Below are 52,911 nucleotides of genomic sequence, written 5' to 3' on the forward strand. Positions count from 1 at the left end.
CGCCAGCGCCCCCTCGGCCGGCGCGCCGAGCAGTCCGCCGGTGCAGTTCAACGCCGATGGCGTGCTGCCGGCCAAGGTGCCCTACGCATCGCCGGTGGTACGCGTGTTCGCCCGTGAGCTGGGTGTCGACCTGCTGCAGGTCAGCGGCAGCGAGAAGGGCGGCCGCATCACCAAGGCCGACGTGCAGAAATTCGTCAAGGCCGCGCTCAGCGGCGGCGCTCCGGCGGCTGCCGGTGGCACCGTGGCCGCCGGCGGTGGCCTCAACCTGCTGCCGTGGCCGAAGGTCGATTTCAGCAAGTTCGGCGACGTTGAAGTGCAGCCGCTGTCGCGCATCAAGAAGATCTCCGGTGCGAACCTGGCCCGCAACTGGGCGATGATCCCGCACGTCACCCAGTTCGAGCAGGCCGACATCACCGACCTGGAAGGCCTGCGCGTGGCGCTGAACAAGGAGAACGAGAAGGCCGGCATCAAGCTGACCATGCTCGCCTTCCTGATCAAGGCCAGCGCTGCGGCGCTGAAGCAGTTCCCGGAGTTCAACGCTTCGCTGGATGCCAGCGGCGAGAACCTGACCCTGAAGAAGTACTTCAACATCGGTTTCGCGGCCGATACCCCGAACGGCCTGGTCGTTCCGGTCATCCGCGATGTCGACAAGAAGGGCGTGGTGCAGATCGCGCAGGAAACCGGCGAGCTGGCCAAGAAGGCGCGCGACGGCAAGCTGGGCCCGGCCGACATGAGCGGCGGCTGCTTCTCGATCAGCTCGCTGGGCGGCATCGGCGGCACCGCGTTCACCCCGATCGTCAATGCACCGGAAGTGGCCATCCTCGGCGTTTCCAAGTCGTCCATCCAGCCGGTCTGGAACGGCAAGGAATTCGCACCGAAGCTGATGCTGCCGCTGTCGCTGAGCTACGACCACCGCGTCATCGATGGCGCCCTGGCCGCACGCTTCACCACGTACCTCTCGCAGGTGCTGGCCGACATGCGCCGCGTGCTGCTGTAAGGCACCGCTTCGCCCCCACCGTGCGGCCGCTGCCCCTGGCGCGGCCGCCTGTCGAAACGCAGTGACAGCCCGCCGGCCACGCCGGTCGGGCACGAGGAAAACCCACCATGGCCACGATTGAAATCAAGGTTCCCGACATCGGCGATTACAGCGATGTACCGGTGATCGAAGTGCTGGTCGCCGTTGGCGATACGGTGAAGAAAGACCAGGGTCTGGTGACCCTGGAGTCGGACAAGGCCACCCTGGAAGTGCCGTCCTCGGCTGCCGGCGTGGTCAAGGAAATCAAGGTCAAGCTGGGCGACAGCCTGTCCGAAGGCGCGGTCGTCGTGCTGCTGGAGACCGAGGGCGCCGCTGAAGCGCCGGCCAAGGCTGCTGCGCCGGCCCCGGCTGCAGCCGCTCCGGCCAGCAAGCCGCCGGTGACCCCGTCGCACCGCGCCCCGGCCGAGCCGGCAGCACCGAAGCCGGCGCTGGCCAGTGGCAAGGCCGCCGACATCGAATGCGAAATGGTCGTGCTGGGCTCGGGCCCGGGCGGCTACACCGCCGCCTTCCGTGCCGCCGACGTCGGCCTGGATACGGTGCTGGTCGAGCGCTATGCCAGCCTCGGCGGCGTCTGCCTCAACGTGGGCTGCATTCCGTCCAAGGCACTGCTGCATGCCGCAGCGGTGATCGACGAAGTCGCCCACGCCGGTGATTTCGGCGTCGAGTTCGGCAAGCCGACCATCACCCTGGACAAGCTGCGCCAGTACAAGGAAAAGGTCGTCAACCAGCTGACCAAGGGCCTGGCCGGCATGGCCAAGCAGCGCAAGGTCCGCAACGTGCAGGGCGTGGGCAAATTCGTGTCGGCCAACGAACTGCTGATCACGGCTGAAGACGGCAGCACCCAGCTGCTGCGCTTCCAGAAGTGCATCATCGCCGCCGGTTCGCAGGCGGTGAAGCTGCCGAACTTCCCGTGGGACGACAAGCGCGTGATGGACTCCACCGACGCTCTGGAACTGGCTGAAGTGCCGGGTTCGCTGCTGGTCGTCGGTGGCGGCATCATCGGCCTGGAAATGGCCACCGTGTACGGTGCGCTGGGCAGCAAGGTGACCGTGGTCGAGTTCATGGACCAGCTGATGCCGGGCGCCGACAAGGACCTGGTCAAGCCGCTGGCCGACCGCCTGAAGAAGCAGGGCATCGAGGTTCACCTGAAGACCAAGGCCTCCGGCGTCACCGCCGATGCCAAGGGCATCACCGTGACCTTCGAAGCCGCCGAGGAAGGCCAGACGCCGGTATTGGCGCAGGGCACCTTCGACCGCGTGCTGGTGGCCGTGGGCCGCTCGCCGAACGGCAAGAAGATCGACGCGGACAAGGCCGGCGTGCAGGTCACCGACCGCGGCTTCATTCCGGTCGACCGGCAGATGCGCACCAACGTGCCGCACATCTTTGCCATCGGCGATATCGTCGGCAACCCGATGCTGGCCCACAAGGCCACGCATGAGGGCAAGCTGGCGGCCGAAGTGGCTGCCGGCCACAAGAAGGAATGGGTGGCCCGCGTGATTCCGTCGGTGGCTTACACCAACCCGGAAATCGCCTGGGTCGGCGTGACCGAGACCGAAGCCAAGGCCAAGGGCCTGAAGGTCGGCGTGGCGAAGTTCCCGTGGGCCGCCAGCGGCCGCGCGATCGGCATCGGTCGCACCGAGGGCTTCACCAAGCTGATCTTCGACGAGGACAGCCATCGCATCATCGGTGGCGCCATCGTCGGCGTGCATGCTGGTGATCTGCTGGCCGAGATCGGCCTGGCGATCGAGATGGGTGCAGAGGCCGAGGACATCGGCCACACCATCCATGCGCACCCGACGTTGAGCGAATCGGTGGCGATGGCCTCGGAAATCTACGACGGCACGATCACCGATCTGTACATGCCGAAGAAGAAATAAGGCGCCCGCGCCTTCCCGAACAAAAAGCCCCGGCATCTGCCGGGGTTTTTTGTTGGGCTTCGATCAATCTCATTGCGAGCGGTGGGGCCGCTGCGCGGGTGGCAGGCATTTCGACAAATGTCCCCCGTCGCCCGCCTGTGGCGGTCGCCTCCTCCTTTACTTTGTCGAAACGCCTGCCGCCCGCGCAGCGGCTCGGCTTGCGGACAGTCGAGAGCCAGTGCCAAAGCCGCCCGGGTGTCTGACACGCGGAGGGAGAGGGGGCTGGGTGCGAAGTAAAGGAGGAGGTGACGGCCGCAGGCCGGCGCCGGGGGACATTCGCACGCAGCCCCCTCTCCCTCCAGCGCTCGACCAACCTGCTCTTGCCCCTGCACGGAACAACAGCACAAAAAAACGCGGCCCCCGATGTTCCGGAGGCCGCGCCAGGAGAGAGCGTTGTGGAAGAGGCGCAGGGCTTAGAAGGTGACGCTGATACCGGCCACCGGGCCCTTGAATTCCTGCTTCAGGCCGATGGTGCCGTCGCTGCCCTTCTTGTCCGCATCCAGCTTGAACCAGTCGTAGCCGGCGAACACGCCGAAGTTGTCGGTGAAGCGGTAATCGACGATCGCGTTGGCGCGGCTGAGGTCACCCTTGTAGTCGTCGAAGCTGCCCCAGCGCGTGTTGAGGTACTGGCCCTGCAGCGTGATCATCCACTTTTCGGACGGGGTGAAGCTCAGGCGTGCACCGACCACCGGCGCAACACCGTCGGTCTTCTCGTCCAGGAACTGGCCTTCGTACACCGTGCCAAGGTCGGCGTAGCCCTTGGTGCTGACCTTCGCGTACTCGGCACCCAGCTGCAGGCCGAGGTCGAACTTCTCGGTGTCCACCACCGAGTAGTCATACACCAGGCTGGCCACCTGATACTTCAGCTCTGCCTTGACGAAGCTGTCGGCCGGCACGTTGACGTTGCCGAAGGAAATATCCTGGCCGAGCGTCTCGCGGCGGTCCTTGTCGTACTTGAAGTAGTTGAACAGCAGGCGCTGGCGGTTGCTGATGCGGAACATGCCGTCGATACGCGGCTCCCATTCCTTGCCGCCCAGCTTGAAGTCCTCGGAGAAGCCGACGTCCTGGCCGGCGACGTTGGTGTTGCCGCGCAGGGTATTGTCCGAGTCGATGTTCATCGCACCCAGGCGCAGGGCGAAGCGGTCATCGCCTTCGGCGGCATGGGCGGCGGAGGCGAACGACGCGCCGGCAGCGAGAAGCGAGAGGGCGAGCAGGGTGGGGACGGAGCGCATCGAAAGAGTCCTTGCAGTGGTTCATCGGAATGAAGGCCACTTTGCCGGACGTCGCTGTCCACCATCCGTGAACGTATGGTCCACACGGTGTGGACGGTTCAGCGCTGTCGGTGCCGTGCGAAAAGATGGCCCCGGAGCGGCGCTTCGGGGCCATCATGGGGACCTGCAGGCGAAGCGTCGACGAGGTAGCTGCAGGCAGGTCGCAGGATCGGACCATCGCCGTCGGTGGAAAGTTCCGTCGCCTGCGACCAAAGTTGAATACGTTGCGGCGCAACATCGCGCAGATGTCATTGTCCCCGTGGTGGGCTGCAGAACCGCAGCCCTTACCGCAACTTGCGCTGTTCCGATATGAACAGGGACCGGTTGTCTCGCAAATTGTCCCATTGCTATAATTTGGCGGCTCGATGAGGCCCCCCTGCTGTAGTCGCCTCAGCCATCCACTTGTAACCACGCGGGACGTCCTGTGCTGAACTCCGTAGAAACGGGTCGGCGACTGATGCTGCGCGCCGCGGTCTACCCGCTGGCCGCAGTGGCTGTCCTGGCTCTGGCCTTCCTGCTGGTAGGGCCGAAGTATGCCCTTGGTGCCCTGGCATCCGGCGTGGCGGTTTCGGCCGGTGGTTGGGTGGCGGCAAGGATGGCATTGGGTGGTGGTGCGCTGGGGGCCGGTTCGGCCATGGCGCGCCTGATCGTTGCGATCGTGGCCAAGTGGGCGCTCGTTTTTGGTGTCCTGATGGTGGGGTTCCTGGTCTTCAAGCTGCCTGCATTGGCGCTGTTGGCCGGTATCGCCGTCGGGCTGATGTTCCAGGTCCTGGCCATGGCCAGGCGCTAATCGAATTCATTTAACTTAAGGTTCCGGACACATGGCAGGCGAGGCGCTTACACCCACCTCCTACATCCAGCATCACCTGCACAATCTGACGGCAGGTCATGGCTCTCCGTGGGCAATCCACGTGGACACGCTGGTGACCTCGCTGCTGATGGGCCTGGTGATGGTCGTCGCCTTCTGGCTCGGCACCCGCAAGGCCACCTCCGGCGTGCCGGGCAAGTGGCAGGCGTTCGTCGAGATCTGCCTGGAGTTCGTTGACCGCCAGGCCAAGGACACCTACCACGGCACCAGCAAGCTGGTGACCCCGATCGCGATCACGATCTTCTTCTGGATCCTCCTGATGAACCTCATCAAGATGATCCCGGCCGACTTCATCGCCAAGCCGCTCGAACTGATGGGCGTGCCGTACTGGAAGCCGGTCCCCACCGCTGACGTCAATGCCACCCTGGGCATGTCGATCAGCGTGTTCTTCCTGATGCTGTTCTTCGCGCTGCGCGCCAAGGGCTTTGGCGGTTTCGCCAAGGAATTCCTGACCGCACCGTTTGGCAAGTGGATGATGCCGTTCAACCTGATCCTGAACATCGTCGAGTGGCTGAGCAAGCCGATCTCGCTGGCGATGCGACTGTTCGGCAACATGTTCGGCGGTGAAATCGTGTTCCTGCTGATCTGGGTGCTGGGCGGTGCAGGTATCGCCGGCATGTTTGCAGGCGCGTTCGCCGGCTTCGGCTGGATGCTGTTCCACCTTCTGGTGATTCCGCTGCAGGCCTTCATCTTCATGATGCTGTCCATCGTGTACCTGAGCCTGTCGGAAGACGCTCACTGAGTTTCGCTTCACCCTTCATCCGTTTGTTTCTAAACCCTTAGCAATCAAGTTCCTGGAGAAAACCATGTACTTCGCCGTCCTGACCAATCTCGCCCAAGTTCAGAGCTCCACCGTCCTCGCCGTCGGCATCATGATCGGCCTGGCCGCGCTGGGCGCCGGTCTGGGTCTGGCCATCATGGCCGGTAAGTTCCTGGAGTCGGCCGCGCGCCAGCCGGAACTGATCCCGGTCCTGCAGGTCCGCATGTTCATCACCGCCGGCCTGATCGACGCCGCCTTCATCATCTCGGTCGCCGTGGGCCTGCTGTTCGCCTTCGCCAACCCGATGGTCGGCGAGTTCGTCTCGCGCCTGCCGGCAATCGCTGGCTGATCCAGCGAAAGCGAAACGACCGGGCGCCGCAGGCGCCTGGTCGCGGATGAAGGTTCGGAGGCGCCGCCCGTGTGGCGGCGCGTCCATCCCGTCACAACCGACTGAGCGAACCCCATGGATATCGGTTTTACCCTCATCGCCCAGGCCCTGGCCTTTGCCGCCCTGATCTGGCTCATCGCGACCAAGATCTGGCCGCCGCTGATGAACGCGATCGAAGAGCGCCAGCAGAAGATCGCTGAAGGCCTCGCTGCTGCCGACCGCAGCCAGAAAGATCTGGCCCAGGCGCAGGACAAGGTCAATGAAGCGCTGAAGGAAGCCCGCACCAAGGCCAACGAGATCATCGATCAGGCCCACGCGCGTGCCAACCAGATCGTCGACGCGGCCCGCAACGAAGCTGTTGCCGAAGCCACCCGTCAGAAGGATCTGGCCCAGGCCGAAATCGACGCCGCCGCCAACCGTGCCCGTGAAGATCTGCGCAAGCAGGTGTCCGCGCTGGCCGTGACCGGTGCCGAAAAGCTGCTCAAGCGCGAAATCGACGCCAACGCCCACAAGGCGCTGCTCGACGAGCTGGCCTCGGAGATTTAAGGATGAGCCAGGCCCTCACGCTTGCCCGCCCGTACGCCCGCGCCGCCTTCGCGACCGCGCGTGACGAAGGCGCGTTCGCGCCGTGGTCGGACGCTTTGGCGTTCTCCGCCCACGTCGCCGCCGACCCGCGCGTGGCGGCCCTGCTCGCCAACCCGGAGCTGGGTCGCGATGACGCCGTCGCCCTGCTGGCGCCGGAGTCCCGCGGCGAGACCTACTCGCGCTTCCTGGCTGTGCTTGCCGAATCGCATCGTCTGCCGCTGCTGCCGGAAATCGCTGGCATGTTCGACGCGCTGCGCGCCGAGGCCGAGCACGTGGTCAAGGCCACGGTGACCTCCGCGGCCGAGCTGTCGGTTGCCGAGCTGGACGCGATCAAGGCCGCGCTGCGCAAGCGCTTCAACCGCGAGGTCGAAGTGGCCACCGCGGTCGACGCCTCGCTGATCGGCGGCGCTGTGATCGACGCCGGCGACGTGGTCATCGATGGTTCGCTGAAGGGCAAGCTGGCCCGTCTGCAGACCGCGCTCGCTAACTGAATTCATTTAACGTCCGGCCCCGCTGCCGGCACTAGGACTTGACGATGGCAACCACGCTCAACCCCTCCGAAATCAGCGAACTGATCAAGAACCGCATCGAGAAGGTCAAGCTGGCCGCGGAATCGCGCAACGAAGGCACCGTGACCAGCGTGTCCGACGGCATCGTGCGCATCTTCGGTCTGGCCGACGTGATGCAGGGCGAAATGATCGAACTGCCGAACAACACCTTCGCCCTGGCCCTGAACCTGGAGCGCGACTCGGTCGGCGCCGTGGTCCTGGGTGGCTACGAGAAAGTGCGCGAAGGTGACGTCGCCAAGACCACCGGCCGCATCCTGGAAGTGCCGGTCGGTCCGGAACTGCTGGGCCGCGTCGTCAACGCACTCGGCGAGCCGATCGACGGCAAGGGCCCGCTGGGCACCGACCTGACCGCTCCGGTGGAGCGCGTTGCTCCGGGCGTGATCTGGCGCAAGTCGGTCGACCAGCCGGTGCAGACCGGTTACAAGTCGGTCGACTCGATGATCCCGATCGGCCGTGGCCAGCGCGAGCTGGTCATCGGTGACCGCCAGACCGGCAAGACCGCGCTGGCCATCGATGCGGTGATCAACCAGAAGGGCACCGGCATCAAGTGCGTGTACGTAGCGATCGGCCAGAAGGCCTCGACCGTTGCCAACATCGTGCGCAAGCTGGAAGAGAACGGCGCCCTGGCGCACACCATCGTGGTGGCTGCCACCGCGTCCGAATCGGCCGCGATGCAGTACATCAGCGCCTACTCGGGCTGCACCATGGGCGAGTACTTCATGGACCGCGGCGAAGACGCGCTGATCGTGTACGACGATCTGTCCAAGCAGGCCGTGGCCTACCGCCAGATCTCGCTGCTGCTGAAGCGCCCGCCGGGCCGTGAAGCCTACCCGGGTGACGTGTTCTACCTGCACTCCCGTCTGCTCGAGCGCGCTGCCCGCGTGTCCGAGGAATATGTCGAGAAGTTCACCGAAGGCAAGGTCACCGGCAAGACCGGTTCGCTGACCGCGCTGCCGATCATCGAAACCCAGGCCGGCGACGTCTCCGCGTTCGTTCCGACCAACGTGATCTCGATCACCGACGGCCAGATCTTCCTGGAAACCGATCTGTTCAACGCCGGCATCCGCCCGGCCGTGAACGCCGGTATCTCGGTGTCGCGCGTCGGTGGTTCGGCGCAGACCAAGATCATCAAGAAGCTGTCCGGCGGCATCCGTATCTCGCTGGCCCAGTACCGCGAGCTGGCTGCGTTCGCGCAGTTCGCTTCGGATCTGGACGAAGCCACCCGCAAGCAGCTGGAGCGCGGCCAGCGCGTCACCGAGCTGATGAAGCAGAAGCAGTACGCACCGATGTCGATCGCCAACCAGGCGCTGTCGATCTACGCCGTCAACGAGGGTTACCTCGACGACGTGCCGGTCAGCAAGCTGCTGGCGTTCGAAGAAGGCCTGCACGCGCACTTCGCCAACACCCAGGGCGAGCTGATCGGCAAGGTCAACGCCACCGGCGGTTGGGACAACGACATCGAAGGTGCCTTCAAGAAGGGCATCGTCGAGTTCAAGACCACCGGCAGCTGGTAATCGAGGTCCTGTAGAGCGGAGCGATGCTCCGCTGGACCAGACGATCAAACGGTTGAACAACGCGGGGCCCAGGCCCCGCGCCACGGGAATAAAAGATGGCAAGCGGACGCGAAATCAAAACCAAGATCAAGAGCGTGCAGAACACCCGCAAGGTGACGCGCGCCCTGGAAATGGTCTCGGCCTCCAAGATCCGCAAGGCGCAGGATCGGATGAAGACCTCGCGTCCGTACGCGCAGGCGATGAAGCAGGTGATCGGCCACCTGGCGCAGGCCAGCACCGATTACCAGCATCCGTTCCTGGTCGAGCGTGAGCAGGTCAAGCGGGTCGGTTTCATCGTGATCTCCTCCGATCGCGGTCTGGCCGGCGGCCTCAACAACAACCTGTTCCGCAAGATGCTTGGCGAAGCCAAGGCCTGGCAGGACAAGGGCGCCGAAGTGGACCTGGTGACCATCGGCCAGAAGGCATCGACCTTCTTCCGCCGGGTCAAGGTGAACATGGTCGGCACGGTGACCCACATCGGCGACACGCCGAAGCTGGAATCGCTGATCGGTGTGATCAAGGTCATGCTCGACGCCTTCACCGAAGGCAAGGTCGACCGCGTGTATCTGGTCTACAACCGCTTCGTCAACACGATGGTGCAGAAGGCCAGCTTCGATCAGCTGCTGCCGCTGCCGGCCGCCGAGAAGCAGGTTGCGCACCACGACTGGGACTACCTGTACGAACCCGATGCCGCGACCGTGCTCGAGCACGTGATGACGCGTTACATCGAGTCGCTGGTGTACCAGGCGCTGCTGGAAAACGTCGCTTCCGAGCATGCCGCGCGCATGGTGGCGATGAAGTCGGCCAGTGACAACGCCAACAAGCTGATCGGAACCCTGCAGCTGGTCTACAACAAGGCCCGCCAGGCAGCGATCACCCAGGAAATCTCCGAAATCGTCGGCGGCGCGGCAGCAGTCTGACCGCGTTCGTTAAAAGCACACATTTAGAGGATGCAGCAATGAGTCAGGGCAAGATCGTTCAGATCATCGGCGCCGTCGTCGACGTCGAATTCCCCCGCGAGTCGGTGCCGAAGGTGTACCACGCGCTGAAGGTGGACAACACCGAAATCACCCTGGAAGTGCAGCAGCAGCTCGGTGACGGCGTGGTCCGCTGCATCGCGCTGGGCTCCACCGATGGCCTGAAGCGCAACCTGGTGGCCACCAACACCGAGCGCGGCATCTCCGTGCCGGTCGGCGCTGGCACCCTGGGCCGCATCATGGACGTGCTCGGCCGTCCGATCGACGAAGCCGGTCCGGTTACCGCCAGCGACACCTGGGAAATCCACCGTGCTGCTCCGTCGTACGAAGACCAGTCCCCGGCCACCGAGCTGCTGGAAACCGGCATCAAGGTCATCGACCTGATGTGCCCGTTCGCCAAGGGCGGCAAGGTCGGCCTGTTCGGCGGCGCCGGCGTCGGCAAGACCGTCAACATGATGGAACTGATCAACAACATCGCCAAGGCGCACAGCGGTCTGTCCGTGTTCGCCGGCGTGGGTGAGCGTACCCGTGAGGGCAACGACTTCTACCACGAGATGAAGGACTCCAACGTCCTGGACAAGGTCGCGATGGTGTACGGCCAGATGAACGAGCCGCCGGGCAACCGTCTGCGCGTCGCCCTGACCGGCCTGACCATGGCCGAGTACTTCCGCGACGAGAAGGACGAGAACGGCAAGGGCAAGGACGTGCTGCTGTTCGTGGACAACATCTACCGCTACACCCTGGCCGGTACCGAAGTGTCGGCACTGCTGGGTCGTATGCCGTCGGCAGTGGGTTACCAGCCGACCCTGGCCGAGGAAATGGGCGTCCTGCAGGAGCGCATCACCTCGACCAAGAATGGTTCGATCACCTCGATCCAGGCCGTCTACGTGCCGGCCGATGACTTGACCGATCCGTCGCCGGCGACCACCTTCGCCCACCTTGACTCGACCGTGACCCTGTCGCGTTCGATCGCTTCGCTGGGTATCTACCCGGCGGTCGATCCGCTGGATTCCACCAGCCGCCAGATGGACCCGCTGGTCATCGGCCACGAGCACTACGACACCGCCCAGCGCGTCCAGCAGACCCTGCAGAAGTACAAGGAACTGAAGGACATCATCGCCATCCTGGGCATGGACGAACTGTCCGAAGAAGACAAGCAGGCCGTGTCGCGCGCCCGCAAGATCGAGCGCTTCTTCAGCCAGCCGTTCCACGTGGCCGAAGTGTTCACCGGCTCGCCGGGCAAGTACGTGTCGCTGAAGGACACCATCCGTGGCTTCAAGGCCATCGTCGATGGCGAGTACGACCACCTGCCGGAGCAGGCGTTCTACATGGTCGGCAGCATCGAAGAAGCGGTCGAGAAGGCCAAGAAGATGGCCGAGAAGGCCTGATGCGGCAGGGACGGGCACGCGCCCGTCCCGACCGTGACACGGGGTGGGCCTGCGCCCACCGCTGCGGAATCCCTGCGGTGGGTTCGACCCGCCCCCTAGCGAAGAGAGTTACATGAGCACCATCCGTTGCGACATCGTCAGCGCCGAGCAGGAAATCTTCCGTGGCGAAGCGACCCTGGTCGTGGCCACCGGTGAGCTGGGCGAACTGGGCATCGCGCCCAAGCACGCACCGCTGATCACCCGCCTGAAGCCGGGCAAGGTGGTAGTGACCACGCCGAGTGGCGAGCAGCTGGATTTCGCCATTTCCGGCGGCATCCTGGAAGTGCAGCCGCAGGTGGTGACCGTGCTGGCCGACACCGCGATCCGCGCACAGGACATCGACGAAGCCTCGGTCCGCAAGGCCAAGGAAGAAGCCGAGCGCATCCTGGCCAACCGCGGCGAAGCGATGGAAGTGGCCGAAGCCCAGCAGAAGCTGGCCGAAGCGGTTGTCCAGCTGCAGGCGCTGGAGCGCCTGCGCAAGACCCTCAAGCACTGAACCGTGCCGAGGTGACACCTCTGCCTGCAAGGCATGGGTGAGTGCAGGAACGCCGGCTGCCATGCCGGCGTTTTTGTTTGTTTTCCGCTGCCGCATGCCCGGAGCAGGCCGCCATCCGGTCAGCGGTACACGACGTGCCGCAGCAGCACGAAAGTCACCAGGGCCAGGCCACCTTCCACCAGCGGTTTGGCGAGCCACGCGTACTGCAGCCCCAACGCATGGTCGACCGCTGTCACCAGCAGGGTGCTGGCCGCGGTGAGCAGAATCCAGAGCAGGAAGAAACGCGCGAAGCGCTTCCAGCCCAGGCGCTGTTGGCCGGCGGCAGCAAAGGTATAGCGGCCATTGAGCCAGAAGCCGAGCAGCATGCCGGCCAAACGGCCGACGATGTTGGCAGGAGCGACCGGCAGCCCGAGTGCGGTGCTTCCCACGAACACCAGCCAGTCCAGCAGCAGCTGCACCAGGCCGATGACGATGTATGCGCTGCCCTGGCGCAGGAGGGTCATTGCCGAGGCTTCCCGATGACGCTGCGCAGGGCCTGTTCGACGCCAAGCAGACGATGCACGGGTTGCCGCGGTTCGCTGGCTACATCGAAATTGAGCCAGGACAACAGCATCTGCATGCCCACGATGATGGGCAGGCCGGCGATCATCACGGTACCCGCAGTGGCCGGTACACCACTGTCGGCTGAGAGGCACCACCGCCAAAGGCCAAATATGCCGCCGCCGGCCAGTAGAACGCTGCCAAGCAGCAGCTCTACGCTGGCCAGCGAGAAGCCGCGTATGCCGTAGCTGTAAAGCAGGCGACGCAGGGTGTTGCGCAGATGCCCCAGCAGGAACGGGCCAAGGATGCGTAACGGGCTCAGGCTGCTGGTTTCGTCTTCATAGCGGGCGCGCATCGGTACATCGATCACCACGGCACGCACCTGGTTGAGGTGATACAGCAGGTCCGATTCGAAGAAGTAGCGCTTTGCGATCCGCTCGAGCTCCAGCTCGTGCAGTACTTCACTGCGGATCGCCGTGTAGCCGTTGGTCGGATCAGCGATCTGCCAGTATCCGCTGGACAGCTTGGTCATGAACGAAAGCGCCGCATTGCCGGCCAGGCGCACCCAAGGCATGCCGCGCACGAAGCCGACGCGATGGAAACGGTTGCCCTTGGCATAGTCCGCGTGGCCGGACAGAAGTGGGCTGGCAAAGCGGGGAAGCAGACCGGCATCCATCTGCCCGTCGCCGTCGAGCTTGACCACCACATGGGCAGGTGTCTGCAGCGCGTGGTGGTAGCCGGTCAGCGTGGCACCACCCACTCCTTGGTTCTGCTCGTGATGGACCACGATGACGCGCGGATCGGTGCAGTGTTCGCGAATCCAGGCGCCGCTTGCCTCGGGACAGGCATCATCGACGGCGATGATCCAGCCCACTTCCGGTCCGATGCCGGCGATGACCTGCAGGATATGCGCGCGCACGCGATAGCACGGGATCACCACCGCGATGCGCGGCGAGTCGTCGGGCCGGACCGCTGTGGTGGGGCTGGTCGGAGGGGGGATGCTCATCGCGATGGCTTTCCTGGGGGCGCCGGGAGGCTCCACCACTGGCGGCCGCCGGCTTCTTCGCGCAGGTGGGCACCTGCCAGCTCAAGTGCGAGTTTCTGTGAGGGTGTGAGCGTTTCACCGCGGAGGATGACGTGCCTGACCTGCTGTTGCTGCAGCATGGCGAGCCAGCGCTTGCCGCTGGGATCCAGCTCGGCGTTGGCGGCGGCCGCCTGCAGGCTGGGCGAGTACCAGCTGATCGTGCGCCCACGGGTACCGAATTCGGCGGAGAACGGGTCACCCGGATCCAGCAGCAGCACGGTGCCCTCGTCTTCACCCGACGCACGGATGGCTGCGGCCAGTGCGCGTTCGGGTGCAAAACGCTGGAACAACGGAGCATCGCGGCCAGCCGCCTTCAGCGTGTCCTTCAACGCTCCGCTACGCAGCATCCAGTAGCCGGTGGATTGGAAGCTGACATTGAGCACGCACAGCGCCACCAGCAGTCCAATGAGAGGCCGGCGCAGGGGACCGGCGCCGAGCGACGCCACGGCGACCACGCACAGCAATGCCATGCCAGGATAGGCGTAGCGCAGGTACTGGATCGGCAACAGCGGCAGTGCCAGCACGGCCAGTGCCACCAGTGCCGCCGCGCGAGTTGGCGGACGCAGCACGGCCAGCAGCCACAGCCCGGCCAAGCCGATCAGGACCACGCCCGCCGCACCATCGTGCGATTCGAAGTAGCGCGATGAATGGAAGGTCAGTGCCCACGGCAGGTCGGGACCGAAGCCGATCTTGTACTTCAGGTCGATGAAGTTCGTCGGAGCGAAGTAGGGAGACTGGAAGATGCCGTTGAACAGCGGCAGCACCGGATTGCCAGCAATCCACTGCGCGAACACGTAGTTGGCACCACCGACCAGCAGTCCTGCCAGCAGCACCAGGCCGATGCGCGGCAACGACGGCCACGGATGGCGGATCAGGGCCCAGGCCAGGACAGGTAGTGCCATCACCGCACTCATCGACTTCATCGCCAGCAGTCCACCGGCCAGCACCGCCAGCAGCATCCAGTTGGACAAGCGGCCATCACGGGGCGCGGCAGCCAGCGCACACATCCAGAGCAGCACCGCAGCGGTTGGCAGCTCGGTCTGCATGCCACCCGCCAGGCCGGCGGTCAGCGGCAGGCTGGCTACCATGGCAACCGCTAGCCAGCGCAACAGCACGCTCGCGCCGAGCTGCGCCGCAAGCTGCCAGGCGCCCGTGGCCAGCAGCAACAGCCAGATCGCGTTGACCGGGCCGCGTGATTCAGCCCCTGCGATTACCTGCGGTACTGCCTGGATGATATCCGTCGCCCAGGGCGCCAGCGCCCAGATCTGGTGCTGGGGCGCCGGTTGATAGACGCCCTGTTCCAGCAACTGCCATGGCAAGCGCAGGTGGTAGGTGAGGTCGTCGTACTGCAGGGTCGGCAACCAGCAGGCGGTACTGGCCAAGCCCACCACCAGCACAGCGAAAGCGGCGCTGCGCGGCGCGTCCGCCACGGACTGCCGCCACTGCGCCAGGCCGGCCCGCAACGATGACCACAGCAGCGAACGGCGCCAGATCACCACGGCAAGGCCCACCGGCAGATAGACCCAGCGGAAATGGATCGGAACCAGCAGGGTCCAGCCCAGCACTGCCGAAAGTCCCAACAGGCCAGCCATCGCCTGCAGGGCCAACGGGCGCTGCACGAACAGCGCCTGACCGATCACGATCGCAACCAGCAGCAGCAAGACCGCTGCCAGCAGCGGAAATACCCCGGTGAACAGGGGGAGCAGAAGTATCCAGAGCACCGCCAGACCGCTGGCCATGGACCAGCCACGCAGGCGTCGCATCAGCCATGCAAAGGCGCAGGTCAGCAGACCCAGTGCGACCAGTTCACCGAAGCGACCCGATGGCAGGCTCTTGAGCAGTGGCGTGATGGCCAGGCCGATGAGCAGCAGGAGTGGGCCCATCCAGGGCAGCAGATTGAGAAGTCGTTCCTTCAAGGAATTCACGGTTCACGTCAGGCAGGGAAAGAGCTCGGCTATCCTATCAGCCAGTCCTCAGATTGCCGCCGCTGCGTGGCCCCTCTCCATGACCCAACCCCTGCACGTGATCATCCTCGCCGCTGGCGCCGGCAAGCGCATGAAGTCGTTGCTGCCCAAGGTAATGCAGCCGATTGCCGGTCAGCCGATGCTGGCGCATGTGATCGCCACGGCGCGCGAACTGCAGCCGGCTGCCATCCACGTGGTGTACGGCCACGGTGGGGACCAGGTGCGACACTACTTCGCTGACCAGCCGGACCTGTTGTGGGCTGAACAAGCGCAGCAGCTGGGTACCGGCCACGCCGTTGCCCAGGCCATGCCGGAGGTGCCCGATGCCGCGCAGGTGCTGGTGTTGTACGGTGATGTGCCCTTGATCCGTGCGCAGACCCTGCGCGATCTGCTGGCGCAACCGGGCCGGCTGGCCGTGCTGGTTGCCGATGTCGAGGATCCCACCGGCTATGGTCGCGTGCTGCGCGATGCCGAAGGCAAGGTGGGGGCGATCGTCGAGCAGAAGGATGCCGATGACGAACAGCGCCGGGTGCGCATCATCAACACCGGCATCATCACTGCCGAGTCGACCGCGCTGCGCCGTTGGCTGTCACAGCTGTCCAACAGCAACGCACAGGGCGAGTATTACCTGACCGATGTGTTCGCCTTCGCCGCCCGCGAGTTCACTCCGGCGGAGATGGCCCTGGTGGCCGATGCGCAGGACGCGGAAGGCGCGAACGATCCATGGCAGCTCTCGCAGCTGGAACGCGCCTGGCAACGTCGCGCAGTGCGCGCGCTGTGCATCCAGGGCGCGCGCGTGCGGGATCCGGCGCGGGTGGACATCCGCGGTGAAGTGATCGTCGGCAGCGACGTGATGATCGATGTCGATGTGATCCTGGAAGGCAAGGTGGTGCTCGGTGATGGCGTGACCGTCGGTCCCTTCACCCGGCTGAAGGACGTCACGCTCGGCGCGGGCACCGAGGTGCGCGCGCACTGCGATGTCGAAGGCGTCGTCAGCGAGGGGGCGGCACAGATCGGCCCGTTCGCGCGCCTGCGCCCCGGCACCGTGCTGGCCGATGGCGTGCACGTGGGCAACTTCGTGGAAACCAAGAAAGTCACGCTGGGGGTGGGCAGCAAGGCCAACCACCTGACCTATCTGGGCGATGCGGTGATCGGCAGCAAGGTCAACATCGGTGCGGGCACCATCACCTGCAACTACGACGGCGTGAACAAGTCGACCACCACCATCGGTGACAACGCCTTCATCGGCTCCAACAGTTCGCTGGTGGCGCCGGTGCTGATCGGTGAAGGGGCGACGATCGCTGCAGGTTCGGTCATCACCCGCACTGCGCCGGACGGCAAGCTGACCGTGGCCCGTGCACGCCAGGAAACGATCGATGGCTGGCAGCGTCCCATCAAGAAAAGCTGAGCCGAGGCCACCGCGCGTCGGCGAACTCGACGCATTGCCCCGCATCGAACAGCGTGCGGGCGAACTGCTGCGCGGGCATGAGGCGTACCCGGTGTTCGCCGGTCATGGACTGGATCTGCTCACGCTGCAGGCTGGACTGCAGCGTGACCAGCTGTGGGTCATCGACGGCGCGGATGGCAGCATCGCCGGCTACCTGCTGGGCGGTGCGCTCGATGGTGATTTCCACGTGCTGCAGATGGATGTGGATCCCGGCCATGCGCGGCGTGGCTACGGGCGAGCGCTGCTGCGCCATGCGCTGGCCGGGGCCAAGGTGCGTGGCTACGCTGCCGCAGTGCTGACGACGCTGTTCGATGTGCCGTGGAATGCGCCTTTCTACGCCAGCGAAGGATTCAACGTGCTGCCGGAGCCAGGGTGGGGCGCGGGCCTGCGAGGGGTGATGGCCGAGGAAGCCGGGCTGGGATTTCCGATGCACCTGCGGGTGGCGATGCGACGGGTGCTTTAGTTTTGCTTCTTCTGTTGATTGCTGATGGTTGCTCATCTTTCATGGGTGTCACTTTTCTTTGTACGCAAAGAAAAGTAACCAAAAGAAACGTTCCGCCGGCCGCGAGCCGATGCTGCGCATCGGTGCCCTGCGCTCCTCGGCGAATCAGGGGCCGGTGCCGAACTCGCTGCGCTCAGACATCGGCACCTTTTCGCCCCTGATTCCCCTGCGGTGCTCGGCTCGCTTCAAGGCGGCCCCAAGTCAAACCCCACAGCTGCACCCAGTAGATCCACGCCATGCGTGGATGCTTTTGCTTTGCTTCTCGAGTCCGCCTTGAAGCGAGCCGAGCACCGCAGGGCCGGCGAGGGCGAAGAGGCGCGGGTGTCTGAGCGAAGCGAGTTCCCGCGCCGTCCCTCGACGGACCGAGGAGCGCAGGGTACCGGCGTGCGCAGCACGACGGCTCGCGGACCGGCGGCGCGTTTCTTTTGGTTACTTTTCTTTTCGCGCGAAAAGAAAAGTGACACCCATGAACAATGATCAACCTTCAGCCATCAACAGAAGAAGGAAGAACAAACCTACCCCACCGGCAACAGGATCGACACGCACAGCCCGCCGTCGGTGCGGTTCTGCAGCGATACCCTGCCGCCGTGCGCCTCGACGATCTCGCGGGTGAGTGCCAGCCCCAGCCCGGTGCCATTGCGCTTGGTCGAATAGAACGGCATCAGCGCATTCTGCAGCACCTGTTCGTTCATGCCCTTGCCCCGGTCCAGCACATCCAGCCGCAACCACTGCGGCAGCCGGGTCAGCTGCACTTGCACGTCGTCGTTCGGCGGATCTGCTTCGGCGCAGGCCTCGTGCGCGTTCTTCAGCAGGTTGAGCAGGGCCTGGCCGAACTGGGCGATGTCGATCCGGCTGCTCAGCTCCTCGTCGAGTTCACGCTCCATCGTGAACGGAATCTGCTGGCACAGGCTGGACAGGAACGGCGCCCAGTGCACGGTCTGCAGCTGCGGCTGCGGCAGCTTGGCGAAACGTGCGTAGCCCCGGATGAAGCCTTCCAGATGCCGTGCGCGGTCTTCAATGGTGGTGAAGATCTCCGGCAGCCGGTCGAAGCGTTCGCGCTTGACCAGTTCGCCGCCGGAGTGTGCCAGCGATGCGATCGGCGCCAGCGAGTTGTTGAGCTCGTGGCTGATCACCCGGATCACCTTCTTCCAGGTCTGCACTTCCTGCCGGCGCAGTTCGGCAGTGAGCTGGCGTACCAGCAGCAGGTCATGCGGACGGCCGTTGAGCTGGAACGCGCGGCGCGAGAGGTGATAGACCTGTTCGTCGTCCTCGTCTCCCTCCACGCCGTCTTCGTGTTCCGACTTCACCGCGAACAGACTGTCGCCGCCGCGGCCGATGGCATCGCGCAGCTCAACCGGCAGCTGCTCGAGCACGTCTTCCATGCGCTGGCCTTCCAGCTTCCAGCCGCCGTGCAGCAGCTTGCGCGCCGCCAGGTTGGAGAACACCACGCGGGAAATGCCATCGCCACCGGCAGCGATCAGCAGCATTGCCACCGGTGTGTTCTGCACCATGGTGTCCAGCAGCAGTTCGCGCTGCACCAGGCCCTGGCGCTGTGCGCGCAGCACCTCGCCCAGTTCGCGGTGTGCCTGCACCAGGTCACCCAGTTCGTCGTTGCCGGGCCAGTAGATGCCGAAGTTGTACTCACCGTCGCGGTAGCTGCTGGTGGTCCCGGACAGCGCCCGCATCAACGAGCGCACCGGTGCGGTGGCGCGGCGCAGCGTCCACCACATCAATGACAGCAGGATGATCGTGGAGACCGTGGTCACCACCCAGCCATGGTCCATCCAGTAGGCCAGCAGCCACGGCAGCGCAGCAGACAACGCCAGCACCGGCAGCAGGCGCAGGAACAGGCGGAAGGTGAAGGAGCGTCGTTTCATTCGCGTGGGATGCCGTGACGGTCCATGCGCCGGTACAGCGCCTGCCGGCTCAGTCCAAGCTCGTTGGCCGCCTGCGCGATGACCCCGTGGTTGCGCGCCAGCACTTCTTCGATGCGTGCGCGGTCGGGATCATTGCCGGCGCTCGGCGTCGGGCGCGGCGCAGCAGGCGCGCGCGGCAGGTTGAGATCGGCTACCTCGATGCGGTTGCCGGTGGCCAGCAGTTCGGCACGCTGGATCACGTTGCGCAGCTCGCGCACGTTGCCCGGCCACAGATGCCGCTGCAGCGCACTGGCCGCCGCGTTGGACAGCGGCTTGCCGATGCTGAGGAAATGCTCGGCCAACGGCACGATGTCGCCGGGGCGGTCGGCCAGTGGCGGCAGCGTCAGTTCCACCGTGTTGAGCCGGTAGTAGAGGTCTTCGCGGAACGTACCCTCGCGGATCATCGCCGGCAGATCGGCATTGGTCGCACTGACCACGCGCACCTTGACTTGGCGTTCGCGGTTGGAGCCCAGGCGTTCGAAGCGCCCGGTCTCCAGCACGCGCAGCAGCTTCATCTGCCCGCCCAGCGACAGGTTGCCGATTTCATCCAGGAACAGCGTGCCGCCATCGGCCGCCTCGAACTTGCCTTCGCGCGCCTTGTTGGCGCCGGTATAGGCGCCGGCCTCGGCACCGAACAGCTCGGCCTCGATCAGTTCGGAGGGCAGGGCGCCGCAGTTCACTGCAACGAACGGGCCCTTGGCCACCAGCGAGTTGGCCTGGATGATCTGCGCGATCTTCTCCTTGCCCGCGCCATTGGGGCCGGTGATCAGCACCGGCAGCTCCGAGCGCGCGACCTGGCAGGCCAGGGCGATCACCCGTTCGCTGGCGGGGTCGGCGAACACCGCGCCGCACAACGCGTACTTGTCTTCCAGTGCATGGCGCTGGCGTTGCTCGCGCTGGCGTCGCTGGTCCAGTTCGCGCCGCGCTTCGGACAGTTCCAGCAGGTTGTTGACCGTGGTCAGCAGCTTGCGGTCATCCCAGGGTTTGGCCAGGTAATCGGCGGCACCGGCCTTGACCAGGTCCACCGCACTGCTCAGGTGGGTCCACGCAGTCAGCAGGATCACCGGCAGGTCGGGGTGGCGTTCGCGGATCTGCGCGAACAGTGCCTCGCCTTCCTCGCCAGAGGTGGTGTCCTCGCTGAAGTTCATGTCCTGGATCACCAGGTCGACCGCCTGTGACTCCAGCAGCGCCAGCCCTTCGGCCGGGCTCTGCGCCAGCAGGGTGTCGATGTCGTGCAGGGAGAACAGCACGTCCAGCGCGGTTCCCACGCTGGCGTTGTCGTCGATGATCAGGATCGCAGGCATTCGGCGGCTTCTGGGAGGGCAGGGAAGCGCCGGAAAGCGTCGGCGCCGCGCACGGAAAAGGGTGGATGACGCCGGAGCTTTCGGCGCCACCCACCAAGCATAGCCAAACCGATGGCGGCGCAGGAGCCGCCGGGCCTCAGCGCCGCGGCGGAGGCGGAGGCGGGGGAGCCGGCGGTGGTGGTGGCGGCGCCAGTGCGGGGCGCCACTGGGCCACGTTCACCGGCACGGTGAGCATCCGGCCATCGCGCCGCAGCAGCAGGTAGACGGTGGCCGTCGATGCCGCCTGCACGGCGTCGGCGAGCTGCTCGATCTGCCGCACCGGCGAATCGTCCACGCGCAGGATGCGGTCGCCGCTGCGCACACCGAAGCGGGCTTCCGGGCTGGCCACATCCACCCGCACCACGCCCTCGGTCGAGCGCAGCGCCAGCCGCGCATCGTCCTGGCGCCACTCCAGCGTCTGCGCGCTGCTGCTGCCGGCGAGTACCGGCAGCGGCAGGGCCAACAACACCAGCAGCAGGCCGGCGCGCATCTCACGCCCCCCGCGTGGCGACGGCAGGCGGCACGGCAGCGGCACGGCGGGCCGGGCCGAACACCGCGATCTGGCCCAGCATCCACAGCAGTACCGCGCCCAGCGGCAGGTACAGCAGCGGCATGCGCGGCAGCTCGTACATGTTCATCAGCGCCAGGTTGATGGCATAGGCCGCCAGCATGCCCAGCACGATGCCCAGCGTGGCCAGCAGGAAGTTCTCGGTCTGGAAGTAGCGCAGGATCTGCCCACGGGTGGCGCCCAATGCGCGGCGGATGCCGATCTGCTTGCTGCGCTGCTGCACCCAGAAGCTGGCCAGGCCGACGATGCCCAGTGCGGTGACCACCAGCAGCGCGATGCACACGGTAACCAGCAGGCCGACCATCGAGCGGTCGTTCTTGAAGTAGTCGGCGCGCTGTTCCTGGTAGGTCAGTTTCTCGCGTACCAGGCGGTTGGGGTCGTTGTGCTCCAACGCAGCCAGCGCACCCTTCAGCACTTCATCGCGGCGTTCCGGCGAAGTGCGCAGCATGTACGGGCCGCGGGTGAAGTCGGTACGCACCGGCAGCATCATCGACAAGGTGCTGTTGTCGTTGTAGTCGGTCGGTGTCGCCAGGTGGGCGACCACGCCCACCACATGCAGGCCCTGGTTGCCCATGTAGAACGTCTTGCCCAGCGCGCTCTGGTCCGGGTACATCTTGGCGGCGACCTGCTGGTTGATGATCACCGGCGCGGCGCGGTCAGGCTTGGGATTCTTCTGCGCCTCCTCGTAGTCGATGTACTCGCTGGGCAGGAAATCACGGCCGGCGACCAGCTGCAGGCCCAGTGTCGGCAGGGCGTTCTCGCTGAACATGTACAGTGAAACGAAGGCGGTGGGGCGTTCCTGGTCACGTTCGCGCGAGATGCTGGTGTTGCTCGAGTTGCGGCGGAACGGCAGCTGGTTGACCTTGGTCACGTTGGTCACGCCGGGGAGCGCGCGCAGCGACGCCAGGTCTTCGTTGGTGCGGGCCATGGCGTTGGTCTGCTTGCCGATGCCGTTGACCCGGACCATCACCAGTTCGTTCTCGACCAGGCCGCTGGGCTGGCTGATCTTTTCCACGCGCTGGGTGACCAGGAACAGGGCATTGCAGACGATGGCGCAGGTCAGGGCAATTTCCAGCACGATCAATGCGGCTGCGGTCTTGTGCCGGCGCAGGGTGCTGAGGATGGGGCGGATGTCCATGGGAAGTCCTCGTTCTCGTGCTTACTGCGACTTGAGCTGGATGGCCGGGGTGACCTGCATCGCGCGCCAGGCGGGCAGGAAGCCGGCAGCGATGCTGGCGAGCAGGGTCAGGCCGAGGGAGAGCAGCAGCATGCTGCCGTCCAGGTGGGCCAACTTGGCGTAGTCCACCGGCTGCTGGCGTACCGCGTACAGGCCCAGCAGCGCCAGGCCGATACCGAGCACGCCACCGACCACGCCCACCGCACCCGCTTCGACCAGGCACTGCAGGAAGATCTGCCCGCGGCTGGCGCCCAGTGCGCGACGCACACCGATTTCACCGCTGCGGCGCAGGAACTTGGCCAGCAGCAGGCCGACGGTGTTGACCAGGCAGACACCGAGGAAACCCAGCGCCAGCCACATCTGCAGGCGCACGTCGCTAGGCACTGCATTGTTGAAGGTCAGCCACTCCATCACGCTGCGCAGGCGCACGTTGGCAGGGCGTTCGAAACGGCCGGCAGCCCGCTGCTGGTCGGAATAGTTGACCAGATAGCGGCGGTAGTCTTCGGCCTTGGACGGGTCAAGCTCCACCCAGTACTGGATCCAGGTACACGGAGCGTTGATCGAATTGCTGTCGTCGTCGGGGGCGCCGTCGCGGAAGCAGTTCATGTTGCCGTTGCTGCCGAACTTCAGGTCCATCGCGGTGGACAGCGGCATCATCAGATCCTCTTCGCGGCCGTAGTTGCCCACGGTCAGGTCGAAGAAGTGCGGTTCCGGATTCCAGGTGTCCATCACGCCGATCACGCGCAGGGAATGGCCATCGACACGGACCTGGCGGCCGACACTGTCCGCACCCTGGAACAGCTTGTCGTTGATCACCTTGGACAGCACCACCACGCGGGCGCGGCCGTCATCGTCGCTGGCCGTCCAGGCGCGGCCATACAGCATCGGCACGTTGAACATCGGGAAGAAATCGGCCGAGGTCCAGCGCGTATCGATGTTGAACGGCTTCAACGTGCTGCCTTCCGGCTCGACGGTCACATCGCCGGCACTCATCATCGCCTGGCGCTCACCACGCTTCTCGCGCAGCAGCGTCTCGGCATCGAAACGGGTCATCTGGGTCTCCGGCTCTTCGCCGGTCAGGTAACCCGAACGCGGGCGCGGATCGACCTGCACGTAGAACAGGCGGTCGCTCTTGTCCGGGATCGGATCGCCGGACAGCACATGGAACACGGTCAGGGTGGTCATCGAAGCACCGATGCCCAGCGCGATGGCTACCACCATCAGCGCGGTCAGTACCTTGTTGCGGCGGAAGCTGCGCACCGCCAGTCGGGCGTAGTAGGCGAACATGGTCGTGCCCTCACTCGTTGACGGCGACGATGCGACGCGGGGTGGCCAGCACCGGCTCGCGCACCAGGTCGGTGACCTGGCCGTCGACGATGTGTACGTTGCGCTGCGCGCGCGCGGCCAGTTCCGGGTCGTGGGTGACCATCACGATGGTGGTGCCGGCGGCGTTGATCTCCTCCAGCAGCTCCATCACCCCGCGCGCCATCTGCGTGTCCAGGTTGCCGGTCGGTTCGTCGGCCAGCAGCAGGCGCGGGCTGCCGGCCAGGGCACGGGCAATCGCCGCGCGCTGCTGCTGGCCGCCGGAGAGTTCGTTCGGGTAGTGCTTCATGCGCGAGCCCAGGCCGACCTGGCTCAGCGCCTTCTCGATGCGCTCGCGGCGCTCGCCGGCGCTCATTTTGCGGTAGCGCAGCGGCACGTCCACGTTGTCGAACAGGTTGAGGTCCGGAATCAGGTTGAAGCCCTGGAAGATGAAGCCGATCTTCTGGTTGCGCAGGCGGCTGCGCGCATCATCGCCAAGCTTGCTGACGTCCTGGCCATCCAGCATGTAGGTGCCGCTGGTGAAGGTTTCCAGCAGGCCGGCGATGTTGAGGAAGGTGGTCTTGCCGGAGCCGGACGGACCGGTGACGGCGACGAACTCGCCTTCCTTGACCTGCAGTTCCAGTGAACGCAGCGCGTGGGTTTCCACCTGTTCGGTACGGAAGACTTTGGCGACCGAACGCATTTCGAGCATGTACATGGGGTGTCCTCTCTCCAGGATGTATGGGTTGTCAGTTGACGGAGACGCGTTCGGCGTCCTTGAACAGGTCGCTGCCCGAGACCACGATGCGGTCTCCCGGCTGCACACCCGACTTGATTTCCACTTCGCCCAGGCTGCTGACGCCCAGTTCGATCGGACGGCGCACCGCGGTGCGGCCATCCATCACGTACGCCACGCCGTTGCCCTGTTCCACGAACGGGCCACGCTCGACCTTCATGACATTCCTGCGGGTATCCAGCAGCACCCGCACCGACATCCGCTGGCTCTGGCGCAGGCCTTCAGGCTGGGCGGCGGCAAAGCGGACGCGGGCGTTGACCTCGCCATTGACCACTTCCGGCGACACCGCACTGATCTCGCCCGGGAACGGCTGGCCATTGCCACCGGTCAACTGCGCCGGCATGCCGATCGCCAGATCGCGCGCGAAGCTTTCCGGCACCTTGATTTCGACTTCGAACTTGGACAGATCGACCACGCCGAGCACTGGTGCGTTGGCGGCAAGGTTGGTGGCCTGGGTGGCCTGTACCTGACCGACCTGGCCATCGAACGGTGCGCGCAGGGTCAGCGCATCGACCTGGCGCTGCACTTCGGCCACCACGGCCTTCTGGCGGTCGGCCAGCAAGCGCTTGTTGCGTGCGTCCAGATCCGCGCCCTGGCTCTGCAGGCGCGCATCGGTGGTGGCATTGGCCAGGCTGATGTCGGCCTTCTTCAGGGTGTCCTGGGCCTTGGCCAGATCGATCTGCGGCACCGCACCGCCATCGAAGCCGCGCTGGTAGCGCTGCAGGTCGCGGTCGGCGGCCTGGCGCTCGATGCTGGCCTGATCGGTTTCCTTGCGCGATTTGGCACGGGCCAGGGTGGCATCCAGGTTGGCGCGGCTGGCCTCGGCTTCCAGACCCGCCAGGGTGGCCTCCTCCTGGGCGAGCTTGCTGCGCAGCTCGGGGCTGTCGATGATCGCCAGCTCCTGGCCCTTCTTGACCACGTCACCGGCGACCACCTTCAGGTCGACGGTGCCGCCCGAGATCGCATACAGCACCGGGCTGTTGGCGGCGATCACGCGGCCGTCGGCGGCGATGTCGCGCACCAGGTCGCCGCGCTGCACTTCGGCCACGCGCACCCGGCTGCTGTCGAACGAGCGGCTGGCGTTGGACCAGGCATGCACGGCCCAGCCGATGCCGGCGAGCAGGGCGATGCCAGCCAGCGCCGGCCAGCGGTAACGGTGCCATGCGGCCTTGGGAGCACTGGCCGCAGCGGAGGAAACGATCTGGTCCTGGGCGGAGGTGTCGCGGATCATCGGGTTCGTGCCTGTCGGTGGTGCCAGAGTGGTGCCCTACACAAAGCACACAGCGTGCCAACTTTATTTCCTTTTCCATCAATGATTTGCAGAGGCGTCACTACTGTCCGGGTGTCCGCGGACACCTTTCCGGACACTTTCATTAAGCGGACAGGAGGGGGGGCTGGCGGACACGCAGGCTAGAATGCGCCGACCGTCTTCAAGGAAATGCGTGACATGTGTGGAATCGTAGGTGCGATCGCCCAACGGGATGTGGTGCCGGTCCTGATCGAAGGACTGAAGCGACTGGAATACCGTGGTTACGATTCCTCCGGTATCGCCGTGATCGACCATGCCGAGCGCGCTGACGTGCGCCGCGTGCGCCGCACCGGCCGCGTCTCTGAAATGGCCACCGCTGCCGAGGCCGAAGGCTTCACTGCCAGCCTGGGCATCGGCCACACGCGTTGGGCCACCCATGGCGGCGTCACCGAGGCGAACGCGCATCCGCACATCAGCCACGGCGTGGCGCTGGTGCACAACGGCATCATCGAGAACCATGAAGAACAGCGCGAGAAGCTGCGCGCGCTGGGTTATGCCTTCGAGTCGCAGACCGACACCGAAGTGATCGCCCACCTGATTCATCACCATCTGAAGAACGGCGATGACCTGCTGGTCGCGCTGCAGCACACGGTCAAGGAACTGACCGGTGCCTATGCACTGGCCGTGATCAGCCGTGCCGAGCCGGAACGTTTCGTCTGCGCCCGCATGGGCTGCCCGCTGCTGGTGGGTCTGGGCGAGGGCGAGAACTTCGTGGCGTCCGATGTGTCGGCCGTACTGTCGGCCACGCGCAAGGTGATCTTCCTGGAAGAGGGCGACACCGCCGAGATCCGCCGTGATGGGGTGAGCATCTTCGACGGCAACGATCAGCCGATCGAGCGCGATGTACATCTCTCCGATGTCTCGCTGGCCTCGCTGGAACTGGGCCCGTACCGCCACTTCATGCAGAAGGAAATCCACGAGCAGCCGCGTGCACTGGGCGACACCATCGAAGCGGCCATCGACGCCGGTGGCTTTCCGGCCGAACTGTTCGGCAAGAATGCCGAAGCGGTGCTGTCGGGCATCGAGGGCGTGCAGATCCTGGCCTGCGGTACCAGTTACTACTCGGGCCTGACCGCGCGCTACTGGATCGAGGCCATCGCCGGCCTGCCGTGCAGCGTGGAGATCGCCAGCGAGTACCGCTATCGCGCCGCGTATGCCAATCCCAAGCACCTGATCGTGACCATCTCCCAGTCCGGCGAAACGCTGGATACGATGGAAGCGCTGAAGTACGCCAAGTCGCTGGGCCACAAGCACACGCTGTCGATCTGCAACGTGCCGGAAAGCGCGATTCCGCGCGCCAGCGAACTGGTCTGTTACACCCGCGCCGGCGCCGAGATCGGCGTGGCATCGACCAAGGCCTTCACCACCCAGCTGGCCGCGCTGTTCCAGCTGACCGTGGTGCTGGGCAAGCTGCATGGCCGCGTCGATGCTGCGCAGGAAGCAGACTACCTGGAGCAGCTGCGTTTCCTGCCGGGCAGCGTGCAGCACGCATTGAACATGGAACCGCAGATCGCCGCATGGGCCGAGCGCTTCGCACGCAAGAGCAGTGCGCTGTTCCTGGGCCGTGGCCTGCACTATCCGATCGCCCTGGAAGGTGCGCTCAAGCTGAAGGAAATCTCGTACATCCACGCCGAAGCCTACCCGGCCGGTGAGCTCAAGCACGGGCCGCTGGCGCTGGTGGACGAAGACATGCCAGTGGTGGTGATCGCGCCCAACGACAGCCTGCTGGAGAAGGTCAAATCCAACATGCAGGAAGTGCGTGCGCGTGGCGGTGAGCTGTTCGTGTTCGCCGACCAGGACAGCAACTTCAACGAGTCCGAAGGCGTGCACGTGATCCGCACCCCGCGCCATGCCGGCGTGCTCAGCCCGGTGGTGCACACCATCCCGGTGCAGCTGCTGGCCTACCACACCGCGCTGGCACGCGGCACCGACGTGGACAAGCCGCGCAACCTGGCCAAGAGCGTTACGGTGGAATAAGGCCGGACGTGGCTGGCGGGTGATGTGCTGCCCGCGACGTGTTCGCTGTATGGAGTAGGCAAGCCTCAGGCCGCCTGAACGACGGTGTATTCCACGACGTGCTGATCAAGAACGAGGGGCGAGGGCGCGGTTGCCCTCGCCCTTCTGCGTTTCTGCAGTGGTTCGATATCGCCTTGACAATCCGGACGGCTGGCGACTGGAGCAGACGGCGGCGGCCCGCATCATCCACACCGGCCAGACTGGACGCCACCGGCAAGAGCAGACGCTTCGGCGGTGCGCACTGCAGGGAATACGTCGAATCAGTCTGCGCGGTTCATGCTTTGGAAACCAGGTACTCGGTGGGTGACACTCCAAGCGAGCGGCGGAACATCGCCGAGAAGGCACTGGGGCTCAGATAGCCATGCTCCAGCGACACTTCCAGGATGGATGCCCCCGAGGCCAGGCGGGGCAGGCTGAGCAGCAGGCACATCCGCCGCCGCCAGTCGCCGAAGCTCATCCCGACCTCGCGGTGGAACAGCCGTGCCACCGTCCGCCCGCTGACGTGCATCCGTGCGGCCAGATCGTCCAGCGTTACAGGCTCGGCAGGCTCGGCGATCATCCATTCGCACAGACGCAGCAGATGTGCGTTGCGCGGTAGTGGAACGTGCAGCCCAAGCCGCGGTGCCACTTCAATCTCGTCCAGGATCAGTTCCATGATGCGGTGGTCCCGCCCGCCATCGCGATAGTCCAGCGGTATGCCGGTGGCAGCAACGATGGCCTCGCGCAGCAGCGCGGAGACCTCGATGACCTCGCAACCGGTGGGAAGGTCCGGCCGTATCCCGGGTGCAACGTAGATGGTCCGCATCGCGACATCGCCGGCAATGCGGATCCGATGCTCCACGTTCTCTGGCATCCACACGGCCCTGCCGGATGGCACGACCCAGCTTCCCTCCGCGCTGATGACCGTCAACACCCCGGTCAGCGCGTGGATCAACTGCGCGCGCGCATGGCGGTGCGCGGCAATGTGTTCGCCGTGAGGATGTCGGGTGGCCAATGCCGCAACGGGGCGCTCGGTTGCGTGGCACGCCCTGACAGTGCGTTTTCTGTCCATATCTAGACGATGGTAGTCCGGCAGGCGGGAGAAGGACAGCGTGGCGGGTGATGTGATGTGTGTCCTGGGCACACGCCACCCCAAGTACTCCGTCAATGATTGTCTTCCGCCCTTTGCTGTTGTCTTTTCTGGTCTCTTCCGCGCTGTGTGGATGCGCGGTCGGTCCCAGCAGTTCGCCACATTCCACCCTCGCCCCGCCGCCGATGACTGTCGTCGACAACGACGCGATCACGGGTGCGCCCGCCGTGCCCCGATGGTGGCGCCTGTATGGCGACGCCACGCTGGATGCGCTGGTCATCCAGGCATTGGAAAACAATCGCGATCTGCGGGTTGCGTCGGCCAATCTGCAGTCCGCCTACGCGGTGCTCCGCGAACGCCAGGGTGATCGGCTGCCGACCACGACGGTGTCCAGCGATGTCGGCTATGGCAGCACGATGAGCGACCAGATCGCGGCCGCACTGGAGCAGACCGAAGTCCGCACCGGGCAACGTTACGGCGCGGGATTCGCAACCGGTTGGAGCCTGGATCTGTTTGGCCGGATTGCCCGATCCATCCAAGCGGCGCGGGCAGATGCCGAGGCGATCCAGGCCACCGAAGACAGCGTGCGGGTCGTCGTTGCCGCCGAAACCACGCGTGCCTACGTGGACAGTTGTGGCTACGCCTCGCGCGCCGACATTGCCCACCGCTCGCTTGCCCTGGTCAGTCGCAGCCTGGCACTGAAGACGGCCCAGCGTGATGCGGGGGATGCGACATCACTGGATGTCGCGCGTGCCGCCGCGCTGGTCGAGCAGACCCGCGCTGCCATTCCCGCGCTGGAGGCCGGTCGGCAGAATGCCCTGTATGCACTGGCCGTGCTTACCGGGAGGACGCCGGACGACCTGCCCGCAGACGCAACCAGCTGCGCCGCGGTTCCGCAGCTTGATACCCCGCTTCCGATCGGTGATGTCACCGCGCTGCTGCAGCGACGGCCGGACATCCGGGAGGCACAGCGCAGGCTGGAAGCCAGCACCGCGCGGATCGGCGTGGCTACCGCGAGCCTGTATCCCACGGTTTCCATTCTGGGCACCGTGGCCAGTTCGGCGCCGACGCCCGGCGGGTTGACCGATCACGGGTCGATCGCCTGGAACCTGGGCCCGGCCTTGTCCTGGCGCTTCCCGAACAGCAGCGCGGCGCGCGCGCAGATCGCCGATGCCGAAGCGCAGGAACACGCCGCGCTTGCGCGTTTCGATGCGGTGATCCTGGCCACATTGAAAGACGTGAAACAGGCGCTGGCGACCTACCAGGCAGCGCTGCGTCAGCACGCTGCGTTGAAGACAGCTGCCGTGCAGAGCGGTGAGGCGCTTCGACTGGCGCAGGTGGGCCGACGCGCCGGTGCGGCGAGCGAGCTGGACGTGCTCGAGGCGGAGCGCCGCGATGTCGAGGCACAGGCCATGGCCGCCTCCGCCGAGGCGGAGATCGCCTCCGACCAGATTGCGTTGTTCCGGTCGCTTGGTGGCGGCTGGGAGCAGGCGCCTGCCGTACATCTCCCCACCATCACCCGCAGTGACGACGCCGCGCGCTGATCCACTCTTTCCCCCCGCCCCCCTCGACAGACGACATGACAGACACAGACATTCCACGCGGCGCACCCTTCCGTTCGCCCCGCTCCCTCCTGCGGATGAAGCGCAGGCCCATGGTCATCGGCGCACTCGTGCTGCTGGTCCTGGCCGGCAGCGGTGCCGGCCTGCGCTGGTGGACGGTAGGCCGCTTCCAGGTCAGCACCGACAACGCCTACGTCAGGGCCGACATCGTAACGGTCAATCCACGAATCGCTGGCTACATCGCCACGGTCCGGGTACGTGACAACCAGCACGTGGCCGAGGGTGAGATTCTGGCCACGCTGGACGATCGGGACTATCGCTCGCGCGTGGTCCAGGCCGAAGGCGCGGTCGCGGTGGCGACGGCGCAGGTAAGGGCGCAGCAGGCTGCCATCGCCAACCTCGACGCGCAGAGCACGCGGCAGCAGAGCGTGATTGCCGCTGCTGCCGCAGATCTGCGGGCGCACCAGGCAGATCTCCGTCAGGCCGCCCAGGCCTACCGACGGGAACGTCTGCTTGCCGACCAGCAGGCATCGGATGCGAAGCACCTGGAGGCTGCAGATGCCAGCGCACAGCGCACTGCAGCGAACACGGATGCTGCGCGCGCTGCGGTGGCTGCGAGCACGGCTTACACCAAGGTACTGGTGACCGAGCGTGAGCGCGCGAGCGCCGCGCTTGACCAGGCGCAGGGTGCATTGGTGCAGGCTCAGGCAGGTCTGGCCCTTGCCACCCTTGACCTGGAACACACGGTGATCCGTGCACCGCAGGCCGGAACGGTCGGTCAACGCAGCTTGCGGATGGGGGATTACGTGGGTGCCGGCGCACCGCTGATGGCGATCGTGCCGGACCAGATCTACATCGTCGCCAACTACAAAGAGGTGCAGCTGGAGCGCGTGGCGCCGGGCCAGCCTGTGGAGATCGAGGTCGATGCACTCGGCGGACGCGCCTTGAAGGGACGCGTGGAAAGCTTCGCCCCTGCCTCCGGCGCGCAGTTCGCGCTGTTGCCGCCCGACAACGCGACCGGAAACTTCACCAAGATCGTCCAGCGCATGTCGGTGCGTATCACCGTGGATGCCGACCAGGCGAAGCTGTCGTTCCTGCGGCCGGGGATGTCGGTGGTGGCGGCCATCGACACACGCACGGATCGCGCGCCATGAGCGCCACCATGGCAACCCCTGCCGAGGATGCAGTATCACTGCGTGCGTGGGTCGCGGTGATCGGTGGCGTGGTTGGCTGCTTCATGGCGGGTATGAACGTGCACGTCACCAATGCGTCGCTGCCGGATGTGCGCGGATCATTGGGTGCCACCTTCGAGGAAGGATCGTGGATCACCACGGCTTATCTTGTCGCGGAGATCATCGTCATTCCGTTGGCGGCCTGGCTGGCATCGGTTTTCACCGTGCGCCGCGTGCTGATGGTGGGGGCCGCAGGTTTCGTGCTCTTCTCGATGGCCTGCTCGATCGCACCCAACATCAACGCGATGATCCTGGCGCGCACGCTGCAGGGCGCGTTCGGCGGCGTGCTGATCCCGCTCTCGTTCCAGCTCATCGTGACCGAGCTGCCATCATCAAAACATCCGTTTGGCATGGCGTTGTTCGCCATTGCCAACAACGTGGCGCAGGCGGCGGGGCCATCGCTCGGCGGTTGGTTGACCGATGTCTATTCGTGGCGGGCGATCTTCTATCTGCAGGTGCCGCCCGGCCTGCTGCTGCTGGCTGCCATCGGCTGGTCGATCCGGCCGCAGCCGATGGCGCTGCACAGGTTCCGGACCGGCGACTGGGGCGGCATCATCGCCATGGCCCTGGGCTTGTCCGCGCTGCAGATCATGCTGGAGGAGGGCGGTCGCAAAGACTGGTTCTCTTCGACGTTCATCATCGAGGCAGCACTCATCGCCACAGTGGGCCTGGTCGCGTTCGTCGCCATCGAGCTGCGCCGCAGCGAGCCGTTCCTCAACCTGCGGCTGCTTTCCCGCTACAACTTCGGGTTGGCCAGCCTGATGCAGTTCACTTTCGGTGCCGTGGTGTTCGGGGTGGTGTTCCTCATCCCCAATTACTTTGCCGACGTGCATGGTTACAACGCGCGCCAGATCGGGTTGACCATGATTCCGTACGGCATCGTGCAGTTCATCATGTCCTTCGCCACGCCGCCGCTGATGAAGCGCACCAGCGTGCGGACCGTCATCGTGCTGGGCTTCGTCATCATGGCGGTGGGCTGCTTGATGAACATCCACCTGGATGCCAACGCGGCAAGCAACGTCATCGTGCCGTCGTTGATCGTGCGTGGCATCGGCCAATCGCTGATCGTGGTCGCACTCAGTGTGATGGCCGTGGAAGGGCTGGAACGCACTGAGCTCGGCTCGGCGGCAGGCGTGTTCTCGATGGTGCGCAATGTGGGGGGCGCGATCGGTATCGCCGTGGCCAGTCAGTTCATCGTGACCCGGGAGCGACTGCATGCGTTGCACATCGGGGAATCGGTCACGTCCTTCGCGCCAGCGACCCAGGCGCGCGTGGTCGAGCTGGTCAGGATGCTGGCCAAAGCCCCCATGGACAGCGCCACCGCTCTGTTCGGCAACGGACATGCACTGGAACGGCAGCAGGCGTTCGCGATCCTCGACAGGATCGTTCATCGTGAGGCATTGCTGTTGGCCTACAGCGATGCCTTCCTTGTGGCAGGCATTGCCATGCTTGCCTGTGCGGCTGGCAGTCTGATGCTTCGTGGCAAGAAGCATGTCCGCCCAGGGTGAAGACCGGTGTTGGCAATCGGCAAACTTTAGGGCTCCTTGCAAGCAGCATTCAGCGGCGGTTTCACCCACGGTGCCATTCTCTGGATCGTTGGCCGGTTCCCACGACAATCTGTCCCATCGATGCCGCTAGTGACCGATGGACGCAGTCGTAGAATCAAGTTGACCGAGATCCGGGTTGAGCCGTTGAACCCACCTCGTTCGCGTTGCAGCACCTAGCCCGCCTGCTGGCGAAATGCCAGATCCGGCAAAGTGCGCCAGACGTGCGCTGAAGGGTCTGTTCCCGGGGAGGGGGCGAATCGGCAGAGCACACTTTTTTGACTTGAGTGACCTGCACCAGGAAACAAGAATGAACGTCCGCGAGCTCCTGCAATCCAAGAAAGAAGCTGTCATCACCATCGACACGGAAGACACGATCGGTGCCGCCGCGCACAAGATGAGCGCGAACAGGATCGCTGCACTGGTAGTGATGAAGGATGATGCCCCGGTCGGCATCATTTCCGAAAAGGACATCGTCCGCAGCCTGGCCGATGATGGTCCGCAGGCCGGCCGACGGGTGATTTCCAGCCTGCCGTCCACCGGCCTGGAAGGCATTGCGCCGGACGCCACGCTGAAGCAGGCCATGTCCCTGATGACCTACTCGCGTCGCCGCCACCTGATGGTTACCGATGGTGCCACGCTGGTCGGCATCCTCAGCCTGGGTGACATCGTGAAGAACCTGCTGGGCGAACTGGAGCTGGAAAAGGCCGTGCTGCAGGACATCTACATGGCGGCCCACTGAGGCCTGCGCAGTGCGATGAGACGAAGCCGGGCATTGCCCGGCTTCTTCGTTGGTAACGCCGGGCCATGCCCGGCGAGCGCGTAGCGCAGGAATCAGAAACTGACCTTGACCGAGTCGGCGCTGTAGTTCGCCGGGCCGTGGTAGACGACCTCGATGTTGTTGCCATCTGGATCGAGCACGAAGGCGCCGTAGTAGCCGGGATGGTAAGGGCGCTCGCCGGGCGCGCCGTTGTCCTTGCCGCCAGCAGCCAGCGCAGCGGTGTGGAAAGCATCGACGGTGGCGGTATCGCGGGCCTGGAAGGCCAGGTGGTGGCGGCCGGTCAACTGGCCGGCGGCGGCCTCGCTGCTGGCGCTGGAAATGAACAGTTCGTCGGCCCAGAAGTAGTCATCGCCTTCACCGGCCACCGGGATGCCGATCGTGTCGAACACCGCCTGATAGAAGCGGCGGCTGGCGGCCAGATCGCGCACGACCAGCTGGATGTGGTCGATCAGGCGGCCACGGTGCAGTTCCATCGTTTCCATACGAACCTCGCTAAAAAGGGGGGCGGAGTCGGTAGCGCCGGGCCGTGCCCGGCGAGCGCGCAGCGCGGCCTGCTCAAGGCCGCCGGGCATGGCCCGGCGCTACCGGAATTGTGCCCCTTTCTGGGTCAGGCGTTGGAGATGATCTCGACCCAGTAGCCGTCCGGGTCCTTGATGAAGGCGAGGTTCTTCATGCGGCCGTCGGTCAGGCGCTTCTGGAAGGTGACGCCCAGATCTTCAAAGCGCTGGCAGGCCGCTTCGATGTCCGGCACCGACACGCAGATGTGGCCGAAGCCGCGCGGGTCGCTGTTGCCGTCGTGGTAGACCGCGCCGTCCTGGTTCTCGGTGCCATGGTTGTGGGTCAGTTCCAGCACGCCCGGCAGGCCGGCCATCCACAGGCGGCGGGTGTTGTCATCTTCCGGCACCGTGGCGCCGGCCGGAACGTAGGCCAGGAAGTACAGGCTGAACTGGGCTTCGGCGAAGTCGCGCTTGTCGATCAGCTGGTAGCCGAGCACGCGGGTGTAGAAGTCCAGCGAGGCGGTGGCGTCCTTGACCCGCAGCATGGTGTGGTTGAAGACGAAACCGGTGGTTTCGGCCGGGGCCTGGGCGGCGACGCCGGGGACATCGCGCAGGGCGGGAATGGTCATGGGGGAGGTCCTTCAGACAGGGCCGTTGCCGGCCGGATGGGCGTCATTCTACGGGCCGGCAGCTGACGGCACCGCGACGTACAATGGCCGGATCGCACCGTTCCGTCCTGATGACCATTGCCCGCCATGTCGCAGCGTGAATGGGTGGCCGCCGCCATCCGCAAGATCGAAGCCGATTTCAACCGTTCCGCCGATACCCACCTGATCCCGCTGGCCTTGCCCGGGTTCGATGGCATCGAGGTATACCTGAAGGATGAATCGAGCCATCCCACCGGCAGCCTCAAGCATCGGCTGGCGCGCTCGCTGTTCCTGTACGCGCTGGCCAACGGCTGGTTGCGCGAAGGGCGGCCGGTGATCGAGGCCTCCAGCGGCTCCACTGCCGTGTCGGAGGCCTACTTCGCGCGACTGCTGGGCCTGCCGTTCATCGCGGTGATGCCGGCCACGACGTCGCCGGAGAAGATCGCGGCGATCGAGTTCCACGGTGGCCGCTGCCATCTGGTCGAGCGCGCCTGCGACCTCAACTGCGATTCGGAAAAGCTGGCCCGCGAAACCGGCGGCCACTTCATGGACCAGTTCACCTATGCCGAGCGCGCCACCGACTGGCGTGCCAACAACAACATCGCCGAATCCATCTTCAAGCAGATGGCCGAGGAGCCCAGCCCGATTCCGGACTGGATCGTGTGCAGCCCCGGCACCGGTGGTACTGCCGCAACGCTCGGGCGCTACGTCAGCTATCGCCGGCACGACACCCGCATCCTGTGTGCGGACCCGGAAGTCTCGGTGTTCTTCGACGGCTACCAGGCCGCCCTGGCCGGTGGCAACGAGTGGCGCGGCATGACCTGCAACGGCGGTTCGCGGGTGGAAGGCATTGGCCGGCCGCGGGTGGAGTCGAGCTTCATTCCGACCAGTGTCGACGCCATGGTGAAGGTGCCCGACGCCTTGAGCCTGGCTGCGATGCGCCACGTCAGCCGGCAGCTGGGGCGCCGCGTCGGCGGCTCCACCGGTACCAATTTCATCGGCGTGCTGCAGGCCGCGCAGTGGATGCGCGAGGCGGGTCGCAAGGGCAGCATCGTCAGCATCCTGTGCGACAGCGGCGATCGCTACGCGCACAGCTATTACGACCCCGCCTGGTATGTGCGGCAGGGAATCGATGTGGAAACCGCCGACGCGCAGGTAGCGGCGGCAGCTGCCGGGCAGGGACTGCCTGGATTGCCGTGGTGCAGCCTGGAAGCGTTGTAACCGGCCGACATTTCCGCCGGGCATGGCCCGGCGCTACCAGGACAGGTCGGTAGCGCCGGGCCATGCCCGGCGAGCGCAGCGGCGCATTGGATCGCGCTCAATACCCCGCGGCCATGAACGCATCCAGCACTACATCGCGCAGGGCATCGGGCAGGGCCTCGATCTCCACGGCGCGGTCGTCCAGGTGCAGGCGCGGGTCCAGGATGCTGGCCCGGCCCTGCGCCAGTGCCTGCAGCCACAGCAGCACGCAGATGACGAACTCGCGCTCGTGCCCTGACTGCACCTGGCTTGCGCCGCGTTCGATCACCTCGAACGGATACCACTCCTGCTCGTCGCTGAACCTGCCGCCCTGGTGTTGCAGTGCCTGCAGCTGCTGCAGGTGGCGCGGCGCATCGTCGCCCGCATCGCACAGCGCGGCGATCCAGGCCAGTTCGGTCGGGCTGGCCGACAGCGCCAGCGATGATGAACGTACTGCGGATGGAGCTGGAGCCAGACCTTCCATGTGGGGCCTCCTCGACACGTTCCGCTGCGGTCTCCCCCGCGCAACAAGCTTCAGCCGACGGCCGTAAGGCCGACGTGAACAATGGCCCGCCGCCCCTTGTCTGCGAGCCCGGCAAGCGCCATATCGATCTGGCTGCCCGCACCTTCGGGCCCGTACTCTGGAGACCTGCCGTGACCGTTGCCAACCCCCTGCTCGATTTTTCCGGCCTGCCGCGCTTCGAGGCGATCCGCCCCGAGCATGTGGCGCCGGCGCTGGACGTGCTGCTGGCGCAGGCCGAGGCGGCGGTCAGCGCTGCCGAGCAGGTGCAACCGATCAGCTGGCAGACCTTCGTTACCCCGCTGGACGACGCCACCGAACGCCTCTGGCGCGCCTGGGGCCTGGTCGGCCACCTGCAGGGCGTGGTCAACACGCCGGAGCTGCGTGAGGCCTACAACAGCAACCTGCCGCGGGTGACCCGTTTTGCCAGTGCGCTGGGCCAGAATCTGGCGCTGTACCGCCAGTACCAGGCGCTGGCTGCCAGCACCGAAGCGGCCGGTTTCGACGAGGCGCGCCGCAAGGTGCTGGAAAACACCCTGCGTGATTTCCGCCTCGGCGGTGCCGAGCTGGATGCGGACGCGCAGCAGCGTTTCGCCGCCATCAAGGAAGAACTGTCGGCGCTGTCGGCGAAGTTCTCGCAGAACGTGCTCGATGCCACCGATGCGTGGTCGCTGATCGTCGAAGACCCGGCGCGTCTGGCTGGCGTGCCGGACGACGTGAAGGCTGCTGCACGCGCCGCTGCGGAAAAAGACGGCACGACGGGCTGGAAACTGACCCTGCAGATGCCGTGCTACCTGCCGGTGCAGACCTGGGGGGAAGATCGCGACCTGCGCGAGATCCTGTACCGCGCCAGCGCGCAGCGCGCGTCCGAGTTCGGCGACGATGCACTGGACAACGGCGGCAACATCGATCGCATCCTTGCACTGCGTGCGGAGTTGGCCGCGCTGCTGGGCTTTGATTCCTACGCCGGCTATTCGGTAGCCACCAAGATGGCCAAGGACCCCGCCGAAGTGCTGGGTTTCCTGCGCGACCTTGCTGCCCGCGCCAAGCCGTTCGCGGCCAAGGATCGTGCCGAGCTGGAGCAGTTCGCCCGCGAGCATCTCGGTATCGACAGCCTGCAGGCCTGGGATCTGGCGTTCGCCGCCGACCGCCTGAAGCAGGCGCGTTACAGCTATTCCGAGCAGGAAGTGAAGCAGTACTTCACCGAACCCAAGGTGCTGGGCGGCCTGTTCTCGGTGATCGAACAGCTGTACGGCCTGCGCGTGCAGGAAGACAGCGCGCCGGTCTGGCATGAGGACGTGCGCTTCTTCCGCTTGGTGGATGCGCAGGGCAAGCTGGTGGGCCAGTTCTACCTGGACCTGTACGCCCGCGAAGGCAAGCGTGGCGGTGCGTGGATGGATGACTGCCGCAACCGCCGCGAGCGCGCCGATGGCAGCGTGCAGACGCCGTTGGTGTACCTGGTGTGCAACTTCGGCCGTGGTGCCGACGGTAAACCGGCGACGTTCAGCCATAACGAAGTGACCACGCTTTTCCATGAAATGGGCCACGGCCTGCATCAGTTGCTGACCCGTATCGGCGAGCTGGGCGTGGCCGGCATCAACGGCGTGGAGTGGGATGCGGTGGAACTGCCCAGCCAGTTCATGGAGAACTTCTGTTGGGAATGGGAGCACCTGCAGGGCATGACCGCGCATGTGGACAGCGGCGAGCCGCTGCCGCGCGCGCTGTACGAGCGCATGCTGGCCGCCCGCAATTTCCACAGCGGCATGGCCACCGTGCGTCAGCTCGAGTTCGGCCTGTTCGACATGCTGCTGCACAGCCAGTTCGAGGCCGAGCAGGACAGCGTGCTGGCACTGCTTGAGCGCGTGCGTGCGGAAGTGGCGGTGAACCATCCGCCGAGCTGGAATCGCTTCCCGCATCAGTTCAGCCACATCTTCGCCGGTGGTTATGCTGCCGGTTACTACAGCTACAAGTGGGCCGAAGTGCTGAGCGCCGATGCCTACGCCGCGTTCGAGGAAGCGCCGCAGGCGCTGGCTGCAACCGGCGCGCGTTTCCGCGACGAGGTGCTGTCGCGTGGCGGCAGTCGTCCGGCCGCCGAGAACTTCAAGGCGTTCCGCGGCCGTGCGCCGCAGATCGATGCGCTGCTGCGCCATTCGGGCATGGCGTAAGCAGGTTGCCGCCATCCACGCATGGCGTGGATCTACTGGAATGCTCCGGCATGGCGTAAACGCAAAAAAGGGCAGCGCTCCGGTAGCGCCGGGCCATGCCCGGCGAGCACGTAGCGCGGCGTAGGAAAGCCGCCGGGCATGGCCCGGCGCTACCGGGGCGTCCCGCTTTCAATCGGCGTAGATCATCTTCCGGGTCATACCGCCGTCGACGACGAAATCCTGGCCGGTGCTGAATCCGGACAGCGATGAAAGCAGGTATACCGCCAGCGCGCCGATATCCTCCGGTTGCCCGACCCGACCCACCGGGTGCTGGGCATGGTCGCTGGCCGAATACTGCGGGTCGTGCCGGCGCGACGGTGCCTGCCAGGCATCGGTGCTGATCCAGCCGGGGCTGATGCTGTTCACCCGCACCGCCGGTCCGGCGCTGATCGCCAGCGCATGGGTGAAGGCCACCAGCCCGCCTTTGGCCGCTGCGTAGCCTTCGCTGTGCGGTTCGGACTGCCAGGCGCGGGTCGATGTGATGTTGATGATCGCGCCTGCATCGACCGACAGCGCCGGCAAAGCATGCTTGCTGCACAGGAACGCACCATGCAGCGACGAAAGCCGACGTTGCCATTCTTCCCAGTCCATGTCCTGCAGCAGGGTGCCGTGCGGCCCGGCGATGCCCGCATTGTTGACCAGGCCATCGATGCGGCCGAAGCGTTGCAGGGCCACCGCGATGAAGCCGCGCACACTGGTTTCGTCGGTGATGTCCAGCCGCTGGAACGCCGCATCATCGCCGCGCTGCCATTCGGCAAGGCAGGCCTGGCCTGCCTCCACATCCAGATCGCCGATCAGCACGCGGCCGCCGGCCCCGAGCACCGCCTGGGCGATGCCGCGGCCGATGCCATTGGCACCACCGGTGACCAGCACGACCCTGCCGTGCAGCGGCGCAACCGGCCAGGTGGCAATCGGCGGTACCGTGCTCATGACAGGTCGTCACCGCGCAGGCGACGGTGCCAGCCCTCAACACCGATCCGGTCCAGGGTCTGGATGTTGCGCTCGACGATCACGTCCGGGTCCGGGTAGACATCCACCGCGCGTTCCACGCTGTCTTCGCGCAGCAGGTGCAGGGTGGGGAAGGGCGCGCGGTTGGTGTAGTTGCTGGCGTCATCGGCGGCAACGCCATCGAACTGGTAGTCCGGATGGAAGCTGGCCACCTGCAGGATGCCCTGCAGGTCCAGCGCCTCGATCGCCGCATCGGCGTTGTCGAGGAAGTCGTTGTAGTCGAGGAAGTCGGTCAGCACCTGCGGGTGCACGATCAGGGTGGTATCGATCTGCTCGGCCGGCGTGTCGCGCAGCAGCACCAGTTCTTCGGCCAGTTCTTCCACCAGGGCTTCCGGTGTGGTCGCGTCGCTCAGCACGATGCGGACCTGGTCTTTCACGTACACCGCCTTGGCGAACGGGCACAGGTTCAGGCCGATGACGATGCGCTCCAGCCACAGGCGGGTGGCGGCGATCGGGTCATCGGTGGGCAGGGGGGTGTCGGTCATGGCGGGCGCATCGGCTGGCGTGGGTGGCCATTGTAGGCGTGCCGGTGCGGGGGCGCCGTTCACTGTGCAGGAACTGGACAACGGCGATGCTGGAAATTCCCATCGATTCAATCCCTTGCCGATATCACGCCAATGGCCGATTGCCGACGCAGCGGGCCAGGCGTGCAATGGCGGCACGACACAGGAGGACTTCACATGACTGCATCTTCCCCATGGCTGCCGGACACACTCTGGTCAGGCGCCTTCTTTGATGGTCAATGGAGCGCTGCCGCACAGCGCCAGCCGGTGATCGAACCCGCCACCGGGCAGTCGCTTGGTGAGATCGGCCTGGCCGACGCGGCGCAGGTCGCGCGCTCTGCAGCCGCTGCGGCGCAGGCACAACAGGCATGGGCGGCGGCGCCATACGAACAGCGCGCCGAGGTGCTGCGCAAGGCCGCGCGCCTGGCCGAGGAAAACATCGACACGCTGGTCGACTGGATGGTCCGCGAAAGCGGCTCCACCCGCCTGAAGGCCGGCTTCGAGGCCAAGGTGACCATCAAGGCACTGCATGAGGCCGCCGCACTCCCTTCGCGCAGCGTGGGGGAAATCCTGCCGTCCGAGCCCGGCAGGCTGAATCTGGCGCGGCGTCGTCCCCTCGGCGTGGTGGGGGTGATCTCACCGTTCAATTTCCCGCTGTACCTGGCGATGCGCGCGGTGGCCCCGGCCATCGCTCTCGGCAATGCCGTGGTGCTCAAGCCTGATCCGCGCACGGCGGTGTGCGGTGGTGCGGTGATCGCACGCCTGTTCGAGCAAGCAGGTCTTCCGCAGGGTGTGCTGCACATGTTGCCCGGCGACGGCGCCGCCGGTGCCGCGCTGACCAGTGATCCGCATGTGGCGATGATCCAGTTCACCGGCTCGACGGCGGCGGGACGCAAGGTCGGCGAAGCCGCCGGCAAGCATCTGAAAAAAGTGTCACTGGAGCTGGGCGGCAAGAACGCGCTGATCATCCTCGACGATGCCGATCTGGATCTGGCCGTGGCCAACACCGCCTGGGGCGTGTACCTGCACCAGGGTCAGATCTGCATGGCCACCGGCCGTGTGCTGGTACAGCGAAGCATCCATCAGGCGTTCCTGCAGAAGCTGGTGGCCAAGGCGAAGTCGCTGAAGGTGGGCGACCCGGCACGCGAGGACGTGGCGATGGGGCCACTGATCAATGCCGCGCAACGCGACCATGCGGCGCGCGTGGTCGACGACGCAGTGAAGGCCGGTGCGTCCCTCGAAACCGGCGGCACCTACCAGGACCTGTTCTTCGCACCGACCGTGCTCGGCAACGTCAGCGCGGACAATCCGGCCTTCAACGAAGAGATCTTCGCGCCGGTAGCGGTGGTTGTGCCGTTCGATGACGACGACGAAGCCGTGCGCCTGGCCAATGACAGCGAGTACGGCCTGTCGATGGCGATCGTCTCCCGCAATGTCGGCCGCGCGCTGAAGCTGGGCGAGCGCCTGCGTACCGGGCTGCTGCACATCAACGACCAGACCGTGAACGATGAGGTCATCAATCCCTTCGGCGGGGTAGGGGCGTCCGGCAACGGCACCAGCATCGGCGGCCCGGCCAACGTGGAGGAATTCACCCAGTGGCAATGGATGACGGTCAAGGGCGAAGCCCCGGCCTATCCGATCTGATCGAGGAGAACGCAACGATGAGCAGCAACAGTGGATCGCGTGACATCACCGCCGCCGTGGTGCGCGGCAAGGAACAGCCCTTCGTCATCGAGCAGGCGCGCCTGCGCGGCCCGCAGGACGACGAAGTGCTGGTGAAGATCGTAGCGACCGGCCTGTGCCATACCGACCTGATCGTGCGTGACCAGTACTACCCGGTGCCGCTGCCGGCGGTGCTGGGCCATGAGGGCGCGGGCATCGTCGAGGCGGTCGGCCCCAACGTGCGTGAACTGAAGGCCGGCGACCACGTGGTGCTGACCTACGGCCAGTGCGGCCACTGCAATCCCTGCCGGGGCGGACATGGTGCGTACTGCCGCGATTTCTTCGCGCTGAACTTCGGTGGCGTTGATGGCCACGGCCATACCGCCATCACCGATGCGCAGGGCCAACCGCTGCACGATCACTTCTTCGCACAGTCGTCGTTTGCCACGTTTGCGCTGGCACGCGAGATCAACGCGATCAAGGTGCCTGAGGATGCGCCGCTGGAGCTGCTCGGCCCGCTGGGCTGCGGCATCCAGACCGGTGCCGGTGCGGTGCTCAACTCGCTGCAGGTGCGATCGGGCAGCAGCTTCGCCAGCTATGGTGCTGGTGCGGTCGGCCTGAGTGCGGTGATGGCGGCCAAGGTTGCCGGTGCCACCACCATCATCGCCATCGACGTGGTGCCTTCGCGGTTGCAGCTGGCCAAGGAGCTGGGCGCCACCCACGTGGTCAACAGCCGCGAGACCGATGTGATCGAGGCCGTGCGTGCGATCACCGGTGGCGGTGCCGATTTCGCGCTGGAATCCACTGGTCGTCCGGAGGTTCTCTCCGCAGGTATCGAGGCGCTGGGCGGGCTGGGCATGATGGGCGTGGTTGGCGCGCCGAAATTGGGCACCACCGCCAGCTTCGATGTGAACAACCTGCTGCTGGGTGGTCGCAGCATCCGCGGCATCGTCGAGGGCGACAGCGTGCCGCAGGTGTTCATTCCGCAGCTGGTGACGCTGTACCAGCAGGGGCGCTTCCCGTTCGACAGGCTGGTGAAGTTCTATCCGCTGGAGCAGATCAACCAGGCGGCCGAGGACAGTACGCGGGGCATTACCCTGAAGCCGATTCTGCGGATCGCGGCGTGAGGTGAGGGTGGGGTGGGCTGCGCCCTGCAACCGCCGAATCGACGGCAACGGCAACGGCAACGGCAACGGCAACGGCAACGGCAAAAGCGGGCATTCCTTGGGATGGCGGGGTGGGTCCGGTTGCGGGGGACGCCGTGAACCCATCCCTGGGGGCTTGGCCGCGGCATCCATGCCGCGGACACCCCCGCAACCGGACCCACCCCGCCTTCGACAGATCTCCGCTGCTGTTGGTGGGTGTCGACCTTGGTCGACACATGAATGCCTGACGAAAACGGAAACGCTCCGTTGCCGGGACGTAACGCGGGCATTGCGTGCGCGGGTGTACTCTGCGTCCATGATGGCCACGACAGTCGGGCAACAGCAGTTGGTGGCGGCGCGTGCCGCTTTTGCCGAGGGCGATGTGCAGTCGCTGGCGATGCTGCCTTTGCCGTTGCAGCAGTCCTGGCAGCGCTCGCATGCGGCCGGTGTGCGCCCCGGCCAGGAGCCGTATTACCCGCCACTGCAGGGCAACGGCCACCACCTGGAATCCGGCGACGACCGTCGCCTGGCACGTTGCGTACAGCCCGAGCTGGAGCAGTTGTGGTCTGCGTTCGGTGCGCGGGGATGGACGATGTTCTGCGCCAACCGCGAGGGCATGGTGATCGTGCATCGCGCCCATGGCCTGGAAGATGCACCGCTGCTGCGGCCGATCCAGGTGGGCCGGCGGCTGGGCGAGGCCGAGATCGGCACCACCGCGCCTGCGGTCAGCCTGGCCGACGACCTGCCCGCCTTGGTACGTGGCAACGAACACTATCTGCAGCGGTTCGCCCCCGTGTTCTGCTTGAGTGAGCCTTTGCATGACCTGCAGGGGCAGGTCTGCGGTGCGATCGACATCACCGGGTTGGGGGAACGCGATCCGGCAGTGCTGCAGGGCTATTTCCGGCAGGCGGCGCTGGCCATCGAGAACCGTTTGATGCACACGCTCAGCGATGTGCACCTGCTGGCGGTGCAGCATGATCCGCGCTGGCTGGCATCACCGCTGCAGGGCTTGTTGGCGGTGCAGGAAGACGGCCAGTTGCTTGCCGCCAACCGCGTCGCCCGGCGTCTGCTCGGACTGCCACGGCGTGGGCCGCTGCCGCTGCTTTCGCTGGACACGCTGTTTGCCGGCGCCAGCGCCGCACAGCGACGCCGACTGCTGCAGCCCGGTCCTGCGCATCGGGTGCGGCTGGGCGAGGGCAGTGCGGTCCATCTGCAGCATCTGCAGGCACCGCGCGCTGCACGGTCGCGTTCGCCGGCTGCGGCCGCGGCGCCCGTGCAGGCGGCGCCACTGCGTGACCAGCAGCGCGATGCAGCGCGCCGCGCCGCACGTGCCGCCGACGGCAACCTCAGCCTCGCTGCACGCCAACTCGGAATCTCGCGGACAACGCTGTACAGACTGCTGCGCGAGTGAGGCCGGCAACCGGGGCCGGCGCTACACCCCGGCGTCGATCAATCGCGGAAATTGTTGAACTGCAGCGGCAGTTCGAACTTGCCGGCCTTCAGCACGGCGATGGCGTCCTGCAGGTCGTCGCGCTTCTTGCCCATCACCCGCAGCTTGTCGCCGTTGATCTGGGTTTCCACTTTCAGCTTGGCTTCCTTCAGCGCCGCAGCGATCTTTTTGGCGATCTTCTGCTCGATGCCCTGCTTGACGGTGATCTTCTGCCGGGCCTGCGCCAGGTTGGTTTCCACGTCGCCATATTCCAGGCTGAGCACGTCGATGCTGCGGGCGGCCAGGCGTGCGCGCAGGATGTCGTTCATCTGCTTGAGCTGGAACTCGCTCGGTGCGGACTGGGTGATCACTTCGCCCTCGCGCTCGAATCTGGCGTCCACGCCCTTGAAGTCGAAGCGGGTGGCAAGCTCGCGGTTGGCCTGGTCGAGCGCATTGGTCAGTTCGTGGGTGTCGACTTCGGACACAACGTCGAAGGAAGGCATGGGCGTTACTCCGCAGAAATCAGTGGCGGTCATTCTATCGTGCCGGTCGCGGCGGCAACGCCCGCGGTCGGTGATAATGAGCCATGAACCTGCAACGCTCCCCTTCGCGCGCCGTGGCCTGGATGGTCGCCGCCGTCGCCTGTTTCTCGCTGATGGACGCCGGCATGAAGCAGCTCTCGGCCAGCTATCCCTCGCTGGAGGTGACCTTCCTGCGGGGTGTGGCGTCGCTGCCCTTCGTGCTGGTCTGGGTACTGGCCAGTGCCGGGCCACGCTCACTGATCCCGCGTCGCTGGGGCCTGCACCTGCTGCGCGGCGGTCTGGGCATGGCGATGATCGGCTGCTTCGTGTTCGCCCTGCGTGACCTGCCGCTGTCCACCGCGTACACCATCTATTTCGTCGCGCCGCTGCTGATTGCTGCCTTGTCGGTGCCGCTGCTGGGCGAGCGGGTCGGGCCGCGGCGCTGGGTCGCCATCGGTATCGGCCTGGTCGGCGTGCTGGTGGTGCTGCGGCCGGGCGTGGGTGGTTTCATCTCGGTGCCGGGCCTGATGGTGCTGGCCGCTGCCACTGCCTATGCCATCGCCGCGATCACCGTCAGCCTGCTGACCCGCACCGATACCTCGCAGTCGATGGTGGTCTGGTTCCTGGTCATCATGGCCATCGGTGCCGGGCTGCTGGCGATTCCCGGCTGGGTGCCGCTGCAGATGGCGCATGCGCCGTTGATCGCCGGCATGGGCCTGGCCGGAGCGCTGGGCCAGATCGCGCTGACCAAGGCCTTCCAGCTGGGTGAGGCCTCGATGATCGCGCCGCTGGAGTACAGCGGCCTGGTCTGGGTGATCGGCTGGGACCTGGCGTTCTGGGGGCAGCTGCCAGACGGCTACACCTGGGCGGGCGCGGCGATCATCGTCGCCTCGGGCCTGTACCTGCTGCACCGCGAACGGGTGAACCGGCAGGAACCGCCGAAACCGTTGGACCATCCCTGAACCGGGGGTAGTGCCGGCCGCTGGCCGGCAACCCCTGCGCCGGAAGGGCCGCTGCAGTTGCCGGCCAGCGGCCGGCACTACCGGTTGCGCGGGTTCACGGCAATCTTAGAACTAAAAGGAATAACATTCTGGCCCATGGCGCGGGCGCGCGAGCGCCGGCGCTGGTAGGCTGCACGCCCCCTTCCATCGCCCTCCCGGTGAGCTGATCCCGTGATCGAGTTCCAGCGCCTGCACAAATCCTATGCCGTTGCCGGCCGCGCGGTCAGCGCGCTGCAGCCGCTGGACCTGACCATCGAGGCCGGTGAGGTGTTCGGCATCATCGGCCATTCCGGTGCGGGCAAATCGACGCTGATCCGCATGATCAACCGCCTGGAAGAGCCCAGCGGTGGTCGTCTGCTGATCGCCGGTGAAGACGTAACCGCGCTGGAGCCGGAGGGCCTGCGCGCGCTGCGCCGCCGGATCGGCATGATCTTCCAGCACTTCAACCTGCTGTCCTCGCGCACGGTGGCCGGCAACGTCGCCTTCCCGCTGGAACTGGCCGGTACGCCGAAGGCCGAGATCGACGCGCGCGTGGCCGAACTGCTGCAGACCGTCGGCCTGCAGGCGCATGCGGACAAGTACCCGGCGCAGCTGTCGGGCGGGCAGAAGCAGCGTGTGGGCATCGCCCGGGCACTGGCCACCCGTCCACAGATCCTGCTGTGCGATGAGGCCACCAGCGCGCTGGATCCGCAGACCACCGCTTCGGTGCTGGCGCTGCTGTCGAAAATCAACCGCGAACTGGGCCTGACCATCGTGCTGATCACCCACGAAATGGACGTGATCCGTCGCGTCTGCGACCGCGTGGCTGTGCTCGATGCCGGCCAGCTGGTCGAGACCGGCCCGGTGACGAAGGTGTTCCTGCATCCGCAGCACCCGACCACCCGCCGTTTCGTCAGCGAATCGGAGCAGGTGGACGAGGGCACGCTGCACCGCGATTTCGACGCTGTCGGTGGCCGTGTCGTACGCCTGACCTTCCTCGGCGCTGACACCTACGAACCCCTGCTCGGCAGCGTCGCGCGGCAGACCGGGGTCGACTACAACATCCTTTCCGGCCGTATCGACCGGATCAAGGACACCCCGTATGGCCAGCTGATCGTCGCCCTGGTGGGCGGTGACCAGTCCGCCGCGCAGGCCGCCTTCGTGGCTGCCGGCGTGCACGTTGAGGAACTGCGTCGATGATCATCGCCACCGCCGGCGGCTTCTTCCGCCACCTGGATGCAGGCAAGTGGGCCGACATCGGCCAGGCCACCATCGACACCCTGCTGATGCTGGCCGGTTCGCTGCCACTGACCCTGGCCATCGGCCTGCCGCTGGGCGTGCTGCTGTACCTGTTCGGTGCGCCACAGCTGAAGCGCCGGCCGTTCGCCTACGGCGTGCTCGCGCTGGTGGTGAACCTGTTGCGCTCGGTGCCCTTCATCATCCTGATGATCGTGCTGATCCCGGTGACGCTGTTCATGATGGGGACCTCGCTGGGTGTGCGTGGCGCGATCGTGCCGCTGGTCATCGGCGCTGCACCGTTCTACGCGCGCCTGGTGGAAACCGCGCTGCGTGAAGTGGATCGCGGGGTGATCGAGGCGACCCAGGCCATGGGCGCCACCACCTGGCAGCTGGTCACCCGGGTGCTGTTGCCCGAAGCACGGCCGGGCCTGATTGCCGGTGCGACGGTGACCACCGTGGCCCTGATCGGTTTCACGGCGATGGGCGGTGCGATCGGTTCCGGTGGCCTCGGTGACCTGGCGTTCCGCGATGGCTACCAGCGCTCGCATACCGACGTGGCACTGGTCACCGTGGTCCTGCTGCTGGTGCTGGTGCAGCTGCTGCAGATGCTGGGCGACCGCCTGGTCGCGCATTACAGCCGCAGATAACTGGGGCTTCCGCCGGGCATGGCCCGGCGCTACCGGAACGTTCGCGCGGCAGCGCCGGGCCATGCCCGGCGGCGGCGTCTCAACGCACGTTCGGCACTTCGTAGCCCAGCTTGCCGACCTGATCGGCGTGCTGCGGCACGCGCTTGAGCTTGTCGGTGTTCACCCCGTACTCGTCGCGCAGGCGTTCGGCCAGGTCCTTGTACAGGGCCTTGTCCATGTCAGGCGTGCGGGCGAAGATCCAGGCCATCTCGCGCCCCGGGTAGCCGATCAGCGCCCAGGAATAATCCGGCGCCACTTCCAGCACCCGCGAATGGGTCGGCACGACCCGGTAGAACCAGGTGCGCCAGCCGTGGTTGCCACTGTCGGGATCGACACTGGCACGCGCGCGGATTTCCTGCAGGGGCTCGCCGAAGCCATCGCGGTAGCGATAGGTGATGGCGACCTTGTGGTCCTCGCGCAGCTCGTACTGGTTGACGCTGGCGACGTGGCCGCGTTCGATGAAGTTCGGCACGCGGCCGATCACGTACCAGGTCCCCATGAAGCGCTGCAGGTCGATCGCCCCGTCTGCAGAGGCTTCCGCGGCGCTGTTGCGGGATGGCGGTGGGGAATTGGCAGCCACTGCCGGACCGCCCAGGGACAGGGCCAGCAACACAGCGCAGAGCGGGCGGATCGAGGTCATGCGGGAGCGGGCTCCAGTGGGCTTGCCCGCGCATGGTCACTGTGTGCACGCCATCCGTCAATGGTGTCGCAGCCGGTGAGAAGCTCCGCAGCCAAGCTGGCCCGCATCGACCACCGGAGAATCCGCATGCGCACACGTCCCCGCCACCGCCTTCCAGCTGAACGCGTCAGCGAACGCAGCGATCCCCGACTGCTGCGGGTGGTGCCGCAGCTCGCCTTGGCCGGGCTGGCCGTGGTGCTGGTGTGGCCGGCCGCGCGCGGCAGCAGTGCCTGGCTGGGTTGGTTGCCGCTGTGGCTGGTCGGCATGCCGTTGGCGGCCTGGTGGGCCCTGCTGCGCTGCCCGTTGCCCACGCGGGCAGCGCTGCGCTGGTTGCGACGCGACACTGGGCAGGCCCGGCGCCGCTCCCAGCCACGTACGCGCAAGGCGCACACCGCCACGGCCTGACCTTCGACACGGGGGCGGCCCCGGTCATCCATGCTAGCGTTCCACGGCTAATGACTGCCTGGAGCTGCAATGTCACGATTCGCTTCCGCCTGCCTGCTGGCCGGCATGATGACCGCTGCCTCGGTGGGTACCGCCGTGGCCGCTGAAGACACCGACCGTTACGCCTGGCTGGAGGACGTCACCGGCGACAAGCCGTTGTCCTGGGTCAAGGAACAGAACGCCAAGTCCGAGGCGCGCCTGGCGCAGACCCCGGCCTTCAAGCAGATGGAGACCAGCATCCGCGAGGTGCTCGACTCGGACGCCAAGATTCCCGGCGTGCAGAAGATCGGTGACTACTACTACAACTTCTGGAAGGACAAGCAGCACGAGCGCGGCCTGTGGCGCCGCACCACCCTGGCCGAGTACCGCAAGGCCTCGCCGACCTGGGAGACCGTGCTCGACCTGGATGCGCTGAACAAGGCCGAGAACGAAAACTGGGTCTGGCACGGCGCCGACTGCCTGCGTCCGGACTACAGCCGTTGCCTGATCGCGCTGTCGCGCGGCGGCGCCGACGCCGATGTCACCCGCGAGTTCGACCTGGCCAGCAAGAGCTGGATCAAGGACGGCTTCTTCCGTCCCGAATCGAAGGGCGGCCTGAGCTGGATCGACCGCGACACCGTGTTCGTCTACACCGATTTCGGTACCGGCTCGATGACGACCTCCGGTTACCCGCGCGTGGCCAAGCTGTGGAAGCGTGGCACGCCGATGTCCACGGCCAGCCTGGTGTATGAAGGCAAGCCGGAAGACATGTACATCGCGGCGATGCACGATGACACCCCGGGCTTCGAGCGCAACCTGGTCAGCCGCACGCTGGCCTTCTACAACAACGAGATCTACCTGCGCGGCGACGATGGCAAACTGACCAGGATCGATGCGCCGAACTCGGCCGAGAAGGGCCTGCACAAGCAGTGGCTGACCCTGGAACTGCGCGATCCGTGGACCGTGGGTGGCAAGACCTACGCCTCCGGCGCACTGCTGGTGACCAAGCTGGATGATTTCCTGGCCGGCAAGCGCGACTTCGAGGTGCTGTTCACCCCGACCGCGACCACCTCGCTGGCCAGTGCCTCGTGGACCAGGAACCACCTGGTGCTGAACGTGCTGGATGACGTCAAGAACCGCCTGTCGGTGCTGACCCCGACCGCCAAGGGCTGGCAGAAGAGCGACTTCGTCGGCGCGCCGGCCTTCGGCACCCTCGGCGTCAGTGCGGTCGACAGCAATGACAGCGATGCAGTGTGGCTGACCGCCACCGACTACCTGACCCCGACCACCCTGGCCATCGCCGACATCGGCAAGGCGCCAGAAGTGCTGAAGACCATGCCGGCGTTCTTCGATGCCGACGGCAAGGTCATCGAACAGCACTTCGCCACCAGCAAGGACGGCACCCGCGTGCCGTACTTCGTGGTGCACGACAAGGCGATGAAGCTCGATGGCTCCAACCCGACCCTGCTTTACGGCTACGGTGGCTTCGAGATCTCGCTGACCCCGGCGTATTCCGGTGGCATGGGTCGCGCCTGGCTGGAGAAGGGCGGCGTGTACGTGGTCGCCAACATCCGTGGTGGTGGCGAGTACGGCCCGCGCTGGCACCAGGCGGCGCTGAAGCAGAACCGTCACAAGGCCTATGAAGACATGGCCGCGGTTGCCCAGGACCTGGTCACCCGCAAGATCACTTCGGCCAAGCACCTGGGCGTGCAGGGCGGCAGCAACGGTGGCCTGCTCACCGGCAACATGCTGACCCAGTACCCGGAGCTGTTCGGTGCGGTGGTGGTGCAGGTTCCGCTGCTGGACATGAAGCGCTACAGCCACCTGCTGGCCGGCGCGTCGTGGATGGCCGAGTACGGCAACCCGGACACCAGCGACTGGGAGTTCATCAAGACCTTCTCGCCGTACCACCTGTTCGACGCGAAGAAGAGCTACCCGCCGGTGCTGTTCACCACCTCCACCCGCGATGACCGCGTACATCCGGGCCACGCCCGCAAGATGGCCGCGAAGATGATCGATGCCGGCAAGGACGTGACCTACTACGAGAACATCGAAGGCGGTCATGGCGGTGCGGCCAACAACGCGCAGGCCGCGCACATGTCCGCACTGGCCTACAGCTTCCTGTGGGAGCGGTTGGGCGGTAAATGATGAAATGAAAAACGCCGCCCTCGGGCGGCGTTTTTCGTTGGGCATTCGTTGCACGGTAGCGCCGAGCCATGCCCGGCGGCTCCCTTGCCGCGCTGCGCGCTCGCCGGGCATGGCCCGGCGCTACCGGAAATGTTTCAACCCGCGCGCGATACGGTCCACCGCGTCCTGCAACCGCGGCACTTCCTGGGTATAGGCCAGGCGCACGTGCTGGTTCGATCGATGGAAACCGAAATCCAGGCCCGGGGTGAATGCCACGTGCTCGGTCTCCAGGAAGTGCGCACAGAACGCCTGCGCGTCATCGGTGAACGCGCTGACGTCGGCGTACAGGTAGAACGCACCCTGCGGCTCCACTTCGATGCGGAAGCCCAGTTCGCGCAGGGCCGGCAGCAGGAAGTCGCGGCGCTGCTGGAAGGCCTGGCGGCGCTGCTCGAAGATCGCCATCGCCTCTTCGCTGAAACAGGCAAGGGCTGCATGCTGGGCGATGCTCGAGGCGCTGATGTACAGGTTCTGCGCCAGCTTCTCCAGGTCGGGTACTGCCGCCGGCGGCGCCACCAGCCAACCCAGTCGCCAGCCGGTCATGCCGAAGTATTTGCTGAAGCTGTTCAGCACGAACGCGCTGTCGTCCACCTGCAGCACGCTCGCTGCATCCAGGCCATAGGTCAGGCCGTGATAGATCTCGTCGACCACCAGGTGGCCGCCGCGCGCATGCAGCGACGCCGACAGTGCCGCCAGTTCATCGGCTGACAGCACGGTGCCGGTGGGATTTGCCGGTGATGCCACCAGCGCGCCGACGCTGTCGGCGTTCCAGTGCTGCTGCACCAGCGAAGGGGTCAGCTGATAGGCCGTTTCCGGTCCCACCGGCACCAGCTGCGCGCCACCTTCCACCAGTCGCAGGAAGTGGCGGTTGCAGGGATAGCCGGGATCGGCCAGCAGCCAGTGGCGGCCCGGGTCGACCAGCAGGCTGCTGGCCAGCAGCAGCGCGCCGGAGCCGCCCGGCGTGACCAGGATGCGTTCGGGGTCGATATCCAGGCCGTAGTGGCTGCGATAGAAGCCGCTGATCGCCTGGCGCAGGGCGGGCAGCCCGCGTGCGGCGGTGTAGCGGGTGTGGCCGGCGGCCAGCGCCGCCTGGCCGGCACGCACGACCGGCTCGGCAGTGGTGAAGTCCGGTTCGCCAATCTCCAGATGGATCACATCGTGACCGGCCTGTTCCAGCGCCTGAGCGCGGGCCAGCAGGGACATCACATGGAAGGGAGCGATTTCGTGGCTGCGCCGGCTGTAGCCCGGCGTGTGGGGCAGGGTACTCATGGCCACATGGTACGCCGCCGGTCCAGGTAGTGGAGGGGGGTGGGAGAGAAACCCAAGAAGGAAAAAAGGCTGCCGTTT

General features: G+C 66.0%; 48 protein-coding genes. 28 read left to right on the forward strand and 20 right to left on the reverse strand.

Translation table 11 applies throughout. The features are described from left to right. A partial coding sequence (locus AC27VL_RS16675) for a dihydrolipoyllysine-residue acetyltransferase (RefSeq protein ID WP_488767455.1) occupies nucleotides 1-997 on the forward strand: 997 nt, incomplete at its 5' end. A 107-nt stretch (nucleotides 998-1,104) separates the two neighbouring features. After that, nucleotides 1,105-2,913 (forward strand): dihydrolipoyl dehydrogenase, encoded by a 1,809-nt coding sequence (gene lpdA / locus AC27VL_RS16680; protein WP_488767457.1) that lies wholly within the window; start codon nucleotides 1,105-1,107, stop codon nucleotides 2,911-2,913. A 452-nt stretch (nucleotides 2,914-3,365) separates the two neighbouring features. On the opposite strand, the gene AC27VL_RS16685 is transcribed toward lpdA, so the two are convergent. Next, complete coding sequence (locus AC27VL_RS16685; protein ID WP_100462343.1) at nucleotides 3,366-4,184, reverse strand: hypothetical protein; 819 nt, start codon at nucleotides 4,182-4,184, stop codon at nucleotides 3,366-3,368. Nucleotides 4,185-4,680: 496 nt separating this feature from the next. Between AC27VL_RS16685 and AC27VL_RS16690 the strand changes: the two genes are divergently transcribed. The 9 genes from AC27VL_RS16690 to AC27VL_RS16730 all read left to right on the forward strand — a co-directional run bounded on the left by AC27VL_RS16690 (nucleotide 4,681) and on the right by AC27VL_RS16730 (nucleotide 11,846). After that, on the forward strand, nucleotides 4,681-5,013 hold the full coding sequence (locus tag AC27VL_RS16690) for a hypothetical protein (protein ID WP_032952006.1): 333 nt from the start codon (nucleotides 4,681-4,683) through the stop codon (nucleotides 5,011-5,013). A 31-nt stretch (nucleotides 5,014-5,044) separates the two neighbouring features. Beyond that, the gene (gene atpB / locus AC27VL_RS16695) at nucleotides 5,045-5,833 is read left to right on the forward strand and encodes a F0F1 ATP synthase subunit A (protein WP_089237055.1); all 789 of its coding nucleotides are present in this window, start codon (nucleotides 5,045-5,047) and stop codon (nucleotides 5,831-5,833) included. A gap of 64 nt (nucleotides 5,834-5,897) precedes the next feature. Next, nucleotides 5,898-6,200, forward strand: coding sequence for a F0F1 ATP synthase subunit C (atpE, locus tag AC27VL_RS16700; protein WP_089237053.1), 303 nt, complete (start codon nucleotides 5,898-5,900; stop codon nucleotides 6,198-6,200). A 114-nt stretch (nucleotides 6,201-6,314) separates the two neighbouring features. Then, nucleotides 6,315-6,785 (forward strand): F0F1 ATP synthase subunit B, encoded by a 471-nt coding sequence (locus tag AC27VL_RS16705; RefSeq protein ID WP_025877365.1) that lies wholly within the window; start codon nucleotides 6,315-6,317, stop codon nucleotides 6,783-6,785. A 2-nt stretch (nucleotides 6,786-6,787) separates the two neighbouring features. Then, nucleotides 6,788-7,315 (forward strand): F0F1 ATP synthase subunit delta, encoded by a 528-nt coding sequence (locus tag AC27VL_RS16710; RefSeq protein WP_089237051.1) that lies wholly within the window; start codon nucleotides 6,788-6,790, stop codon nucleotides 7,313-7,315. Between the two features lie 44 nt (nucleotides 7,316-7,359). After that, nucleotides 7,360-8,907 (forward strand): F0F1 ATP synthase subunit alpha, encoded by a 1,548-nt coding sequence (gene atpA, locus AC27VL_RS16715; protein ID WP_089237049.1) that lies wholly within the window; start codon nucleotides 7,360-7,362, stop codon nucleotides 8,905-8,907. Nucleotides 8,908-9,002: 95 nt separating this feature from the next. Further along, nucleotides 9,003-9,866 (forward strand): F0F1 ATP synthase subunit gamma, encoded by an 864-nt coding sequence (gene atpG, locus AC27VL_RS16720; RefSeq protein WP_089237047.1) that lies wholly within the window; start codon nucleotides 9,003-9,005, stop codon nucleotides 9,864-9,866. Between the two features lie 38 nt (nucleotides 9,867-9,904). Next, nucleotides 9,905-11,311 carry a F0F1 ATP synthase subunit beta gene (atpD, locus tag AC27VL_RS16725; protein WP_100553628.1) on the forward strand — a complete coding sequence of 469 codons (1,407 nt, stop codon included), beginning with the start codon at nucleotides 9,905-9,907 and terminating at the stop codon, nucleotides 11,309-11,311. A gap of 112 nt (nucleotides 11,312-11,423) precedes the next feature. Next, a complete protein-coding gene (locus AC27VL_RS16730; RefSeq protein WP_025877355.1) occupies nucleotides 11,424-11,846 on the forward strand; it encodes a F0F1 ATP synthase subunit epsilon in 423 nt (140 codons plus the stop codon). A 119-nt stretch (nucleotides 11,847-11,965) separates the two neighbouring features. Here the strand turns inward: AC27VL_RS16730 and AC27VL_RS16735 are convergent, their stop codons facing one another. Genes AC27VL_RS16735 through AC27VL_RS16745 form a run of 3 tightly spaced genes read right to left on the reverse strand, consistent with a single transcriptional unit; the run spans nucleotide 11,966 to nucleotide 15,353 of the window. Continuing rightward, nucleotides 11,966-12,349, reverse strand: a complete 384-nt coding sequence (locus AC27VL_RS16735) for a GtrA family protein (RefSeq protein ID WP_191077399.1) — start codon at nucleotides 12,347-12,349, stop codon at nucleotides 11,966-11,968. After that, a complete protein-coding gene (locus AC27VL_RS16740; protein WP_488767461.1) occupies nucleotides 12,346-13,392 on the reverse strand; it encodes a glycosyltransferase family 2 protein in 1,047 nt (348 codons plus the stop codon). The genes AC27VL_RS16735 and AC27VL_RS16740 overlap by 4 nt, the downstream gene beginning before the upstream one ends. After that, nucleotides 13,389-15,353, reverse strand: coding sequence for a hypothetical protein (locus tag AC27VL_RS16745; RefSeq protein WP_488767463.1), 1,965 nt, complete (start codon nucleotides 15,351-15,353; stop codon nucleotides 13,389-13,391). Before AC27VL_RS16745 ends, AC27VL_RS16740 begins: the two co-directional genes overlap by 4 nt. A gap of 121 nt (nucleotides 15,354-15,474) precedes the next feature. Here AC27VL_RS16745 and glmU point away from each other — a divergent pair, with 121 nt between their 5' ends. Together glmU and AC27VL_RS16755 are read left to right on the forward strand one after the other, a co-directional pair. Beyond that, nucleotides 15,475-16,842, forward strand: a complete 1,368-nt coding sequence (glmU, locus tag AC27VL_RS16750) for a bifunctional UDP-N-acetylglucosamine diphosphorylase/glucosamine-1-phosphate N-acetyltransferase GlmU (RefSeq protein WP_488767465.1) — start codon at nucleotides 15,475-15,477, stop codon at nucleotides 16,840-16,842. Continuing rightward, complete coding sequence (locus AC27VL_RS16755) at nucleotides 16,811-17,344, forward strand: GNAT family N-acetyltransferase (protein ID WP_488767467.1); 534 nt, start codon at nucleotides 16,811-16,813, stop codon at nucleotides 17,342-17,344. The genes glmU and AC27VL_RS16755 overlap by 32 nt, the downstream gene beginning before the upstream one ends. Before the next feature lie 554 nt (nucleotides 17,345-17,898). Here the strand turns inward: AC27VL_RS16755 and AC27VL_RS16760 are convergent. From AC27VL_RS16760 to AC27VL_RS16790, 7 genes are all read right to left on the reverse strand, one after another. Next, nucleotides 17,899-19,260: a sensor histidine kinase gene (locus AC27VL_RS16760; protein ID WP_100553622.1), complete on the reverse strand. Its 1,362-nt coding sequence runs from the start codon at nucleotides 19,258-19,260 to the stop codon at nucleotides 17,899-17,901. Further along, a complete protein-coding gene (locus tag AC27VL_RS16765; protein ID WP_488767469.1) occupies nucleotides 19,257-20,603 on the reverse strand; it encodes a sigma-54-dependent transcriptional regulator in 1,347 nt (448 codons plus the stop codon). The genes AC27VL_RS16760 and AC27VL_RS16765 overlap by 4 nt, the downstream gene beginning before the upstream one ends. A 136-nt stretch (nucleotides 20,604-20,739) precedes the next feature. Beyond that, nucleotides 20,740-21,132, reverse strand: a complete 393-nt coding sequence (locus tag AC27VL_RS16770) for a PDZ domain-containing protein (RefSeq protein WP_483023905.1) — start codon at nucleotides 21,130-21,132, stop codon at nucleotides 20,740-20,742. Between the two features lies 1 nt (nucleotide 21,133). Beyond that, a complete protein-coding gene (locus AC27VL_RS16775; protein WP_488767471.1) occupies nucleotides 21,134-22,348 on the reverse strand; it encodes an ABC transporter permease in 1,215 nt (404 codons plus the stop codon). Between the two features lie 21 nt (nucleotides 22,349-22,369). Further along, complete coding sequence (locus AC27VL_RS16780) at nucleotides 22,370-23,674, reverse strand: ABC transporter permease (RefSeq protein ID WP_180165527.1); 1,305 nt, start codon at nucleotides 23,672-23,674, stop codon at nucleotides 22,370-22,372. A 10-nt stretch (nucleotides 23,675-23,684) separates the two neighbouring features. Next, nucleotides 23,685-24,407 carry an ABC transporter ATP-binding protein gene (locus tag AC27VL_RS16785; RefSeq protein ID WP_032976565.1) on the reverse strand — a complete coding sequence of 241 codons (723 nt, stop codon included), beginning with the start codon at nucleotides 24,405-24,407 and terminating at the stop codon, nucleotides 23,685-23,687. Nucleotides 24,408-24,438: 31 nt separating this feature from the next. Next, nucleotides 24,439-25,716: an efflux RND transporter periplasmic adaptor subunit gene (locus tag AC27VL_RS16790; RefSeq protein ID WP_488767473.1), complete on the reverse strand. Its 1,278-nt coding sequence runs from the start codon at nucleotides 25,714-25,716 to the stop codon at nucleotides 24,439-24,441. A gap of 216 nt (nucleotides 25,717-25,932) precedes the next feature. Here AC27VL_RS16790 and glmS point away from each other — a divergent pair, with 216 nt between their 5' ends. Next, complete coding sequence (gene glmS / locus AC27VL_RS16795) at nucleotides 25,933-27,771, forward strand: glutamine--fructose-6-phosphate transaminase (isomerizing) (RefSeq protein ID WP_108266649.1); 1,839 nt, start codon at nucleotides 25,933-25,935, stop codon at nucleotides 27,769-27,771. A gap of 313 nt (nucleotides 27,772-28,084) precedes the next feature. Here glmS and AC27VL_RS16800 read toward each other — a convergent pair whose 3' ends face one another. Beyond that, nucleotides 28,085-28,804 (reverse strand): AraC family transcriptional regulator, encoded by a 720-nt coding sequence (locus AC27VL_RS16800; RefSeq protein WP_207764206.1) that lies wholly within the window; start codon nucleotides 28,802-28,804, stop codon nucleotides 28,085-28,087. 152 nt (nucleotides 28,805-28,956) lie between these two features. Here AC27VL_RS16800 and AC27VL_RS16805 point away from each other — a divergent pair, with 152 nt between their 5' ends. The 4 genes from AC27VL_RS16805 (at nucleotide 28,957) to AC27VL_RS16820 (ending at nucleotide 33,959) form a co-directional block, all read left to right on the forward strand. Then, nucleotides 28,957-30,423, forward strand: a complete 1,467-nt coding sequence (locus AC27VL_RS16805; RefSeq protein ID WP_488767475.1) for an efflux transporter outer membrane subunit — start codon at nucleotides 28,957-28,959, stop codon at nucleotides 30,421-30,423. Between the two features lie 110 nt (nucleotides 30,424-30,533). Then, entirely contained in the window at nucleotides 30,534-31,595 is a 1,062-nt protein-coding gene (locus AC27VL_RS16810) for an HlyD family secretion protein (protein WP_488767477.1), read from the forward strand. 8 nt (nucleotides 31,596-31,603) lie between these two features. Then, a complete protein-coding gene (locus AC27VL_RS16815; RefSeq protein WP_207764204.1) occupies nucleotides 31,604-33,181 on the forward strand; it encodes a DHA2 family efflux MFS transporter permease subunit in 1,578 nt (525 codons plus the stop codon). Between the two features lie 346 nt (nucleotides 33,182-33,527). Next, entirely contained in the window at nucleotides 33,528-33,959 is a 432-nt protein-coding gene (locus AC27VL_RS16820; protein WP_089237013.1) for a CBS domain-containing protein, read from the forward strand. Between the two features lie 92 nt (nucleotides 33,960-34,051). On the opposite strand, the gene AC27VL_RS16825 is transcribed toward AC27VL_RS16820, so the two are convergent. Both AC27VL_RS16825 and gloA read right to left on the reverse strand, forming a co-directional pair. Continuing rightward, the gene (locus tag AC27VL_RS16825) at nucleotides 34,052-34,480 is read right to left on the reverse strand and encodes a VOC family protein (RefSeq protein ID WP_089237011.1); all 429 of its coding nucleotides are present in this window, start codon (nucleotides 34,478-34,480) and stop codon (nucleotides 34,052-34,054) included. A gap of 125 nt (nucleotides 34,481-34,605) precedes the next feature. Further along, a complete protein-coding gene (gloA, locus tag AC27VL_RS16830) occupies nucleotides 34,606-35,124 on the reverse strand; it encodes a lactoylglutathione lyase (RefSeq protein ID WP_488767480.1) in 519 nt (172 codons plus the stop codon). A gap of 126 nt (nucleotides 35,125-35,250) precedes the next feature. Here gloA and AC27VL_RS16835 point away from each other — a divergent pair, with 126 nt between their 5' ends. Then, complete coding sequence (locus tag AC27VL_RS16835; RefSeq protein ID WP_100553611.1) at nucleotides 35,251-36,363, forward strand: PLP-dependent cysteine synthase family protein; 1,113 nt, start codon at nucleotides 35,251-35,253, stop codon at nucleotides 36,361-36,363. 97 nt (nucleotides 36,364-36,460) lie between these two features. Here AC27VL_RS16835 and AC27VL_RS16840 read toward each other — a convergent pair whose 3' ends face one another. After that, nucleotides 36,461-36,865, reverse strand: coding sequence for a hypothetical protein (locus tag AC27VL_RS16840; RefSeq protein ID WP_488767482.1), 405 nt, complete (start codon nucleotides 36,863-36,865; stop codon nucleotides 36,461-36,463). A gap of 170 nt (nucleotides 36,866-37,035) precedes the next feature. Here AC27VL_RS16840 and AC27VL_RS16845 point away from each other — a divergent pair, with 170 nt between their 5' ends. Beyond that, entirely contained in the window at nucleotides 37,036-39,066 is a 2,031-nt protein-coding gene (locus AC27VL_RS16845; RefSeq protein WP_488767484.1) for a M3 family metallopeptidase, read from the forward strand. Between the two features lie 168 nt (nucleotides 39,067-39,234). Here the strand turns inward: AC27VL_RS16845 and AC27VL_RS16850 are convergent, their stop codons facing one another. Next, nucleotides 39,235-40,035 carry an SDR family oxidoreductase gene (locus AC27VL_RS16850; protein WP_191077409.1) on the reverse strand — a complete coding sequence of 267 codons (801 nt, stop codon included), beginning with the start codon at nucleotides 40,033-40,035 and terminating at the stop codon, nucleotides 39,235-39,237. Continuing rightward, complete coding sequence (locus tag AC27VL_RS16855; RefSeq protein WP_100553607.1) at nucleotides 40,032-40,598, reverse strand: DUF1415 domain-containing protein; 567 nt, start codon at nucleotides 40,596-40,598, stop codon at nucleotides 40,032-40,034. Before AC27VL_RS16855 ends, AC27VL_RS16850 begins: the two co-directional genes overlap by 4 nt. A 195-nt stretch (nucleotides 40,599-40,793) precedes the next feature. Here AC27VL_RS16855 and AC27VL_RS16860 point away from each other — a divergent pair, with 195 nt between their 5' ends. From AC27VL_RS16860 to AC27VL_RS16870, 3 genes are all read left to right on the forward strand, one after another. Then, nucleotides 40,794-42,260 carry a benzaldehyde dehydrogenase gene (locus AC27VL_RS16860; protein WP_488767487.1) on the forward strand — a complete coding sequence of 489 codons (1,467 nt, stop codon included), beginning with the start codon at nucleotides 40,794-40,796 and terminating at the stop codon, nucleotides 42,258-42,260. 17 nt (nucleotides 42,261-42,277) lie between these two features. After that, nucleotides 42,278-43,405, forward strand: coding sequence for an NAD(P)-dependent alcohol dehydrogenase (locus AC27VL_RS16865; protein WP_488767489.1), 1,128 nt, complete (start codon nucleotides 42,278-42,280; stop codon nucleotides 43,403-43,405). Between the two features lie 334 nt (nucleotides 43,406-43,739). Beyond that, nucleotides 43,740-44,834, forward strand: a complete 1,095-nt coding sequence (locus AC27VL_RS16870) for a helix-turn-helix domain-containing protein (protein WP_488767491.1) — start codon at nucleotides 43,740-43,742, stop codon at nucleotides 44,832-44,834. 38 nt (nucleotides 44,835-44,872) lie between these two features. On the opposite strand, the gene AC27VL_RS16875 is transcribed toward AC27VL_RS16870, so the two are convergent. Beyond that, the gene (locus tag AC27VL_RS16875; protein ID WP_089236993.1) at nucleotides 44,873-45,355 is read right to left on the reverse strand and encodes a YajQ family cyclic di-GMP-binding protein; all 483 of its coding nucleotides are present in this window, start codon (nucleotides 45,353-45,355) and stop codon (nucleotides 44,873-44,875) included. Nucleotides 45,356-45,438: 83 nt separating this feature from the next. On the opposite strand from AC27VL_RS16875, the gene AC27VL_RS16880 reads away from it, so the two are divergent. The 3 genes from AC27VL_RS16880 to AC27VL_RS16890 all read left to right on the forward strand — a co-directional run bounded on the left by AC27VL_RS16880 (nucleotide 45,439) and on the right by AC27VL_RS16890 (nucleotide 48,239). Beyond that, nucleotides 45,439-46,335: a DMT family transporter gene (locus AC27VL_RS16880; protein WP_089236991.1), complete on the forward strand. Its 897-nt coding sequence runs from the start codon at nucleotides 45,439-45,441 to the stop codon at nucleotides 46,333-46,335. Between the two features lie 210 nt (nucleotides 46,336-46,545). Then, nucleotides 46,546-47,553 carry a methionine ABC transporter ATP-binding protein gene (locus AC27VL_RS16885; RefSeq protein ID WP_205405507.1) on the forward strand — a complete coding sequence of 336 codons (1,008 nt, stop codon included), beginning with the start codon at nucleotides 46,546-46,548 and terminating at the stop codon, nucleotides 47,551-47,553. Continuing rightward, nucleotides 47,550-48,239: a methionine ABC transporter permease gene (locus AC27VL_RS16890; RefSeq protein WP_100553603.1), complete on the forward strand. Its 690-nt coding sequence runs from the start codon at nucleotides 47,550-47,552 to the stop codon at nucleotides 48,237-48,239. Before AC27VL_RS16885 ends, AC27VL_RS16890 begins: the two co-directional genes overlap by 4 nt. Before the next feature lie 79 nt (nucleotides 48,240-48,318). Here AC27VL_RS16890 and AC27VL_RS16895 read toward each other — a convergent pair whose 3' ends face one another. Continuing rightward, nucleotides 48,319-48,918 carry a lipocalin family protein gene (locus tag AC27VL_RS16895; RefSeq protein WP_100553602.1) on the reverse strand — a complete coding sequence of 200 codons (600 nt, stop codon included), beginning with the start codon at nucleotides 48,916-48,918 and terminating at the stop codon, nucleotides 48,319-48,321. Nucleotides 48,919-49,044: 126 nt separating this feature from the next. On the opposite strand from AC27VL_RS16895, the gene AC27VL_RS16900 reads away from it, so the two are divergent. After that, nucleotides 49,045-49,362 carry a hypothetical protein gene (locus tag AC27VL_RS16900; RefSeq protein WP_488767494.1) on the forward strand — a complete coding sequence of 106 codons (318 nt, stop codon included), beginning with the start codon at nucleotides 49,045-49,047 and terminating at the stop codon, nucleotides 49,360-49,362. A gap of 69 nt (nucleotides 49,363-49,431) precedes the next feature. Then, a complete protein-coding gene (locus tag AC27VL_RS16905; RefSeq protein WP_100553600.1) occupies nucleotides 49,432-51,528 on the forward strand; it encodes a prolyl oligopeptidase family serine peptidase in 2,097 nt (698 codons plus the stop codon). Nucleotides 51,529-51,648: 120 nt separating this feature from the next. Here AC27VL_RS16905 and AC27VL_RS16910 read toward each other — a convergent pair whose 3' ends face one another. Then, nucleotides 51,649-52,833 (reverse strand): pyridoxal phosphate-dependent aminotransferase, encoded by a 1,185-nt coding sequence (locus AC27VL_RS16910; RefSeq protein ID WP_100553599.1) that lies wholly within the window; start codon nucleotides 52,831-52,833, stop codon nucleotides 51,649-51,651. Nucleotides 52,834-52,911: the final 78 nt, after the last annotated feature.

The organism is Stenotrophomonas sp. 14P6.2.3, assembly GCF_057799055.1.

Excerpts from the sequence above, each read along its gene's own strand:
- AC27VL_RS16755 (WP_488767467.1), top strand. The coding sequence starts at position 16,811 with ATGGCTGGCAGCGTCCCATCAAGAAAAGCTGAGCCGAGGCCACCGCGC.
- AC27VL_RS16840 (WP_488767482.1), bottom strand. The coding sequence starts at position 36,865 with ATGGAAGGTCTGGCTCCAGCTCCATCCGCAGTACGTTCATCATCGCTG.
- AC27VL_RS16825 (WP_089237011.1), bottom strand. The coding sequence starts at position 34,480 with ATGGAAACGATGGAACTGCACCGTGGCCGCCTGATCGACCACATCCAG.
- AC27VL_RS16735 (WP_191077399.1), bottom strand. The coding sequence starts at position 12,349 with ATGACCCTCCTGCGCCAGGGCAGCGCATACATCGTCATCGGCCTGGTG.
- AC27VL_RS16805 (WP_488767475.1), top strand. The coding sequence starts at position 28,957 with ATGATTGTCTTCCGCCCTTTGCTGTTGTCTTTTCTGGTCTCTTCCGCG.
- AC27VL_RS16730 (WP_025877355.1), top strand. The coding sequence starts at position 11,424 with ATGAGCACCATCCGTTGCGACATCGTCAGCGCCGAGCAGGAAATCTTC.
- AC27VL_RS16765 (WP_488767469.1), bottom strand. The coding sequence starts at position 20,603 with ATGCCTGCGATCCTGATCATCGACGACAACGCCAGCGTGGGAACCGCG.
- AC27VL_RS16860 (WP_488767487.1), top strand. The coding sequence starts at position 40,794 with ATGACTGCATCTTCCCCATGGCTGCCGGACACACTCTGGTCAGGCGCC.
- AC27VL_RS16710 (WP_089237051.1), top strand. The coding sequence starts at position 6,788 with ATGAGCCAGGCCCTCACGCTTGCCCGCCCGTACGCCCGCGCCGCCTTC.
- AC27VL_RS16780 (WP_180165527.1), bottom strand. The coding sequence starts at position 23,674 with ATGTTCGCCTACTACGCCCGACTGGCGGTGCGCAGCTTCCGCCGCAAC.
- glmU (WP_488767465.1), top strand. The coding sequence starts at position 15,475 with ATGACCCAACCCCTGCACGTGATCATCCTCGCCGCTGGCGCCGGCAAG.
- glmS (WP_108266649.1), top strand. The coding sequence starts at position 25,933 with ATGTGTGGAATCGTAGGTGCGATCGCCCAACGGGATGTGGTGCCGGTC.
- AC27VL_RS16875 (WP_089236993.1), bottom strand. The coding sequence starts at position 45,355 with ATGCCTTCCTTCGACGTTGTGTCCGAAGTCGACACCCACGAACTGACC.
- AC27VL_RS16810 (WP_488767477.1), top strand. The coding sequence starts at position 30,534 with ATGGTCATCGGCGCACTCGTGCTGCTGGTCCTGGCCGGCAGCGGTGCC.
- AC27VL_RS16850 (WP_191077409.1), bottom strand. The coding sequence starts at position 40,035 with ATGAGCACGGTACCGCCGATTGCCACCTGGCCGGTTGCGCCGCTGCAC.
- AC27VL_RS16775 (WP_488767471.1), bottom strand. The coding sequence starts at position 22,348 with ATGGACATCCGCCCCATCCTCAGCACCCTGCGCCGGCACAAGACCGCA.
- AC27VL_RS16760 (WP_100553622.1), bottom strand. The coding sequence starts at position 19,260 with ATGAAACGACGCTCCTTCACCTTCCGCCTGTTCCTGCGCCTGCTGCCG.
- AC27VL_RS16890 (WP_100553603.1), top strand. The coding sequence starts at position 47,550 with ATGATCATCGCCACCGCCGGCGGCTTCTTCCGCCACCTGGATGCAGGC.
- AC27VL_RS16820 (WP_089237013.1), top strand. The coding sequence starts at position 33,528 with ATGAACGTCCGCGAGCTCCTGCAATCCAAGAAAGAAGCTGTCATCACC.
- AC27VL_RS16895 (WP_100553602.1), bottom strand. The coding sequence starts at position 48,918 with ATGACCTCGATCCGCCCGCTCTGCGCTGTGTTGCTGGCCCTGTCCCTG.
- atpD (WP_100553628.1), top strand. The coding sequence starts at position 9,905 with ATGAGTCAGGGCAAGATCGTTCAGATCATCGGCGCCGTCGTCGACGTC.
- AC27VL_RS16855 (WP_100553607.1), bottom strand. The coding sequence starts at position 40,598 with ATGACCGACACCCCCCTGCCCACCGATGACCCGATCGCCGCCACCCGC.
- AC27VL_RS16690 (WP_032952006.1), top strand. The coding sequence starts at position 4,681 with ATGCTGCGCGCCGCGGTCTACCCGCTGGCCGCAGTGGCTGTCCTGGCT.
- AC27VL_RS16790 (WP_488767473.1), bottom strand. The coding sequence starts at position 25,716 with ATGATCCGCGACACCTCCGCCCAGGACCAGATCGTTTCCTCCGCTGCG.
- AC27VL_RS16910 (WP_100553599.1), bottom strand. The coding sequence starts at position 52,833 with ATGAGTACCCTGCCCCACACGCCGGGCTACAGCCGGCGCAGCCACGAA.
- lpdA (WP_488767457.1), top strand. The coding sequence starts at position 1,105 with ATGGCCACGATTGAAATCAAGGTTCCCGACATCGGCGATTACAGCGAT.
- AC27VL_RS16870 (WP_488767491.1), top strand. The coding sequence starts at position 43,740 with ATGATGGCCACGACAGTCGGGCAACAGCAGTTGGTGGCGGCGCGTGCC.
- AC27VL_RS16770 (WP_483023905.1), bottom strand. The coding sequence starts at position 21,132 with ATGCGCGCCGGCCTGCTGCTGGTGTTGTTGGCCCTGCCGCTGCCGGTA.
- AC27VL_RS16905 (WP_100553600.1), top strand. The coding sequence starts at position 49,432 with ATGTCACGATTCGCTTCCGCCTGCCTGCTGGCCGGCATGATGACCGCT.
- AC27VL_RS16835 (WP_100553611.1), top strand. The coding sequence starts at position 35,251 with ATGTCGCAGCGTGAATGGGTGGCCGCCGCCATCCGCAAGATCGAAGCC.
- AC27VL_RS16745 (WP_488767463.1), bottom strand. The coding sequence starts at position 15,353 with ATGGGCCCACTCCTGCTGCTCATCGGCCTGGCCATCACGCCACTGCTC.
- AC27VL_RS16880 (WP_089236991.1), top strand. The coding sequence starts at position 45,439 with ATGAACCTGCAACGCTCCCCTTCGCGCGCCGTGGCCTGGATGGTCGCC.
- atpB (WP_089237055.1), top strand. The coding sequence starts at position 5,045 with ATGGCAGGCGAGGCGCTTACACCCACCTCCTACATCCAGCATCACCTG.
- AC27VL_RS16785 (WP_032976565.1), bottom strand. The coding sequence starts at position 24,407 with ATGTACATGCTCGAAATGCGTTCGGTCGCCAAAGTCTTCCGTACCGAA.
- atpA (WP_089237049.1), top strand. The coding sequence starts at position 7,360 with ATGGCAACCACGCTCAACCCCTCCGAAATCAGCGAACTGATCAAGAAC.
- atpE (WP_089237053.1), top strand. The coding sequence starts at position 5,898 with ATGTACTTCGCCGTCCTGACCAATCTCGCCCAAGTTCAGAGCTCCACC.
- AC27VL_RS16900 (WP_488767494.1), top strand. The coding sequence starts at position 49,045 with ATGCGCACACGTCCCCGCCACCGCCTTCCAGCTGAACGCGTCAGCGAA.
- AC27VL_RS16815 (WP_207764204.1), top strand. The coding sequence starts at position 31,604 with ATGGCAACCCCTGCCGAGGATGCAGTATCACTGCGTGCGTGGGTCGCG.
- AC27VL_RS16685 (WP_100462343.1), bottom strand. The coding sequence starts at position 4,184 with ATGCGCTCCGTCCCCACCCTGCTCGCCCTCTCGCTTCTCGCTGCCGGC.
- atpG (WP_089237047.1), top strand. The coding sequence starts at position 9,003 with ATGGCAAGCGGACGCGAAATCAAAACCAAGATCAAGAGCGTGCAGAAC.
- AC27VL_RS16865 (WP_488767489.1), top strand. The coding sequence starts at position 42,278 with ATGAGCAGCAACAGTGGATCGCGTGACATCACCGCCGCCGTGGTGCGC.
- gloA (WP_488767480.1), bottom strand. The coding sequence starts at position 35,124 with ATGACCATTCCCGCCCTGCGCGATGTCCCCGGCGTCGCCGCCCAGGCC.
- AC27VL_RS16705 (WP_025877365.1), top strand. The coding sequence starts at position 6,315 with ATGGATATCGGTTTTACCCTCATCGCCCAGGCCCTGGCCTTTGCCGCC.
- AC27VL_RS16740 (WP_488767461.1), bottom strand. The coding sequence starts at position 13,392 with ATGAGCATCCCCCCTCCGACCAGCCCCACCACAGCGGTCCGGCCCGAC.